This window comes from Candidatus Omnitrophota bacterium (genome assembly GCA_014728045.1).
Lineage (GTDB): Bacteria > Omnitrophota > Gorgyraeia > Tantalellales > Tantalellaceae > WJMH01.
On sequence record WJMH01000012.1, the window covers coordinates 57,672 to 115,342 of the forward strand.

A 57,671-nucleotide genomic window follows, 5' to 3' on the forward strand; every position below is an offset into this window, starting at 1 on the left:
GAGAGAGAAACTGTCTATGGATGAGGTCAAAAAACTGCTCCCGGAGGGCAGCAGCGACGTATACAAGAGCATAGGTTCATTCACTATTTCGCTCCCCTTTCTGGAAGCGATGATCATGATGCCAGAACACAAAAAGCTGCTTGAGTCCGAATCGGGCAGCCTGAACACAGATCCCGACTGGTGGCAGCCGCTAACCTCCACGAGAGATGAGTATATAGAGATGATCGGCAAAAAAGGCGTCTCCCGCGCTAAAGCGGGCCAGACCTGGGACAGGATGCAGGACCTCTGGGTAAAATTCGTCGCTTCCGACAATTGGGACCCGGATAGCGGCCTGTACAGGCAGCTTGGATTCAACGACGTCGGGAAGAACTCGCTCTGGTGGGATTACGGGCAGAACAAATTCTACCTGAGGAACATGCAGATCCTCACCGAGTACAGCCCCGAAGGGGAAGCTGCAAGGAATTTCTTTGACGCGGAGATAACCGACAGCAAGACTGACCAGCTGGAAATCGAAAAATCCGTCATCAAGAATTCCGATGTGAAAAGAGGAAGGCTCGTCAACTGTGTCGTCATAGACAGCCAGCTTGAAGAGGTCTACGCCGAGAACGCTGTTATTATAGGAAGCGTGGTATTAAAGCTTAACGCTGAGGACGCGTTGTGCTACAATGTCGTTAGCGAGTCCGTGAATCTCGCTCCGGGGCAGGTCCTGGCCAATATCTTCCATCCCAAACTCGGACGTATACCGATGCGCACGGATATCGGAAGGGACGGCAGCGCCGACTGGAAAGGCGGAGTCCATGTATACGACAACGCTTACACTTACAGTAAGATAGCCGAGCTGATGAAGGGCCTCAAGATGGAAGAGGTTATGGAGACCAAGAAAAAAGCTATTTCTGCGGTAAGGATAGGTTTAGATTGGGCGGGTAGAAGACAGGATCTCACCGCTCAGAATCTCAGCGACAAGAGAAATATAGGCATTTCAGAGGCACGCCACATCGTCGCGCACAGGATGCTGACTTTCGGTGACGTGCCGTATTTCACGGTGGCCAGTTACGCCAAGCTTTTTAATGTTTCCCCGCGCCAGGCGGGAGAAGAACTGGAGGACCTTGCTTCTGCGGAGAGGGAAGGCGCCCCGACAAGCGGCGTGGAAAGCCTTGAGGCCTATGTTACCCTTACAAAAGGGAAATTGAGCGACCTGGTGGACCAGGTCAACGAACAGGGGCTTATCACGGCCCCCGAGAAAAAGATGCTCGATGACGCGATCGCGGTCGCCAAGGACATCGAGAGCCTGAGCTTTATATACGCGGCGATGCTCAACGAGAAAGGCTACCTCAACAAGATAGATACGGGGGTAGAAGATGCTGTTGTGATATACCGGAAAGTTCCCACACAGAATAGAAAGGATGTAATGGAACAGAAGAAACCGTTAAAGTTCGGTACCAGCGGACTTCGCGATACCGTTGACAACATGACCGATCTTGAATGTTACATAAACACCAGGGGATTCATAAAATTCCTCAAGGAAAGAGGCGAGATAAGGTTCGAGGAAGGCGGCCCGGCACCGACGATAGTCGTAGGGGGCGACCGCCGTCCTTCCACGCCCAGGATAATGCTGGCTGTCATCAAGGCAATAGAGGATGAAGGCTGCGCGGCCGAATACATAGGTCTTGCGCCGAGTCCGACCGTTGCTTATTACGCCATGCAGAAGGGCCTGCCCAGCGTCATGGTCACGGGTAGTCATATACCCGCGGACAGGAACGGCATCAAGTTCACCAAGAAGTCCGGAGAGGTGCTCAAGACCGACGAGACCGATATACTCAAGAACGTCGCCATAGCCAGAGAAGAGGAGTCCGAGAAGGGTTTCAAGGCCTCTGATTTCGGGCGGGAAGGCTTGTTCAAGGCTAAACGGGACCTTCCGGACGCGACCGACAAGGGTATACACGAATATGTAAAACGTTATCTGGGAGTTTTCCCCTCGGACGCCCTTAAAGGCAAAAAAATAGTCCTTTACCAGCATTCCGCCGTGGGAAGGGATATAGTGCAGGAGATATTCGAGGGCCTTGGCGCCGAGGTTATCGTGGAGCAGAGGAGCGAGGAATTCGTTCCCGTGGACACCGAGAAAGTCCCCGAATCCTCGAGAAAGCTCTTCAAGGAATGGGCCGCAAAGCACGAGCCCGATTTTATAATTTTCACCGACGGTGATTCCGACAGACCCGGTTTCGTTGACGAGAAGGGTAATTTCCTTTCCGGAGACTCTCTCGGGGCGTTGGTATCGATGTACCTTGAGCCGGATTCGGTGGCTATTCCCACCAGCGCTAATGATGCCGTGGTGGATGCCCTTAAGAACAAGGGTATCGACGTCACCCAGACCAGGATCGGTTCGCCCTATGTCATAGCGGCAATGAACCATATGCTTGAGAAGAACCCGGACGCTAAAGTGGCCAGTTGGGAATCCAACGGAGGATATTTATTGGGCAGCGAGGTCAAGATAGGCGGTAAGAGCCTTAAACCGTTACCTACAAGGGATGCGGTGCTCCCGCTTTTATTGCCGATGCTTCTTTCCATAAAGGAAGGAAAGACCGCTTCTGAGATGATTGCGACCAACCTTCCGGCGAGAGTCGTGGTTTCGGATGCCGTGAACAACAAGATGGAAGGCACCGAAGCGTATACCCCTGATATGGGCAAGGCGATCGTCAAGAAGTTCTCGCCCGAGGATTCCAATATAGCCGAATACGACTTCAACAGAAATGTTGTAACGTACAAGGACGATCTTGGGTTCCTGTCCGCGGACAGCAAAAGGGAGAGTGCTCCTGCCGAGCTTATCGAACAGATGCAGAGGATCAGGGATACTCTCGGTGAGTATTTCACCAATTCCGCCGTGGACAAGTTGACCTTTATCGACGGCATCAAGATGCATTTTGAGAACAATGACGGTATACACATAAGGCCCTCCGGTAACGAGCCTATTCTCAGATTCTACGTGCAGGCTCCGACCCAGAAAAGGGCCCAGGAAATAGTGGATAACCGCCTGGAATACATAAGGCCCATCGTTCAGGCGATGGCAACCCCGGGCACCGAAGCGGTAAGGACCGATTCGGAATCCGGAAAGGCCATAGCCGAGCTGGACGAGAGGATCAAGGCAGGTAAGCCTGTCAGGTTCGTTCCTTCTTTCAGGACGGGAGCGGATGGTTACACCTGGGGTCAGCCTGTGGAAGAGAACGTGATACTTGAAATAATGGGTGCCAGGACACCTGAAGAGAAGGTAGCTCTCGCCCATGAGTACGGCATACCTCCGGAGGAGGTCATAGGCGAAAGATGGGTGGCTGCCGGCCAGGTCGATACGGATATGGGCGTGAAACTCCCATCAGACGTCCTGTCGCTGTGGCCGGACCAGATGCCGGGAAGTAATATCACGGCGAAGCTGCTGACCTCTGGAAGGCCGCTCTCACTGCAGTATCACAGGTTCCCCGAGATGATCATACCTCTGGCGGACGGATACGCTTATCTGGGGCTTAATAGGGACGTGACGCCGGAAGAGTTCATGGATAACCTCCGTAAGGGTGATGTGAGCATGTTCAACAGGGTGGATCTTAAGAAGGGCGAGCCCGTTATAGTGCCCCCCTTCATGATACACGCCTACGGACTGGTAAGAGTGTATGAGGTAAAAGCCGTTGATGCCGCTCAGGATAAAGCCGGTACGATTTCTTTCTACGACAGGCTGCGGCTTACTCCCGAGCAGCAGGAGATCGTCGCACAGGAAGTGGCGTTCACGCCCCCTGAAGCGGTTGCCGATAAACTGGTTGCCAAAGGGTTGGCGCGTCCGGGTAAGGACGTCCTGACGCTTCCTGCCGATACGGTGCAGGCGATAGCTGATGAGCTCCAGAGGGAAGGTTCGCTGAAAAAATCCGATCTTTCAGTGGCAGCTTATACGCCTGTAGTCCAGAACGAAGTGGACGGCGCCAAATACGAGAAAATGGGCGAAGCCCCCGGTTTTGTGGCCGGCAGGTATATGATAGACGAGCTTAAAGGCATCGAGGTTTACAGCGATATACAGGGCAAGCAACACTCCATAATAGTGACAGAGGGCGCGGTCAAGCTGGTTAATGCCAAGGGTGAGACCGTGGACGAGGTAAGCCAGGGCGAGGAGAGGGTAATACCCGCCAACGCCGGCAAGTACAGCGTAATCGCCACTAGAGGCCCCGCTACAGTATACACGCAGTACGTGCCCGAGCAGAGACGCGAGGAAGAGTTCGCCGTCGAGGTCGAAAGAGGCCGGGAGACAATACCGAACCTTCCGGACAGCGTGCCTTCTTTCGTGGATAACGCGATCTTCAGCGAAGAGGGCATAAGGGACCTGGTTGAGATCAACTCCGCCGCGGACGCCATGCCTCTTCTCGAGGGACGCGACCATGTTGTGGCCGTCGTCACGGGCAAGGTAGCTCTTGAACTCAACGAAAAACAGGTCGCCGTTTTTGATGAAGGCGATTCTTTCATGGTCTCTGACGACCAGATCATAGATACCAAGGGCAGGATAATACCGTTCCTCGAGACCGGTCCATACAGGCTGGTTAAGGAAGGAGACAGGCCCGCAACCGTGGAAATAAGGTACGCGAACACGCCCGAGGAGCGTATTGTGTACATGACCTACATGATGGTCAAAAAGCACATGGATAGCATTCAGGCCGGACAGGTGGATCTCATCCTTCCGTCCGAAATGTTCGTGCCCGGCGGGGAGAACACCCCGGGTTCCGCGCTTTGGGAACAGAAACAGCTTCAGACATACATCAGCGAGAAAATAAGGATATCCACCTATAACGCCAGCATGGGGCTTTCAGAGGCCGCCAAGAAATCCCTTAACAAGGGTGCTGTCGGGATACTGGTGGCTACCGAGTCAAACATCAGGAACGCCGACAGGGACGATCCCGAGGTAAGGAAATTCCTCTACGGTGAGAAAGGTAAGCTGAGGGTCCTCGCGATACCCGACCTTGACGGTCTTGAGGAGGACCAGGGCTGGTTCTTCAACCGAGAGGTGGAAGGAACTGCGCTTCTCCTGGCGGCGCTCAACCCGGAGGACATACAGGAGGTCATAGCCAATCCCTTCATTGACAATGCCGCGAAGGACCTGCAGAAGCTCATGGCGCAGCTTACCGGTAAATCCGTACCGGCAAGATACCTATACTACATGCTTTCCCGCGATGAGATAGGGGAAGCGATAGAGATGCTCCCGGCGGACCTCAAGGACGATCCTTACGGTTGGCTCAGGTTCCTGGTGCAGAATCTCTTGCTTAAGATGCCGATCAAGCCTTTTGACGCCACTGAACAGCTCCAGCAGCGTAGAAAGGTCATGTGGTCGGTCTAATGCGCATTGATATACCTAATAATATCGCAAAAAAAGGAGGGTAGGCCTTTAACGGTCTGCCCTTTTTTGCGATATATCCATTCGCCGAGGCCGGGTGGGTCGCGAAGTGATAATTATATTACAACAAGTTGACAGGATAGTGTAATTTTTGTAAAATAATCCTTCCTGTCTAATAGTTTATAAAAGTATCGATTGAACAAAAGGAAGTAGATGGACCAAGAAACGTTTATTCAGAGGCTGGCCAAGCAGAAGACATCCTATCTATTCATTGCTTTGCCCGCCATCCTTTTCTTTATCTTCCAGCTGGCCCCCGTATTCATTTCCTTTTTCTGGTCTTTTACCAAGTATGATGTTGTACACGCGCCGCGTTTCGTGGGACTTGCCAACTACAAGAACATACTCTTCGACGATCCCCTTTTCTGGAAGGCGATCAGGAACACGGTTTTGTATGTTATAGGCGTTGTGCCGATCGGTGTGTGCATATCGCTCATGCTGGCGGTGGCCATAGACCAGAAGATCAAGTTCAAGAACTTCTTTAAATCGATCTTCTTTCTTCCGACGGTGACCGCAATAGTGGCCGTATCGGTCATATGGAAATGGTTGTACGCGGGTGAGAAATACGGTCTGTTCAATTATTTTCTTCTGAAACTGGGGTTCCAGCCGATAGACTGGCTCGCCAGTCCCACCTGGACGCTGCCCTCGATAATGATAATGTCCATATGGGCCGGTGTGGGATACAACATGATTCTTTTTCTGGCGGGGCTCCAGACCATACCGCATGTCATGTACGAGGCGGCCGAGATCGACGGGGCTGGTTTCTGGAAAAAGTTCTTCAACGTGACGCTTCCGCTTTTGAAGCCGACCATAGTATTCGTAAGCATGATGAGCTTCATATTCAGTTTTCAGGTCTTCGAGCAGGTGTACATAATGACCGGCGGGCAGGGAGGAATAGGAGGAGTACTTAACAGTGGCCTTACCATAGTCGCGTACCTTTATGATAAGGGTTTCCAGAAATTCCAGATGGGTTACGCCTCGGCTCTGGCATATATAATTTTTCTTTTGATCTTCATCCTTACGATGATCAATAAGAGGCTTATGAAAAGTAACGTGGAATATTGATATTGTTACGGAAAGGGAACAACAAAACATGGGACATGAAGTAGGTATCAGGAAAGATTCACTCACCGTAAAGACATTCATATACATGTTTCTGATAGCCGGTGCTCTGACGATGGCAGTTCCGTATGTGTGGATGTTCATCACTTCCATCAAACCGTTGTCGGAGATACAGTCCTATCCTCCCAGCTTCATCGTGAAGAATCCGACACTGGAGCCGTACAGGGACCTTTTCAAGATGGTTCCCATGGTAAGGTATCTGTTCAACAGCCTTTTTGTCGCCGGGTCGATAACCCTGTTCAATGTTTTCGCGACCTCTCTTGCCGGTTACGCCTTCGCCAAGCACAAGTTCTGGGGCAGGGACAAGCTTTTCTTCATATTCCTGGGTTCACTGATGATACCCTGGCAGGTCAATATCATCCCGGGGTTCGTCATAGTCAAGAAACTCGGCTGGCTAAACACCTACAGGGGGCTTATAATACCCTCGATGGCATGGTGCGCTTTCGGTATATTCCTCAACAGGCAGTACATATACAGTATACCCGACGACCTGATCGACGCGGCCAAGATAGACGGCTGCAGTGAATTCATGATTTACCGGAACGTGATACTTCCTCTTATCAAACCGGTCGTGGCGACACTGGCCATATTCACGTTCCTGCAGCAGTGGAACAATTTTGTATGGCCGCTGGTCATAATACATACAAGCGACATGAGGACGATACCTCTGGCGCTGGCTGTACTTACCGGACAGTTCGGCGCGAATTTCGCGATGGTGATGGCAGGAGCCGTTATTGCCACACTGCCCATGCTCGTCGTATATCTGATGTTCCAGAAGTACATAATCAAAGGTATAGCGATGACGGGCCTTAAAGGATAAAATAGAAAGGATAAAATGAAAAAACTCTCTTTATACTTCGTTTTTCTGATAATGATTTCACTTGTCGCGGCAGGCTGCGGCGGAGAGGCAAAGATGGAAGAGCCGGAGGCCGCTTCTGTCGAAGAGGTGACCGTCGAGACCGTTGAGGTGACCGAAGAAGGACCTCTGGTATATCTGGATGTCACTGATGCCGAAGCCTCAAGCTTTGACAAAACACCGGACTGGGCGCCCGAACCGAACCCGATGGCTCCCGTGGACGGGGATATGCTCACCCGCTGGTCAAGCGATTATACCGAAGGCGACCAGTGGATCTATTTCGATCTTGGGAGTAAAAAGGTCGTAAGTAACGTTATTGTTCGCTGGGAAAGGGCCTACGCCACCGATTACCAGATACTGGTATCCAACGACGCTGAGAACTGGACGATAGTATATGAGGTCAAGAACAGCCGCGGCGGGGACGTGGAAGCCGAGTTCGCTCCGGTCAAGTGCCGTTATGTTATGATTCTCGGCCAGGAAAGGGTCAACGAGGACTGGGGCATATCCATGTGGGAAGTCGAGATCTATGGTCCGCAGGATCGGAATCCTGAAGCCGACGTGACCAAACAGGAGTATCTTTCCAGGGGTGACGACCTGAGCAAGAAGAAAGAGGCCGAAAAGGTTCTTTCAGGGCTTGCGGCCAAACCCGTGCCCATAAGCGAGCAGGAATTCCAGGAGGGTGTCGTATATACTTCCTGGATGGCCGAGGAGTTTACCAAACCTGTTTCCGACCTTACTCTGGCGGAGCTAAAAAAGATAGGGTATGATACGATAGCGATAATGGTACCCGCTTATCAGGAGGAGCTTAATTCCACTGAGATATTCACCAACGACTATCCGGGCGGCGACACGCCCACTGACGAGGCGCTCGTCCATGCCATAAAGACATGCCACAGGATCGGTCTTAGGGTATTGCTGAAACCCCACGTTGATCCCAGAACGGACGAGGCGAGGATAAACATCATGCCTTCGGAGAAGTGGTTCGACAGTTACGAGAAGTTCGCTCTCAGATACGCCCGCATGGCGCAGGAGAACGGTGTTGAAATTTATTCTGTGGGTACCGAACTGGAGGCGACCACTTTCTCGGCGTGGGCGCACAGGTGGGACCAGATCATCGCCAAGGTCAAGGAAGTATATGACGGTCTGCTGACGTATTCAGCGAACTGGACCGAATACAAGGAGGTCCCTTTCTGGGACAAGATGGATTTCATAGGGTTGGACGCGTATTTCCCGCTGGCTGAGGTGGATAACCCTTCCCAGGAAGACTTGGTGCTGGCATGGGAGGCGATCGCCGATGAAATAGAGACCTGGCTCGGTGAAAGAGGGCTTACCGGAAAGGGCGTGATCCTAACGGAGATAGGATATCCTTCGGCTGAGGGTGCAGCGCGCCAGCCGTGGGTGGCAATATCCAGTGTCGAGGATCAGCAGGCCCAGGCGGACTGTCTTGACGCCACTTTCGAGGTGTTGACAAAAAGGCCCTGGTTCAAAGGTTATTATATCTGGCAGTACTTTCCGCAGGAAAGATGGAGCCCTCTCGGGTTCACCGTCAAGGGAAAGAAAGCCGAAGAAATAATTAAAAAGTGGCTTGAAAAAGTCGAATAAAACAAGAAGGAGGATGTTAACATGAAGAAAGTAGCATTAACTCTAGCGGTATTAGGCCTTCTGTTCGCTGGTACGGCCGTACATGCACAGGAACAAACTGTTCTTTTCAGTTTTGAGGATGGTTTGCAGGGATGGGAGATCCCGGACTGGGCCTACGAGAAACCTGATCACGTCCAGAAGGAGATAAGCCCTTCTGCTGATTTCGCCAGCGAAGGCGCTCAGAGCCTGAAGATGGACGTGGAATACCCGGGCGGAAGATGGACAGGCGGGATAGTCGAGATAATGCAGTATTTCGACTGGACCGATTACAGCAAAATAGCCTGTGACATATATCTTCCCAAGGATGCTCCTCTGGGGCTGAGGGCTAAGATGATACTGACCGTGGGGGACAGCTGGAAATGGGTGGAGATGAGCCGTTCTTTCGGTCTCGTTCCCGGCCAATGGGTCACCCTTACGGCGGATATAACCCCGGGAAGCATTGACTGGAGAAGGATCCAGGTCGATGAATCTTTCCGCGCTGATATAAGAAAGATAGATATAAGGGTTGAGTCCAATAACAGGCCGGCTTATACCGGTCCGATCTATATCGATAACGTTCGCGTTATCAAGTGATCCGGTTGACCTGTCATTATTGGGAAAGACCATGAAGCAAGAGGGCAGAGACCGGTGGATAGACCGGTCTCTGCCTGCTGTTTTGATGTGTTAACAGCTCCTTTTTGCAAGGCTATTAATAAAACAGGCAAGGTAGGGAAAAGGAAAGGAAAAAGAGAATGAGTAAAATTCGTTTTAATGTTCCGGTTCTACTGGTGGCAACACTTCTTGTATTTACCGTTATGATAGCCGGTTGCGGCCCCCAGAAAGAGGAAGGTCCCGCCACCGGAGGTAAGACGATAAAAATATCGAAGAAAGCCGCCTCCCAGACCCAGATGCCGGAAAGGCCGACGCCTTCCACGGCGCCTATTACCGAGACAAGGATCTACTACGATTTCGAAAGCGACCTTAACGGATGGGAAGTACCCATGTGGGCGCAGGGCAAGAGGGATCATATCGCCAAGAGCGCGGAGGTTTCCACGGAAGTGGCCTCCCACGGCAAAGGGAGCATGAAGATAGAGGCGGATTTCCCGGGAGGCATGTGGTCGGCGGCCCTGGTCGAGATACAGCAGTATCTTGACATGAGCAATTACCGGGTGATAAGGGCAGATGTCTATCTTCCCCCGGATGCGCCGATGGGGCTTAACGCCAAGCTCATAATCACGGTGGGCGAGACCTGGAAGTTCGTCGAAATGAGCCGCAGTTATCCCTTGATACCGGGCGAATGGGTGACGATAAACGCCAGCATAGAACCAGGAAGCTACGACTGGAAGAGAGTGGTCCCGGACGAGAAATTCGCCGAGGATGTACGCAAAATAGCCGTAAGGATAGAATCTAACAAGAAACCTAAGTACACCGGTTCTGTATTCGTGGATAATATCAGGGTTGGCAGATAGTATCCGCTGATAGATATATCCATTTTGGTCGGTTTGCTGTTACGGAACGGACTTGTTAGCCCGGGGAGAGGTCCTGTAAGGATCTTTCGTGATCTGTGATATATTCTTTTTTTTGCCCGGTTAGTTTCTACATTTATAATCCGGGCGGAAGAAGTTTAAAAAACGTTTGAAAAATCATTCTACGAAAGGAAAAGATCATGCCTAAGAAAAAATCCCAAGAGAAACCGAAAGAGAAAGGACAGGCCAAAACAGCGGCAAAAAAATCTTCCAAAAACCTTTTTCTGAAGGTGTTGATACCCGTTGTCGCGGTCGTAGTGGTTGCCGCGGCCGCATTCACACTTATCAAATTTGTGCCGCAGGGCACCGGAGTAAGGGCGGAGTTCCAGAAGGGGATAGGATACGTAACCTGGTCGCAGGGAGGCTACCTTACCGAAAATTCTGACGAGTCCCTAGCAAAGGCCAGCCAGATCGGGACCGAGTGGGTCAGCATTCTGGTCACCTGGTACCAGACGACGCCCTGGTCAGGTGATATACAGAGGACCTCCAAGACCCCTTCCGACGAAGCGGTGGTGCATGCCATACGCAAGGCACACGAGCTGGGTCTGAAGGTATGCCTCAAGATGCACCTGGATCTGTTGGATACCTCCGACGGCAGCTGGAGAGGCGAGATAGGCAGCATGAGGGAATCCGAATGGGACGATTGGTTCAGGAAATATACCGAATATATCATGTATTACGCAAAGATGGCCGAAGAAGAGGATGTCGAGATGCTTTGCGTGGGGACGGAGCTGTCGACCACCGCCACAGCCAAGGGATATATGTGGGAAGACCTGATCAGGACCGTGAGGGGTTCTTTCTCGGGACTATTGGTATACGCGGCGCACTGGGACCGGTATCTTGATATCCGGTTCTGGCATATGCTCGACTTTGTCGGGATAAACGCGTATTTCCCGCTTACCGAAGAGATGGCCCCCAGTTACGATGAATTGCGCGAGGGTTGGAGCAAATGGGTCGCGGAGATCGAGGATTTCCAGGAAAGAGTGGGTAAACCGATCATTTTCCCGGAGGCCGGTTGTAATTCCGCCGACGGCGCGGCTATACGACCATGGGAACACATCCCAAGGAGCGAAGTAAATCTTCAGCTGCAGGCGGATTATTACAGGGCCCTCCTGGAGGAATTCTGGGACAAGGAATGGTTCTACGGCCTGTACTGGTGGTACTGGGGCACTAACGCTAGCATGGGCGGTAAATATAACCGGGGTTTTACGCCGCAGAACAAGCCGGCCGAAGAGGTCATACAGAAATGGTACTCCAAACCGGTTTCGAAGTAAACTATCCAGCGTGTCGCTTGAAAATATGTGAAGGAGTATTCACATGAGGGAGTTCATAGCAAAGGAGAATAGGCTCTCCGAGAAGGAGAGAAGGAACCTGAGCATTCTCGATGCCATACGCAGAGGAGGGGAGATATCCAGGGCGGAGATATCCAAAGTGACCGATCTGAATATCGTTACCGTTTCAAATTATGTCAGCAAGTACATAAAGAACAAGATCGTCTTTGAAACGGGTCTTGATATCTCCACCGGCGGAAGAAGGCCGGAGCTTCTCAAGCTGAACGGAGATTACGCCTACAGTATAGGCATAGACCTTGGTTCGCCTCATCTTACCATTGACGCGGCGGTCGTGGGGGTCCTGATGGATATGACCGGCAAGGTGATCGCCCAGGAGAAGGTCCCCAAGGAAAAGGAATCTTTCGAAAAGCTCACCGAGAGAGTGCTCGGCATGGTCGACGACCTCATACGCAAATCAGGTGTTTCCCCTTCGGACATAAAGGGTATAGGCGTAGGCATATGGGGTGTTATCGACCGTTACCGGGGGATGGTGCGTTACGCGGTCGAGAACGAACAGATCGTAAGTTATACTAACCTCCTGAGCCAGCTGGAGGCCAGGTTTGACGCCCCGACGCTTATCGAGCATGATGCCACATTGGCAGCTTTCGGGGAAAGATGGTCGGGTATTGGTGCCGGGAGTTCTGCATCCAACCTGATTTTTCTGTGTTCCGATTCAAGCTGCGGGCTCGTCATAAAAGGGGATCTCTACTACGGAGCTACGAAGAGCGCAGGGGAGCTCAATCTGAATCCTCCTTATCCTGGGGAGGAATCAAGCCCGGACAAATGCTGGGCGAGTTATGATTACGGATGCTGTCTGCGTTCCAGGGGGCTGGACCTTGGTATACCCGACCGGATCAGGAGTTATCTCGGGGAGCATCCCGGGGAAGGCAAGGCAATAATGGAGGCCTGCGGCGGGGATGCTGAAAGAATAGATTTCAGGACCGCAATAGAGGCTGCCGAAAAAGGGGACGACCTTGCAAGACTGACCCTTGAGGATGCAGGGGACTATCTCGGCACCAAAATAGCTTTTTTGATAAACCTTTTTAACCCCGAGGTGGTCGTCGTCGGCAGGGGCATTGAGAAAGCGGGAGATATATTCTTCTCTTCGGTGCGCAGGGCCGTTAGAAAGTGGGGTTACGAAGAATCGGTAAAGGTCGTCAAGATACTACCGACCAGCCTGGGCGATAACGTTGTCAGTGTCGGCGCCGGAGCCCTGGTCATACAGAATCTATTCGCTGAAGTGTAAAGAGAAGGAGAGGAACGTGTTGCTAAAAAAGATAATAACATCATTAATTCTGTCCGTTTTTGTTTTTTCATTATCCGGTTGTGGCGCAGGCGCGGAGAAAAAGGACCAGATAGTCATGTGGCTTGTAGGGTCCGAAGGCCAGGCCCAGACCATAACCCAGCTCAGCAAGAAGTTCACCGAAAAGACCGGTGTCGAGGTCCTGTGCCAGGCCATATCCTGGGGCGATGCCCACAGCAAGTACCTTACTTCCATAGCCGGCGAAGTTACTCCCGACATAGGGACCATGGGGCTGACATGGGGCATGGAGTTCGGCGAACTGGGTGCCATGGTCAATTTGCGTGAAACTTACCCGGAAGACGTCGAAGAGCTTGAGACTAAGATATTCCCCAGCATCCTTGAATCCACCAGAGTGGGCGATAAAGTATACGGCATACCTTTTGACCTGTCGGTGCAGATCATGTACTACAGGAAAGATATGATACCGGAGCCACCCAGGACCTGGGATGATCTTCTCCAGACGATAAAGGGGCTGAAGTCAAAAGAGAAGGGAATGGTGTATGACTGGGGATCGCTTGAGTGGATAGGTTATTCTCCCTTCCTCTGGCAGTCGGGAGGAAGTTACTACAATGATGATTTCACTCAGGTGACGCTGGATACCCCCGAGGCCGCGGAGGCCATGGGTTATTTTGCCAGTTTATATAAGGCGGGTATGCCGAAAACACAGGTTCCGCTCGAGCAGGGAATGAGGACGGGGGATTATCCTCTGGCGATATCGGGTAACTGGAAGATCGTGAGCCTTACCGTGGGTGCTCCCGAGCTGGAAGGCAAATGGGGCATAGCCATGCTTCCCAAGGGACCCACCGGCAAGCGCACCGCTTTCATCGGCGGAAGGATACTCGGTATATTCTCAAGATCCAAAATGAAGGACGAGGCATGGGAATTCATCAAGTTCCTTTTCAAGCCCGAGAACCAGATCAGGATATATGAGGATTCACTCGAGACAGAAGATTCGTATCTTCCTCCCAACATGGATACCTGGAGCGACCTGCCGATGGACCAGGAATTTAAGCGCGTTCTGGTGAGCCAGGCCAAGGACGCCAAGGGACCACCGCCTGTTCTGGCCTGGGATTCAAGCACGAGATTCATTAACCACGCCATACAGATGGTGGTATTAAAGGGCGCAGATCCGGCCGAACAGCTCGAGAAAGCTACTGTAAATATGCAGAAAGAACTTGAACAGAGAGGCAGATGATCTAAGCGCGCATCACTTATCCAAAGGGCGGCTTTCTAAGCCGCCCTTTTTTTATAAATTACCTAGAAAAAACAACTTACAAAATACGTTAGTCAATAAAAAGCTAGTTTTTTTAGTTGATGTTAGGCTAAAAAATTGTTATTATGCATTAGGAGATAAAATATTCAGTAAAAGGCAAATTACGCATTTTTGGAAAGGCAGGATATGCACGGTGTAAGAGGAAGATCATGGTTCAGGATCGTAAGTCTTGTACTTGTACTCACGTTAATATTTTTTGATATAGCACAGGCGAGCCAGATAAATATCCCCGAAGCAGCAGAAAAACTTTCCGCGGAACTCCCTTTTCAGACCGAGATAATGTCAAATGAAAAGGAAGCTGTCCGTAGATCGCTGTTCGCGGATATGAAACTGCTCGCATCAGCGCAGAATATCGCCAAATATCTTCTTGAGGACAGGCTGCCACTGGAACATCTCGAAGCGGTAATATCACGTGAAACGGGCCAGATCATAGGTGGGATAGATCTATCCAAGGTCAATTTTTCCCCAGATAAGAAGGTCGTCATAATCCCGTGCGTCTGTTCGGGACATAAATGCCTAATACAGGTGGCACTTAAGGATGAACTTCCCCGGGATGGGCTCTCTGGTCAGAAATGGGTAGCATCTGCCAAGTATTTGATCTATGTTTCTTTCGGGGAAAAAGAAGAGTCAAAAAAGACAAAAAGCGAAAAGACCCCCCCGGCAAAGACCCCCCCTGATAATACCGGTTCCAGGAAGGGAAAACATAATCTAACCGCCCGTAATTGCTACAGGGCGATGTACTGCTTAAGGCCGGTCACGATCGCTGTGACCGTGGTATTCGGATGGATCTATCTGGTCCACGGCATGACCGACCCCATGAAGTTGCTTTCATGGGCGATCATCAACGTTCTGGCCTTTACGACCGCCTATTACTGGTACATGGGAAGGGATATACGTTCTTCCATGATAGAAGTGGGGGTTCCGGAAGACAAGGCTCTTGATGAGCCGGTCTCCAACACCGAAGGGTTTCTGCATCATGCTTTCAACCATCTCAGTAAAATGGAACAGAGCAGCGTGCTCAAGCACGAGGTCCTGAAGTGGCATCCTCTCGGGATGGTCTTCATGACGCCTATTCCGAGCTTGCTTCTGGCCCCTTATTTCTGGTTCGCGATCGACAGGTTCTATAATATCTCTTCGATGTACGCGGGGATAGACCATAATAATCCCGAGAGCATTTACGAGTACGCCCAGCTGGGTTACCCCAAAATAAGGGCTTTCGCTATCGAGAGGTCCTGGCAGATAGAAGATATAGACAAAATGGGCAGGCTTTTCGTTCTAGCCTACGGCAGGGACAGTGAACTGGCCGAGCCGGCTATTCATAAGCTGTTCAATTCCGGTAATGTCGAGAAGATAAGGGAATACTCCAAACAGTGTATGATGGCCTATGCCGACAAGGTCTTTGATGTATGCCATGTAAGGGCCATACTCGTCAGGGACTGCATGCAGGGTGAAATCAAAGAAAAACTGGCGGAGAAGCTGGCCGAGCATGTGACCACCTGGGAGGATTTTAAGAGGGTCGTGGCCCTTATAGATCACCATTATGAGCGGAAAGCTCCTTGTTTCACGAAGCTGCACGCGATGGCAGAAACACCGGGTGAGATAGAAAAACTTTTTCTCGGTGAAAGGATCTTCTCTAAATTCGGGAAAATACGACGCCACAAGGAAGTCCATGTAGATCCCAAATATGAAAGAGATGCTTCATATAAACTGGCACGCGCGGTTGCTGAAGTCTACGGCATGAGTGAACTTACCGGCGGCCAGCTGGAAGATGTACTTATTGCCGTCAAGGACGTTGTTTCGTTCCACCAGGCCAGGAAACCCGCGTATACATTCGTAGAGGAACTCGCCGAAAACCCGAACGACCTTAAAAGGAGCATACTGGCCCAGGGAGGGCTTATCCCCAGCCGGAAGAGCGAAGCGGAACAGAAGCCCATTCCCGGGGAAGAAGAGGTGGAGCTTCCGGCCAACAACAACCGGGAAAAACTTATCAATGCCTGTAACGACATGGTCGCGATCCTTGCCTTGAGAAGCGATATAACCAGAGAATTCATGGGGAACGAAACTAATACGGACATTGTTTTCACGGCCGAGGCGCTGCTGGCTGATCTTGAGAGGATACGAGAGACGGGGGAGGCCCCGATCCTTTTTACGGAAGCTGTCATGGAGGTCGAGAGGACCTTGAGGGAGAATCTGCGGGAATTTGAGTCAGCGGGTCTTGTCTCATCCATCATAACGCTCGCAAGAAAGGCCAGGAGAGAGGACAGAAACCTTATTATCGGCGTTGAGACCGCCTGGATACCGGGTTCGGAGCGGGCCACAATGCAGCACATGGCGATAAATCCCCTTATCACCGATATCAAATCCCTGGGATCGAAACTTAGGTCCATCGGCCTTGATAACGTTATCATAGTGCATGATAAAAGGGATTATCTTGCCCACCAAGTCATATGGCAGACCACAAAGGATGGCCCCAATAGCGATTATTCCAATGTGGTCATACTTGCTTCTCAGGATACCATAAACTCTAAGGCTTTCGATCCTTTACGCAGCACCCGGACGGAGCAAAAGGCTTTTCTTGCCGGTGTCGACCACAGCGAGCTTGACGCTTTCACCGAGAAGAGTACTGAAGATTACACGCAGATAAGGATACGCTTGGTGCAGATGCTGGCGCTCGCTCTTGAGTTGGCATCCGGGCAGAGTGCGCCGGAGCTCCCGATCATACGCGAATATAACAAGACGCTCAGGACTGTCATATTCCTTCCCGGGGCGGAGCCGATGGATTTCAGGGAATTGCAGAGGCTTTACAGAGCGCAGCAGAAAGCCCTTGAGGCGGCGTAAGCCCGAGCGGGATGTTTGAGGATAATAAAAAAAGGAGGCTTGTACAAGCCTCCTTTTTTTATTATATAAGCGGGTATTTTAGAAAAGTATCTGCACCTTCGCGATGTATTCCCACGCTGCGCTAACGCGCCTGAACCTTTCGCTGGTTCCGTCGCCGCGTCCCCATGCGGTCTGTCCAAGCTGAAGCTCGAGGTTAAGACTGGACTGAGCTCCTTTTTTAACACTGGAGAAGCCTTTTCCCAGGAGGTTTATAATGGGGCCGGCGCGCCAGGTAATGGTGTCTTTACGCACTCCCGTTCCCTGATGGGAAAGCCTCACATCCAGCTCGCCTTTCAACATGAGCCAGTCAAAGGGGGAGATGCCGCCTTCGAGGAACATGGGAAAATAATTCGCGAAATCTGCATTGACCCCCGTATCGATCTGCCAGAAATAACCGAACTCACCGGACACGTAAGCAGGTTTTTTGAACACTGTGAAGGATTTTCCCACAAGGCCCCGCAGTTCCACGCCGTTACCGTATTCAAACAGGTCGGGCTGTTGGACCACATCGGGGTTTCCCGGATGGATGTAGAACTTGAGCTGTCCGGCAGCCACGACGGGTTTATCCATGAATTTGTATTTTATGCCGGGTTGTATCTGCTTGAAGCCTTCGTGCTTGGCTTTTTGGCTATTGAACTGCGCGGTGCTGAAATCGTTCTTCCAGTGGCTCCAGGTATAGGGGATATTGAGCAGGATGTTCAGGTTATCGTTGAAGCCGAACTCAAATTTCTGCTCGAGGTCGTATATCTCCGATATCCCGCCGTGGTCCCAACGGCTCCTGTCACCGTTCTCATCGAACGCTCTTTTGGAGACAAAATAACGGAAAAACGTTTCTGTCCAGAGCTTGTTCTTTTTTAGTGTCCATGGTCCCGCGTGGGAGACCTCAGGCATCAGAAGAGCGACAAAGAGTGCCGCAGTAATGAAGAAAGCCGTTCTTTTCATTGAAATACCCCCTTGATTTATTCCCGAAATTATCTGCTTAATCCGAAAAGAGCCGCGAACCAGGCCATAATGCTTGCCTGGCCTTTTTGTTCATCAAGTATGGATTTAACGTCATTGGGCGAGAGGATGCCTTTTTCGGTCATGATGGCGCCGATTTCCTTGTGCTGCTGGTGCTTTTGTTCGTATTCCTTTTGTATGCGCAGCGCCTCTTTTACCTCATCCTCTGATGCAAGACCGCGTCCCACAGCGATTTCGCCGAATTTCTTGGTCTTCTTTTTCCTTAAAAATTCAAACATACATGCCTTTTTATAATAGTAATAAAAAATATATTATTTGCCAAATAGTATATATGTTTTAAAGCCTTAAGTCAAGAAAAGCCTGCTCAAGCGCCTTTTGAAAAGAAGGGTTGACTTAAACGCATATTATAATATATTATTCTATGACTATAGGCTGGAAGAGGTGATCAAATGAGTTACATAAAGACGGGTTTATTGCTGGTCGTAATGACCTTCATTCTGATGTGGGTCGGAAGTCTCGTGGCAGGCCCCAGAGGCGTTATTATAGCTTTTATTGTAGCCATGGTGCTCAACGGGGTCAGTTACTGGTACAGTGACAAGATAGTGCTGAAGATGTACAACGCCAGGCCGTTATCATCCCGGGAGAACGCCGATATCTATTCGGTGGTGGAAGAGCTCAGCTCCAGGGCAGATATACCCGCACCCAGGGTATATATAACGGACGTTGCCGTTCCCAACGCTTTCGCGACCGGAAGAGACCCCGACAATGCCGCTTTATGCCTTACCAGGGGGCTTGTGGAATTACTGGACAAGGAGGAGCTTAAGGGCGTCATCTCCCACGAGCTTTCGCATATCAAACACCGAGATACCCTTATCATGACGGTCACCGCGGCCATGGCGAGCGCGATAATGATGGCTGTTTACATGGCCAGATGGGCGGCCATTCTCGGCGGGTTTTCCAGGGAGAGGAATGACTCGGGTAACATCATAGGATTATTGGCCGTAAGCATATTTGCCCCGATAGCCGCCCTTATAGTCCAGCTGGCCATATCCCGTTCGCGGGAATACGCCGCTGATACAAGGGGAGCCGAGATAGCCGGTTCCCCCGAGGGGCTCGCCAGGGCCCTGGAACAGATGGCCCGGGGCAATGAACGCACCAGATTCGACGCGGCGCCCCAGACTCAACACCTGTTCATCGTCAAGCCGTCCGCGAATAATTTCGTTGCCAACCTGTTCAGCACGCATCCGCCTGTGGCCGAACGGGTCAAAAGACTCAGGAGCATGGCCTAATGCGTGGATCCAAATTTATTCTGATATTGATAGCTGTTATGCTGTTTCTGTATTTTTTCGGGCTGGGGGATATGCCCCTTACCGATCCGGATGAGACTTTTTACGCCCAGACGGCAAAGGAGATGCTCGAAGCTGATGAGTGGGTCACTCCCATGATATTCGGCAAGCCGCAGTTCGAAAAACCCGTGCTTTACTATCTTCTTATAGTTCTGAGTTATATGGTTTTCGGGGTTGGTGAGTTCGCAGCGAGATTCCCTTCGGCGGTTTTCGGTATTCTGGGCGTTCTGGGGGTTTATTTTTTCGGAAGGCTCCTTTTTTCGCCGCTCTGCGGGTTCCTTTCGGGGATGGTCATGGCGACCTGCGTACAGTATCTCGTCCTCGCCAGAGGTTGCGTAACGGACATGGTGCTCTTGGTCTTTATCCTGTACACGCTTTTATTCTTTCTGATGGGATGGATGGGTAAGGGCAGGGGATATTTCTATCTCGCTTCGGTAGCTGCGGCCCTGGCGGTACTCACGAAGGGTCCGATCGGTCTATTTCTCCCCGGTCTCACGGTATTATTATTCATCCTTTTGACCAGGCAGTGGAAAAGGTTCCCGGAGATACCGCTTTTGCGGTGCATTCTCCTGCTTCTGCTGGTAAGTTTGCCCTGGTATATCGCGGTTTACCGTATGCACGGGTCGGCCTTTGTTGATGAATTCTTCGGTTTTCATAACGTTACGCGTTTTCTGGTTCCGGAGCACAGGATAGGCACGTCGCCGTACTTCTACATACCGGTCATCCTGGGAGGGTTCTTCCCCTGGAGCACTTTTCTTCTTTTCGGTGCGTGGAACATGTGGAGACACCCCCATCCAGGATCAGCGGACTCGCGGGCAGGGAATTACAGGCTGTTCCTCTTATTATGGTTTCTTGTGGTGTTCCTTTTCTTCTCTTCATCCAGCACGAAACTCGTCACTTACATTTTTCCGCTTTTTCCGGTACTAGCGTTAGTTGCCGGGAGGTTTTGGGAGAGGTTCATCACTAGCTCGGACGAGGATGAACGAACGTCTTTTTTCATGAAGATATCCTTCTGGATCCTCGTTGGATCATCCCCGGTCGCGGCTGCCGGCGCCGTTTTTCTGGTTAGATATGAATACGCGACCACCTCAGCAGTCCAGGGCACGATAATGGCCTCCGTTCTTTATCTTCTGGCCATTATCGTTTCGGCACTTTTCTTTCTCAAAAGGCGCAGAATGGCCTCTTTCGGCGCCATCGCTTCTTCGGTATTGGTCTGCGCTTTACCCGTGGTCTGGTTCATTCTCCCGGTCGTGGGTGTACATGAATCCAGCAAGGAACTTTCTCTTAAGGTCAGGGAGCTCGCCTCTTCCGATGAAGCGGTGGGGGGCGAATGTGATCACCGCCGTGGGATAGCCTTCTACTCGGGCAGGACCGATATGACGGATATACATCCTCATCAGGCCCTCAGGGATTTTTTCTCCAGGAAGGAGAGAGTGTGGGGTATAATACAGCAGAAGCATTACCGTAACCTGAAGGCAGAGATGCCCGGAAAGGTGTCCGAGCCGGTGGCCAGTTCGGGAGAATATGTTCTTATAACGAATGAATAGGTAGAATATATGAACGATAGCCCCAGCGTATCCTTTGTCTTACCCATGTACAATGAGAGCGCCAATATCACCGCGTCCATACGCAAGATCAAGTCCATCGCCCCGGAGATGACCCCGGATCACGAGATAATCATAGCCGATGACGCATCCACGGATGGAAGCGCCGATATCGTTGAAAGTATCTCGCGGAAGGACTCAAGCGTAAAGCTTATCAGGCTGCCGGAGAATACGATGTTCGGAGGTGCGTTCGCCGCGGGTTTCAAAGCAGCCAGCAAGGACGTTATCATGTACATGGACGCGGATATGCCCGTCGGGGAGGAAGATATAAAAAGGTCCTTTCCCCTGATAAAGAATGCCCACATAGTTACTGGCTACAGCAAGGTAAAAAAAGGGGACACCCTCAAGAGGAAGATAATATCTGTCGGGTACAATCTTCTGGTCAGATCGCTTTTTCGTCTGGATATACGTGATATCAATTCCGGCTATAAGATAGTCAGGAGGGAACTGGTGGAGGATATGCAATTCATCTCCCGCAGCCCTTTCGTGGACGTTGAGCTTTTCCTGCACGCCAAAAGAAAAGGCGCCAGAGTGGAACAGTATCCTCTGGTCTTTACCTCCCGTCCGGGAGGTAAGTCCTACATCGCCAGGATCCCCGTAATATGGGCGACCTTCTGCGATATGATCAAGGTGAGGGCCCTTACCCTGAAAGGTTGAACGCATGAAAGCGCTTATCATAAACGCCGATGATGTCGGCCTCTCAAAAGAGATAAATGAAGCAGCAAGAAAGTGTTATCTTGAAAAAGTGATAACGGGGGTGAGCTTACTTGCCTGCGGGGAGAGCTTCAGTGATGCCGCAAGCATGCTGCATGGGGTGGGCAGGACTAACGTGGGCGCTCATCTTGTTCTTACCGGGGACTTTAAACCCTGCACCAGTGATCTTTCCCGTATAAGGACGCTCGTCCCCGGAGGGCGGTTCCCTGCCGGCTATAAGGCGTTCGCCGCGAGGTATTTGCTGGGAGCGGTTTCCGCTGACGAAGTGTATGAAGAGACCACCGCGCAGGTAAAAAAAATAAAAGAGGCGGGGCTTCAGGTTACGCATATAGACAGCCACGAGCATGTTCACATGTTCCCGGAGATTCTCCGGACAGTTATCGCGGTGGCGCTCGATAACGGTATCCCTTATGTAAGGCTTCCCAGGGAGAGTTCGAAAGTGGTTATCACCGCCTTTTCACCAAAGGACCTTTTGCGCCACGCGGGGCTCAAGGTCTTCGCCTCCCATGCGCGAAGAGCGATGAACGCTTTAGAGGTCTATCATAACGATTATTTCTGGGGACATTTCCATGCGGGCAGGCTCGATAACGGTATCCTCAGTTTTATCGTAAATAACCTCGGCGAGGGGATCAATGAACTTGCTGTCCATCCGGGCGTTTTAACCCCGGAACTGGAGGAAAGGTCCTCCTGGCACCGTAATTCCCAGAAAGAGCTCACTGCCCTGATAGGGGGAAGTTGGAGAAGGTCCCTGGCAGACAGCGGGGTGCGGACGATATCCCATCTTGAAACGATGCATATCTAGACCGGGATCCGGCTTGGATAAAAAAAGCGCCCGCTTACTGTAAGCGGGCGCTTTTACCTTAGGTGATTAAGGTTATTATTCAGATTTGATCAAAGCTATGACTGCCAGAAGCAGAATGCATGCGGTTCCCGAAAGCATTCCCACGGCGGTGAAACCCTCGCCGAAAAAGGGCAGTTCCGTAAAACCCATTATGCTTTCTTCACCGATGAATCTTGCTATAACAGTGTAGGCGAAAAGAACAGTGCCTATTATCGCTAAAAGGTTGCCGAGTGTTTTCATGATTCCTTACCCCCCCTTATTGTCTGTCAACTCAATATGGTCGCTTATCCCTTAATGGCAAATATACCATGTACGAAAATCAAAGTCAAAACAATAATGGAGCTTGGATGGATGATGGTGCGGGCGAAGGGACTCGAACCCCCATGGAGTTTCCCCCATATGGACCTGAACCATACGCGTCTGCCAATTCCGCCACGCCCGCACATCAATTGGTATTGACAATTAATCTAGAGGATTATACTATAAATGGAGATTACCGTCAATTACGGTATAAATATATAGTGAAATATTTATCTTCACATATGGATGATAAATGAGTTTAATTATGTTATAATAAAGCTAGAATCATGCCAAAAGAAAACACAAGTGTGGTAACTAACCGTCAGGCATACCGCGATTTTCATATAGAGAAGACTTATGAAGCCGGGTTGGAGCTCTTTGGTAATGAAGTAAAATCCCTGAGGACGGGAAACGCGAACTTAAAGGGTAGTTTCTGCAGGATAGAAGGGGGCGAGATATTCGTTCACAACATGCATATAAGCCCTTATGACTTCTCTTCCGATGAAACCGACCCTGTGAGGCCGAGAAAGCTCCTGCTGCACCGAGCGCAGATAAGGAGTCTTGGTATAAAGCTCGCGCAGCAGGGTTATACCCTGGTACCTCTAAAGGTTTATTTCAAGCGGGGGTACGCCAAGATGGAGATAGGGCTCGGCAAGGGTAAGAAACTTTACGATAAAAGGCAGGCCCTTAAGGAAAAACAGGTAAAGCGCGAAATGGACCGCATAATGCGGCATAAGAGAAGATAGCTCTTTGATATGGGGGTGACAGGACTCGACGTGTTCTTTAGGTCTTGGAGCAGCATGCAGAGGTTCCAGGTGGCCTCTTTAAAAACCTGGAAAACAATAAACGCAGACTACAATCCAGTAGCCGAAGCCGAGTCTATCTTGGCTGAGGATGCGTTAAATGTTCCCTCTATGATGGGAACTGGTTCATTAGTTGGCGCCTTGGCCATCTAAATAGGACCTAAACTAACAAGGACTGCTGTAGTGATTTCTCCTAGCTTCAGCCAGTATCAGGAGAATGCTCCCGGAAGGTTCCCCGTCTATCGGGTCTTCCCGGAAAAGATCAATAGGTAGACTAAGCATGTAGATACTCCTCGGTCAAAGTTCCCGGACCCGGGTTCGAATCCCGGCACCTCCACCAATTTTTCCAAGCATAAAGCCGATTTCCATCAGGGAGTCGGCTTTTTTATAAATCATTATAACGATGTATGCATAATTACGCATTTTACGTAATCCTGGGGATGCAGGTTAGGACTTGAGGGGTGAACAAAAATGGAGTGTATTCCAAATTAGTTGATCTATTTTGGAAATAATCGAGATTAGATATGCTGGATCGCTTTTTATGCGGAAAAAACAAGTAAATCTTGCATTTTTATAAGTTTTAAGTATACTTAAAATATATATAAAAAATAAAGGAGTTTTAAGTATGATTAAAGAATATATTAAAAGAAAACACTATCTTGATAAGGTTTCTTCTTTTATTGATAAAGATATCATTAAGGTGATCGTCGGACAGCGCCGAGTAGGGAAAAGTTACTTGTTATACCAGATAATGGATATCATCAGGGATAAAGGTGTGAAAGCCGGAAATATAATTTATATAAATAAAGAACTACATGATTTCGATGATATTAATACTTATAAAGACCTTTTGGAGTACATAGAGGGAAGGATAAAAAATAAAAGAAAACATTATGTTTTTCTTGATGAGGTTCAGGAAATAGAAAAATTTGAAAAAGCTTTGGAAAGTATGCAGGCCTCAGGCAAGTATGATATTTACTGCACAGGCAGTAACGCGAATCTACTTTCCGGTGAATTGGCTACTCACCTTAGCGGGCGATATGTCGAAATTAAAGTTTATGGTCTTTCATATCCTGAATTCCTTAATTTTCATAAATTGAATAATGATCAGGAATCTCTTTTAAAGTACATCAGGTACGGTGGCCTTCCGTTCTTGATCAATCTGGAGTTCAAGGATGAGATCATCTATGAATACCTTAAGAATATTTACAGTACGATCCTTTTCAAGGACATCGTGAAAAGACATTCGATACGGAATGTAGCATTCTTAGAACGCCTGGTTGAATATCTGGCCGATAATACGGGTTCTTTGGTTTCGGCGAAAAGCATAAGTGATTTTTTAAAATCCCAGAAGATAAAACTTTCCCCCAATATTGTATTGGATTACTTATCCTTCTTATCGTCTGCTTTTTTTGTGTTTAAAGTCCAAAGGTCTGATGTAGCAGGCAAAAAGATATTTGAGATCGGCGAAAAATATTATTTCGAAGATCTTGGGTTAAGACATTCTGTAGTCGGATATAAACAGGTAGATATCAATAAAGTCCTGGAAAATCTTGTTTTTCTTCATCTAAAGATCTCCGGATACAAGATAACTGTGGGAAAGTTAAAAGATAAAGAAATCGATTTTGTATGCACTAGAGGCGGGGAAAAGTTATATGTACAGGTAGCATATCTAATAGATAGCCAGAAGATCATAGACAGGGAATTCGGAAATCTTTTAAAAATAGAAGATAATTATCCGAAACTTGTAGTTTCAATGGACGAGGTGGGGGGAGATAAATACAAAGGAATTGAGCAGGTTAATATAAGAAAGTTCTTAGGTAGTTTACTTTAGAAAACAGAAAAAACGTGGTGAAATGCCCCAGTTGAGCACGAAAATAGGAAAATCCCGGCACCTCCACCAATTTTTCCAAGCATAAAGCCGATTTCCATCAGGGAGTCGGCTTTTTTCTGTATATTATTAGTGCGCGCAAAGATCCAACAGCCATCGGGCGGATACAAGAAACAAATGGCGTTAGCTCCGTGAAAGATGTTATACTTATATGACATGAAAAGCGGCAGAAGATTGTTGTTCCAGTTCCTCGTAATAACGCTTATCTATCTCGTGTTCGCTTTACCTAAGATGGATCAGCCGGTCACTGATGATGAGATCTACGAAATAAATAATGTCCGGCTTATCATTGCCGGGGAAAAACCCGTAGAGTTCATTCCTTCGATTTACAACTGGGCGCTTGTTCCTTTTGTGAGGGGCTTCAACGAGCGGGTTCTGTCCGTCAGGATGCTGGGATTATTGTGCGCATTTGCCTCTTTGGGACTTCTTCTGGTCCTTGCCAGAGGAGTCTTCGGAGAACATGATCCCAGGGTCATGGCCGCGGGCGTGTTCCTGGCCACGAGCCCCTTGTTCGTTCAGGGCAGTCTGCTCGTCCATGTTGACAGCACGTTGCTCGTAACGGCGGTTTTGTTATGGATGGTATGCCTGACGGAATTTCTGGAGGGGGGCACATTTATCCGGCGGCTCCTTCTTCTCGCGTCACTGACATTCACGCTTTTGTGCAAGTTCAGCACGCCACTATTGATACTTCCGTTCACCCTGGGCTTTGTGTTTCTGAAAAGAAGAAAACTATTTTTCAATTATTTCCTGATCTGCGTGTTGTCGGTGTTCTCATTCTGTGCTTTATGGTGGCTTCTCTGCCAGTTGAACACGCTTTCCTTCGGCGCTCCCTTCATCGGACTTCTTGAAAGGGGCAGGATGTATTTATCCGCGGCGGGACTTAAAACCATACTTAATAACATGGTGATATTCTGCGCGTGGGCCTCGCCGTATCTGGTGATCGGTTCGTTTTTAATGGTTCTCTCGCTCATTAGGGATCACCCCCTCATCAGAGACAAGCTTCTTCTTGTCGGTATTACGGCTTGTTCTATTCTGCTATATCTTGCAGTAAGCCCTATAAACCATGGATTCCCCAAATATATCCTTCCGGGGATACCTCTTATAGGCTTATTCCTCTCCGGGAATTATCTGAGAGGTATCGGCCGGGAGCGATCCAAATACCTCGCTTTGCTTCTGGGGTGCGCGGCGTATTTGATAATGATGCAGTACGATCCCGTATATCTCATAAGATTCAAATTAAGGGACATTCTGGCTTATGGAGGCGGAACGGGCATATTATACGGGCAGCTCTTTTGGCAGTCTTTGGTGTATTTGCTGCCGCTGCTTTTGTTTTTCTTTTTACGTAGGCGCATTAGGGTTCCTTTGGGCGCGGCTCTGGTCATTTTAATAATATCCTTTAATGTTTCACTCGCGTCAAAACAGGCCCTGGCCCGGTATCAGACCAATTACAGCTATGGACAGGAGGGAGCAGAAGAACTTGAGGCTTTTCTTGATAAGAATGTGCGTGAAAGAGACAAGATAATTGCAACAAAAGAGGTGCTTTATCTCTTGGGTCGGACAGATAGTTTTTATTCGGTCAGCTTCTGGAGAAACCCTGAAGACTTTTTAGATGCCCTCAAAAGATCCCGATTCCTGGTCGTAAGCACACCTTCCCACAGCATGTATTTTTTCAGAAATGTCCTGAATGCTCCCGAAGTGCGGGATTACCTGGATAAGAACTATCGCGTTAAACGGATGGGCACTTTCATTATATACCAGAGAAGATAAATAAGCAGCATTCAGATACTGACCGGCAAACAGGATTTTTGCTTTCATATTTATACATACCCCGGGTTATTTTGACTATTGATATAAAAGTGGAAAAAAGTCAGTGAAAAGGGGAATTAAGCACTTTGTTATCAATATTCACTTCAAATATACTGGTTATATAATAATACGACAATATACGAACATGTGCCTCCGGCAACTACTTGCGTAGGGGAGTGATTTTTGAGGGGCCATGGGAAGAGGAGATAATATGCTTGATCTGAACAAGAAGATCATGAAGCCCGAAAAGTGCCTGAGGTGTTCAAAGTGAACATGAGAATGAGCATAAGGAAAAAACTGGCGATCTTGATCCTGACAGCGATTCTCTTGACCACGGGAACGGGTATCGGTTTAGGTTATTTCTTCGGTTTCAGGCTTTTGCGGAATACCATAGCCATGGATTACGTTAAGATGTCCGATCTTCTCAGCGAACATATGAGCCTTAAGATCAACGACCTGGTAAAGGAAATGACCGTATATTTATCAGCGCCCCAGATGATCCGTCAGATAAAGGAAACGAACAGGCAATACACGGACGGGGATTCAACTGACAAGATGTTCGCATATATGGACAAGCAGTGGCAGTTAGTTCCGGAAGATGACACATTTTTCCAGCGTTACATAAGTAGCGAAACAGGGACGGAACTTAAAGTCATAACGCAGAAGGATCCCGAACTGGAGGAAGTGCTGCTAACCGACAGAAAAGGCGGACTGGTCGCATCTTCGGGCATAACGAGCGATTTTTATCAGGGTGATGAAACTTGGTGGCAGAAAGCTTTTTCCGGCGGAGAGGGCAAGGTTTTCATAGAGGGCATTACCTACGATGAGTCGGTCGGCAAACTGGCGCTTTCGATAGCGATCCCGCTGAAAGAGGGGAAAGAACTCCTAGGTGTCGCCAAGGTGGTGGTAAATTCGAAAAGATTCCTTGAACCCCTGGAAAGATTCCACATAGGGAAGACGGGTCACGCGGTTCTGACGGATGATGAGGGTGTTATCATATACCACATTGGCATGGAGCCTTTTGAGAACAGGATTTTGGATGAGAAAGCATTCCGAAAGTTTGTTTCCACTCCCCAGAAGTGGGCGGTGATACGCTCACCGCATATCCACGAAAGAGATATGCTCTTGGCTTTTTCCAGGATCGATAACAGCTATCTGGAGCAAAGCGGCCTGGGGCTGATAATACTGATCGACAAGGAAACGCGTGAAGCCTATATGCCATTGCGCAAACTTATTCTGCAGATGTTCCTTGTCACGGGTATGTTGATCCTTTTTTGGATACCTCTCGGACTTCTTTTCGGGAACTTCCTCGTCAAACCCTTAAGAAAACTCCATGAAGCTACCGAACATGTTCAAAGAGGGGAAATGGACTACCCGATACACGTAAGAACCGGTGATGAGATAGAACAGCTTGCCAGTTCCTTCAAGTACATGGTATCAAGGATAAGGGCCAGGGAAAGTGAACTTAAGGATGTTAACGAGTCCCTGGAGCAAAAAATAGAGGACAGGACGCATGAACTCAAAAGATCCCAGCAGAAATTGCAACAGAAGAACAAGGAGCTTGAGGAGAAGGTGAAAGAGCTGGAGCAGACCCAGAAGATGCTGGTCCAGACCGAGAAACTTTCTTCTCTGGGAAAGCTCATCGGCGAAATGGCCCATGAGGTCAATAACCCCCTGCAGGCGATATACGGCAGGGCCCAGCTTTCTCTCATGGAGGAGATAGAGAGTGATCAGCTCAAAAAAAACTTCAAGATCATAGAAGAGCAGTGTTCCCGGGCCAAGGATATCATTAGGCGCCTTTTGGATTTTTCCAAGCCTTCAAAAGGAGAAACGACCCAGATAAATATAACTGATGTCATGGAAGATACGCTGAAACTGATAGAGCACCAGTATTCGCTTGAGAACGTGAACATTAAAAAAAACTATTCATCAGAAGACCTGCAGGTGGAGGTGGACAAGAACCAGATAGAGGAGGTATTCTTCAACATAGTGAAGAATTCCTCCGAAGCGATGGATAGGGGAGGGGACATAGCGGTAACCACCACTAAAGAAGGCGATATGGCGCGTGTCGAAATACGGGATACCGGGCCGGGCATGTCCGATGATGAGCTCGAAAAGATATTTGACCCCTTTTATACTACCAAGGAGAAGGGGACCGGTCTGGGGCTTTCCATCTGTTTCGGTATAGTGAAGGATCACGGTGGTAACCTTAAATATGAGAGTGAACCCGGCAAGGGAACAACGGCCACAGTCTTTTTGCCGCTGAAAGGGAAAAGTCATGAAGAGAATACTTCTGGTTGATGATGAGAAACAGATCCTGGAGACCATGCGCAGATTCCTGGAGAAGAAGGGTTTCGAGACAGTGACCGCTTCCAGCGGGAAGGAGGCGCTGGAGGTAGTGGATTCCGGAGAGAAGCCCGATGTGGGGGTCTTTGACATAAAGATGCCGGGGATGAACGGTTTTGAATGCCTGAAGAAGATCAGGGAAAAGGGTATTGATTTTCCTGTGATATTCCTGACGGGCTCGCTTAACAAGATGGCGCATATGGATGAGCTTAGAGCTGTCGGGTGTACTACCGAAGACATGGTGCACAAGCCCATAGACATGAACGTAATCATGGAAGAGATAAACAAAAAAACTGGTTAAAAAGGGAGATGGAAAAGATGAAGGCGAAGATACTTGTTGTCGATGACGAAAAAACCATCCGGGATATACTGGAAACCTTTCTTGAGAAAAAAGGGTATGAAGTGGCCACCGCCGCAACAGCGGAGGAATGCCTGGAGAAGCTCAAGAACGAGAAGCCTAAGATAATACTTCTGGACATAAGGCTGCCGGGCATGAGCGGGGTAGAGGCCATAAAGAAGATACGCCGGATCGACGAAAATGTCGGGGTGATCATGGCAACGGCCGTGCTTGACGAGGAAGTCGCGAAAAAGACCATCGAAATGGGCGCAGCCGACTATATCGTGAAGCCCTTTGATCTTGATTACCTGGAAAAGACGCTCACTGTTAAACTGGCCAGCATGGTCTAGAGGCCACTCGAGGACGAGGCGAATCGCGTTTTTCGGATAAAAGTGATCAGAATGGACTTACCGGACGGACTTTATATAAATAGCATGGAAATCCGGGATCTCTTGGGGTGAGGAGAAGTTGTATTTGTTTTTTTGTGATGAACTTGAGGAGTTAAAATGAGTGAAAAAGTAAAAGATCCTGTATGCGGCATGGAAATAGAGAAAAAAGAGGCTGTGAAGGCGGAAAAAGATGAGAAGACATATTACTTCTGCAGCGAGGACTGTAAGAAAGCTTTTTTGTCCGAAGGGGAAGAAGGCGGATCTGGTAAAGGGCACCAGCATCATGGAGAAGGTGACCACGCTTCGCACCACGCCCATATGGTGAAGGACTTCCGGAAAAGATTCTGGATCTCGCTGGGAGCGAGTGTGCCCGTACTGGTCTTATCGCCCCTGATCCAGTCGTTCCTGGGATACAGCTTGGAATTCACGGGTGATTCTTTAGTCCTTCTCGGCATTTCGACGTTCATTTATTTTTACGGCGGCTGGCCTTTTTTGAAGGGGCTTTTTGACGAATTCAGGAAAAGACAGCCGGGTATGATGACCCTGATAGCTCTTGCCGTTTCGGTCGCTTACTTTTACAGCGCATCGGTGGTTCTGGGCGTGAGGGGCAAGGTCTTTTTCTGGGAGCTGGTGACCCTGATCGATGTAATGCTCCTGGGCCACTGGATAGAGATGCGGTCGGTAATGGGCGCTTCAAAAGCCCTTGAGGAATTGGCCAAGCTTATGCCCCAGGAAGCCCATCGCCTGGAAGAGGGAGATTCAACGGAGGACGTTAAGATAGCGGAACTTGAAAAGGGTGACAAAGTGCTTGTCAAGCCCGGGGAAAAGGTGCCGGTTGACGGAAAGGTCCTGGAGGGCTCTTCCGACGTCAATGAAGCTATGCTTACCGGCGAATCTAAACCCGTTGACAAAAAGAAGGGGGATAAGGTGATGGGAGGGTCCGTCAACGGAAGCGGTTCCCTCACTGTCAAGGTGGAGAAGACCGGCGAGGACTCCTATCTTTCTCAGGTCGTTGATATGGTTAAAAAGGCCAGCGAAAGTAAATCCAGGGCTCAGGGTTTCGCCGACAAGGCCGCTTTCTGGCTTACCGTGATAGCCATAACCGCCGGGGTGTTAACACTGGCCGGCTGGCTTATCTACGGCAAGGAATTCGTTTTTGCTCTTGAACGCATGGTGACGGTGATGGTCATTACCTGTCCCCACGCTCTGGGGCTTGCCATACCGCTGGTGATAGCGGTCATAACCGGGATCTCCGCGAGTAACGGTCTTCTTATCAGGAACAGGACGCAGTTCGAATCGGCAAAAGACCTCCAGATGATAGTTTTTGACAAGACCGGAACGCTTACAAAGGGCCAGTTCGGTGTCTCCGATATTGTTTCCGTCGGCGAGTGGGACGAGAATGATCTCTTGGCCAGGGCGGGCGCAATTGAAGTGAACTCCGAGCATACGATAGCCCGGGGTATAGTGAATAAGACCAAAGAGAAGGAGCTTTCGCTGGAAAAGGCTGAAAAGTTCAAGGCCCTTCCGGGCAAAGGGGCCAAAGCCCTCGTCTCCGGAGAGGAGATCTATGTGGGTAACAGGGGTGTCCTCAAAGAAGCCGGAGCAGATCCGGGAAAGGCCGATAAAGAAGCTGAGCGGCTGGCCTCGGAGGGTAAGACAGTGGTATTGGTCGCCTCCGGCGGAAATGTGCAGGGAGTGATAGCGCTTTCTGACGAAATAAGGGAAGGCTCCAGGGACGCGGTAAAGGCCCTGAAAGAACGCGGGCTGGAAGTGGCGATGATCACCGGGGACAATGAACAGACCGCAAGTTACGTTGCCGGCGAACTGGGTCTGGATGATTATTTTGCAGAGGTCCTGCCGGATAAAAAATCCGAGAAGATAAAAGAGCTGCAAGATCGGGGCAAGATGGTAGCAATGGTCGGTGACGGCGTTAATGACGCTCCCGCGCTGGCTCAGGCCGATGTAGGTATAGCAATAGGCGCGGGTACGGATGTCGCGGTGGAGTCGGCCGATATCGTGCTAGTTGAGAGCGATCCGGGAAGTGTTCTTGATATCCTTTCGCTGTCGCGCATTGCACGGAGAAAAACAGTGCAGAACCTGGCGTGGGCTACCGGTTATAATATTTTCGCTATTCCGCTCGCCGCCGGAGTTCTTTACGGGTACGGCATAATACTGCCGCCGGCTGTCGGCGCGCTTATCATGTCTATGAGCACGGTGATAGTCGCGGTCAACGCCAAACTCGTTTCATTCAATAAATGATATCTGGCCGTACGCGTCACTCGCGAGGTCTGTTCTTACTACATTAAATATTTAACTATTTGTTCGGCAGATGATAGAATAAAGCCGCTGTCCGGACCCGAAGGGTCACGTAGTGTTCAAAGGGGTGTTACTGAATGAATAAAAAGGACTTGGGCGCGTTAAAGGAAAAGGCGCGGCAATACCGGAAGCAGATCCTCAAGGTCGTATCCGCTGCCGGCAGCGGACATCCGGGAGGGTCCCTCTCAGCAGTTGAGATACTCACCAGCCTTTACTGCTACAAGATGAGGCACGATCCCGCGCGGCCCGGCTGGCGCATGAGGGACAGGTTCATCATGTCCAAGGGGCATGCTTCACCGGCTCTATATGTCACGCTGGCGGACCGGGGGTTTTTCTCCGAGGAAGAACTGGCTACATTCAGGAAGATCGACAGCCGTCTTCAGGGGCATGTGCACACGAGCGTTCCGGGTGTTGAGCTTTCAACCGGGTCCCTGGGCCAGGGGCTTTCGGTCGCGAACGGTGTCGCCCTGGCGGCCAAGATCCGGAAGAAGGATTTTAAGGTTTATTGTCTACTGGGCGACGGTGAGATCCAGGAAGGCCAGATATGGGAAGCGGCCATGACCGCGCCCCAGCATGAACTGGATAACCTGTGCGCGATCCTAGACGCCAATGGACTGCAACAGAACGAACCGGTCGCCAAGGTGAAGGACCTGGAACCATTGGCGGACAAATGGAAGGATTTCGGCTGGAACGTTCTGGAGGTTGACGGCCACGACCTGGGCGAGTTGACCGATGCCCTGGACCAAAGCGGGTTGGTCAAGGGCAGGCCCACTTTTATCATTGCCCGGACGGTCAAGGGCAAGGGGGTTTCCTTCATGGAGGGTAAGACCGAATGGCACGGTAAAGCGCCCGAAAAGGAGGAGCTGGAAAAGGCTCTCGAAGAACTCGGGTTTTAGCGGGAAGGTACCGGATGGAACAGAAGAAAGCTACAAGGGATGCTTTCGGGGAAGCTATTCTCCGGATGGGCAGGGAAAACGAGGATATCGTGGTGCTTTCGGCCGATCTTGAGGATTCGACGCGGACAGAATCTTTCAAGAACGAATTCCCCGAAAGGTTCTTCAATCTAGGCATAGCAGAACAGGACCTTTTGGGTACGGCCGCGGGGCTTTCCATGGAAGGCCTAATACCCTTCGCATGTTCTTTCGCGGTTTTTATCACTAACCAGGCTTACGGTATACTCCGCATCTCGATCTGCTATGACAACAGGAACGTTAAGATCATCGGTTCCCATGCAGGTATAACCGTGGGTCCTGATGGGGCGACCGCCCAGTGCCTGGAGGACCTGGCGATAACCCGCGTTTTGCCGAACCTCACGGTTCTCTCGCCCTGTGACGCGGTAGAGGCGACCAAAGCGACAGAAGCCATGGCAGGTATAAGAGGTCCGGTTTATATGCGTCTTGGAAGAACGGCTTTTCCGGTGATAACCGCTGAGCGGGACGCGTTCGAGATAGGTAAGGCCAACGTTATGCGTGAGGGTAAGGATGTCGCGGTGTTAGCAACAGGGCTTATGGTATCGGAATCACTGAAGGCGGCCCGCATGCTCTCCGAGGAAGGTATTGAGGCACGGGTTATCAATATCCATACCGTTAAACCCATTGATGAGGATGAGATAATACGCGCGGCCCGTGAGACCGCAGCGGTGGTAACGGCAGAAGAGCACCAGGTGCACGGAGGTCTGGGCAGCGCTGTCGCGGAAGTACTCGCCTGTCATTCCCCGGTCCCGGTTGAAATGATAGCGGTCAGGGATATCTTCGGCGAATCGGGGCAGCCGGAAGAACTTCTTGCTAAATACCATCTTACCGACACGGATATAGCCGAAGCCTGCAGGAGGGTTCTCCGGAGGAAGAAAGAAATTGGATAAATCGAGCGAGGTCCAGTTATTAAGCTGAACGGAATGTAATCGGAGGTGAAAATGAAAGTTCCTTTACAGATCAGTTTCAGAGGTATACCCGCCAGTGATGATATCAAGGCCCTGGTGGAGGAGAAGACGGGCAAACTGGAAGAGGTGTGTGACCATATCAATAGCTGCAGGGTCGCCATTGAAAAGACGCAGGAGCACCAGGAAAGAGGAAACCCCTACAGGGTGCGCCTTGATATCACCGTCACGCCCGGTCATGAAATAGCCGTAAGGAGAGAGCCCAGCAGGGGGGACCTTCATAAACCTCTTGAATTCGTCGTCCGTGACGCTTTCCACGCCGCGCGGGGACAGCTGATCGAACTTACCGACCGCCAGAGGCGCGAGGTGAAAACCCATCCGCACCAGCAGGCCAACGCGCTGGTCTCCAAGGTCTTCACCGACCAGGGATACGGTTTCTTGGAGACTATAGACGGACGGGAAATATATTTTCACCAGAACAGTGTTCTGAATAACGGTTTTGAACGCTTGAAACCGGGGACCGCTGTTCGTTACGTCGAGGAAGAGGGCCAGAAGGGGCCCCAGGCGAGCACGGTGCATATCATTGAACAGATATCCGACCTTTAATCTCAAATATGAAGATAAGATTTCTGGGCACCAGAGGCTATATAAAGCCCCGGTCGTCATCGCATAAGATGCACAGCTGCATGATGGTGTCCTATTACACTACACGCCTTTTGGTGGACTGCGGCGAGGACTGGCTCGGACGGGTTGAGGAACTCTCCCCGGACGCTATAGTTCTCACGCACGCGCATCCTGACCACGCGTGGGGGCTTAAACGATGTGCGCCCTGCCCCGTGCATGCTACCGCCGAAACCTGGGAGGAGATTAAGGATTTTGATGTCGCAGAGAATAACCGCAGGAAGATCTCCCCTGGAAGGAAGAAGACCATTGGCAGGCTGAGCGTTAAAGCTTTTACCGTCGAACATTCCACGCGCTGCCCCGCGGTCGGATACAGGATAGAAGCGGGTGATAGCAAGATATTTTACGCGCCCGATCTGGTCTATATCCATGACAGGGAAAAAGCGCTTAAGGGGATAGATCTTTACATCGGTGACGGGGCCACCCTCAAAAGCCCAATGGTCAGAAAAAGAGGGAACAGGCTCATCGGGCATGTTCCGGTTAGAACGCAGCTTACCTGGTGCGCTAAGGAAAATGTCCCCCGAGCAGCTATCACGCACTGCGGCTCCGGTATCGTTAAAGCCGACCCCCGAAAGCTCGCCAATGATCTGAGAAAAATGGCTGATGAAAGAGGCGTCGAAGCTTTTATAGCAAAAGACGGCATGGAACTTGTGCTGAGGTGAGCGGTATCGTCCCTTCCCGGAAAGAGGTGCTTTACCCCCCAGGAGTATTCCGGCGCGCGGTAGAATAAAGTCAGTAAAAAGTGGATTCTGCCAATTGCCTGCGGGTAAGTAATCTATAATAATATTATTAAAAGATTTTCAGCGGCGGATTGATCATTTTGGGATGTTAACGGATCTATCGATAGGGGTGTATAAGGGATGAAAGAGAATATCAAGATAGTTCAGCACGGAAGCGGGACGTTTTCCGACAGAAGCCATGCGGGCAAGATGCTGGCGGAAGCTCTAAAGGATTACGATCTGGAGGATCCGTTGATATTGGGCATACCAAGGGGCGGAGTGGTAGTGGCCGAGGAAGTTGCCGATTCGCTCGGTTCGCAACTCGATATAGTCCTTTCGAGCAAACTGGCAGCACCGGTCAATCCGGAACTGGCCATCGGTGCCGTCAGTGAAACCGGAAAGGTATTTATGGATCCCCGCCTCTCTTCGAGAGAATGGCCCGAAGGGTATATCGAGTCGGAGAAGAGAGAAAAAATGGGAAAGATCGAGCGCCGCAGGGAGATTTTCCGTAAGGCAAGGCCCAAAGCGCGGATGGAAGGAAGGACCCTGGTGGTGGTCGATGACGGCCTGGCCACGGGTTCCACGATGGAAGCGGCTCTGTGGGGAGCACGGCAGGAAAGGCCTTCAAAACTCATAGCCGCTGTTCCCGTCGCATCGGAAAGCGCCCTGGGAAGGATAAGCGAGGCTGCCGACCAGGTCCTGTGTGTCCGCCTTCCGAGCCTCTTCATGGCGGTAAGCCAGTTTTACGCGAACTTTCCGCAGACCACCGATGAGGAAGTTATTGAAATACTCAAAAAAGCTAGTACGAAGGAGAAGAAAGGCAATGGACCTTGATAAGAGGGCAATGGATATTTTCAGGAGGACCGGATACGCATTTATAGCCACTTCTTCCAACGGAGTTTCTCACCTGGCCGTTACAAGCGGACTTGATTTCACCGGTCGAGGCGGAATAGTGGTAAGTGAATGGTTCTGCCCGAGAACTCTTGAGAACCTGGAGGTTAATCCCTGGCTCTCTATCGTTATTTGGGACCCCGAGGAGGATAAGGGGGTACAGATATATGGACGCAAAAAAGATCTAAAGGAAACAGAGGTGCTTGACGGTCAACCGGCGACGATGGAGAGGAACCGGCATATTCCGCAAGTCAATAGCTCCCTCTCCATAGAGGTCGAGCGCGTGAGCGAATTCGTCAAAGGACCGCACAGTGACGACCGTATAAGGGGGAAGTGATGAAAAATAATATAATAGAGATAAATGTCGATAAGGGCGTGCTCAAGGGCGAATTGAACATACCGGAGAGAGCCCGACAGTTAATACTTTTTGCGCACGGAAGCGCCAGCGGATGGCAGAGCCCGAGGAACAGACATGTTGCTTCCCGTTTCCAGAAGGAAGGATATGCCACCTTGCTTTTTGACCTTCTTACCGGAGAGGAAGCGCGTGAGGATGCGGTAAACGCCAATTTCAGGTTCAATATAGCTCTTTTGTCGCAGAGGATGAAACAGGCCACGCGGTGGGCATCCGCTTTGCCGGAGGCTTCCGGTGTGGAGATAGCCTATTTCGGTTCAAGTACGGGTGTAGCCGCGGCTATAATCTCTGCTGTCGAGCTTGAAGGGAAGATCACCTCTCTGGTATCAAGAGGTGGAAGGTCCGATATGGCAGAAGAACATTTACCGAACCTTAAAAGCCCCATTCTTTTCGTGGTAGGAGGCAATGACCCCGTGGTGATGGATATTAACCGCAGGTCCGCCAAGAAGTTGACCTGCGAAAACAGTATAGAGGTAATAGAAGGGGCATCCCATCTATTTGAGGAGCCCGGGGCGCTGGACAGGGTCGCGGAACTGGCAGCCGACTGGTATGCTCGGCACCCCGGGACCGTAAAGAGTAAATAACACGCTTGGAACCGGGAAAATTCTCCGGTGTCTAAGAGGATATCGATAATATGCTTTTTCCGGTATCCGCCTTTGCGAAGAAACCGGAACAAAAGAAAAGGAGCGTTCTAATGAAGAATAAGTTTTTTATTTTGGTATTCATAATAGCTGTAATGGTCGCGTTCTTGAGCCCGGCGGTGATTTCATCAGCGGACGATGATTCATCAAGGCTCCTGAAAAGAGGACTTTTGGGGGCCGGAGCAGGCGCGGCGGGCAGCGCCGCCGGCGGCGGCAACGTCGGCACAGGTGCTTTGGTCGGAGCGGGAGTGAACGTTGTCGGAGGAGCCTTGCTGGATTCAATGACCGGCGAAAAAGTAAGGGACGCCGACGAAGTTCAGAAAATGGATCCCCAGGCCGCCTACAAGAGGGGATACAAGGACGGTTACAATAACGGCTACAAAGCGGGCTACAAAGAAGGTATACAGGAAAATATGCCGAAATAGGTTTAGTCTGGCAGCTTACGGGTGAAAGGATCCTGAAGTATTACCCGGCACGGCCGCTTCTGTCCGGAAAAGCTCATCCGGAACGTGCTTTCCAGATGTTAAACTTGACAGAACTGGCCTGCCCATTATAGTTAATATTATGGGAAGGGCCCCCATTATTTATTTCGGATGCGGGTAATAGACGTAATATATGGAGAAAGATAAATTCAATATCACAGAAGCTGTGGTCCGGAGGGCTGATGCCGGGGACCAGGAATACATAAACGAGAAGCTTGAAAAATATCTTTTGGATCGGGAAGACCCCGATTGGCGCAACTTCTATGTGGTCAAATATAAAGATAGAACCGTCGGTTTCGGAAGGATTATAGATCACGGTGCGTATCTGGAACTTGCTTCTATCGGGGTGGATTATTATTTTCGGGGAAAAGACATAGGGACCAGATTGACAAGGTTCCTTGTAAAAGAGGCGAAGAAAACGGCGCCTGGTAAGGAAGTTTATCTTGTAACGCACATACCGGGGTATTTCAGAAGGGCCGGCTTCAAAGAAATAAAAGGCCCGGGTCCCGAAGAACTGGAGTATAAGCGCCATAATAAATGCAAGCTTGACGCTTCGCGGATTAAGATCATGAAACTATCCTGAACCGGCAAAGGAGGTCGATATGGGTTTACGCGAGGAACAGAAAAACAAGGTCGAAGCTCAGATCAAGGAATGGGACGCCAAGATCGAAGAACTCAAAGCTAAAGCCGCACAGGTCACATCCGATAACAAGATCGAATACTTCAGGCAGATAGAAAAGCTGGAGAACAAGAGGGACGCGGTAAAGAAGGATCTGGAGGAAATGGTCTCTTCGGGTGAGGACAAGGTGGAGCTGTTCAAGGAAAAACTTGATGCCGCCGTGGAGGAGGCCAAAGGCATACTGGAAGGTATCGCTTCAATGTTCGGCAGGTGAGCGCACCGTTCATCATCCGGGGATTTATCATGGTACAAGATAAAAAAAGCACTTTTGGCACAAGATTGCGCAGGTACCTGATCTCAGGTATCGCTACGGTTCTGCCCCTGTTTATAACCTTTTACATAATAGGGTTCCTATTTCACCTAGCCAACAGGTTCATGGGAAGATATATCAACGATTTTCTCGTGGCGAATTACGGATTTTCAATACCGGGACTGGGGTTGTTGCTTCTTGTTGCCGTAACGGTATTTATCGGGGCTTTCGTGAGCAATTTCGTAGGGCGAAAGCTTTTCAGCCTTGCTGAAAGATTCTTCTACAAAACCCCGGTCGTGGCGAACATATACCCATCGGCCAAGAAACTTTCCGACTTTCTTTTCAAGGAGGAAGAAAAAAAGAAGTTCAGGAAAGTGGTGCTGGTGGAATATCCCGCACCAGGTTCTTATTCAATAGGATTTCTGACCAATAAGGGCATAGATGAGTTCAACCGCAAGACCGGCAAAGAGCTGATCACGGTACTGGTGCCGCTATCGCCCATGCCGTATTCCGGGCTGCTTCTTATCTTACCTAAAGAAAAGCTGCTGGAAGTGGATATGACGATAAACGAGGCCCTTAAACTGGTCGTTTCCAGCGGAGTTGTTGTCCCTGAATAAATAAAGCCCTGAAAAGCTAGAAAGGTTTAAACATGTGGACGAAATGGCTTCCATGGAGACTCATAATAAGGATATTGGCCAAGGAGCACGGGTTTATAGACCCGTTCCAGCTTCTCTCGCGTCTTACCACAATGGCGCAGCCTTCGGAAGTTCTGGCGCCGGTGGAACTCTTGCGTCTTGCGGCAGTACTTCATGCCAGGGGGCTTATAAACAGCCAGGTCATACAGAATAACCTTGACTGGTTATGGCCTTACTGGGTGCAGAAACAGTTCGATCCCGCCAGCAGGTCATTTGTCCCGAGAGCTTTTTCCCTTACGCATATCAATCTCACTCACAGGAACTGGACAGCCGTAGGTATACCCGGCGTGGAACAGATGCCTATAGTCGACCCCAGGGGGCTGGTAACCCCTCTTTATGACGGGTGGTCCATTGACAGCTGGCTTGTTGGCGAAGACGGCTACAGGTTAGTCCCTTCAAGAGCGCTCCGGGTGTGCCAGAAGCTTGAAATGCTGGAGAACCTGTCGGTCATGACCGATTCCGTGGAGGGGAAGAACTACCTCACCCAGAGGGTGGAGGTCGAGAACGAAAAAGGAGAGAACATTTGCAGGATAAGGCTCACTGGCAGCACTGAAAAGGAAGCTTATCTTGTGGTCTCCTTGAGGCCCTGTAACCCGGAAGGTATAAGCTTTATTCACGAGGTATCCATGATCCCATCGGGATGGCTGGTCAACAAGAAGAACAGGATCGTTTTCGAGAACACACCGGACGGCCGGATCTTCTCCGAATATGCCCGGGGGGATGTTTTCAATGATCTATTCAGATGGGACCAGAAGCAAAATATAACCTGTAATGTGGGGCTCTGCACCGCCGCGGCGCTTTTCAAGATCGAACCCGGCGGTGAAAGAGATATAACCGTGAGCGTGCCTCTGGGAGAGGAAGAGGACAGATCCGGTAAGGGCGTTGGGATCATCCAGGAAAAATGGAAGGATACTGTCTCGGGGGTCACCAGACTTGAAATTCCCGATGAAAAAATAAAATATCTCTATGATGCATCAATAAGGAACCTCATACTGCTTTCTCCTGAGAAGATCTACGCGGGTCCCTTTACCTATAAGCAGTTCTGGTTCAGGGACGCGGCCTACGCTCTTAACGCCATGCTGTCGGTGAACCTGAAAGAAAGGGCGCGTAATATCATTGACGCTTTTCCAAAGATGCAGACCCCTACGGGTTATTTCAGGTCCCAGGACGGCGAATGGGATTCCAACGGGCAGGTCCTCTGGTCGATGAAAAGATACTCGGAACTTACCGGCAGGGCGCCCGAAGAGTCCTGGCGCAGGTCCATAGCCAGCGCCGTCAGGTGGATACACCGGAAAAGATCATCCAGGAAGCAGGATCCCAAATGCTCGGGGCTTTTCCCCGCGGGTTTCAGCGCCGAACATTTCGGTCCGAATGATTTTTACTACTGGGACGACTTCTGGGGAGTGGCGGGCCTCGAGGCGGGAGAGCTTATGGCCGGGATGACCGGCAACAAGGCCCTTGCCGAGGAGTGCCGCGTTGAAAAGGGATCTTTCCTCAAGGCGATAAACGAAAGCATCTCCAAAACGCAGAAGGAAGAGGGCATATCGACCGTTCCGGCCTCTCCCTTCAGGCGCATGGATTCAAGCGCAGTGGGTACGATGGTCGCGGGTTACCCCCTTAAGATATACGGTCCGCGGGAGAAGGCCATACTGGATACCGCTGATTTCCTCATTGAAAAGGATTTCTTGAACGGGCTTTTCTTCCATGAAATAGCTCATTCGGGTGTGAACATATATTTGAGCCTGCAGATAGCACAGGTCCTCCTGAGGGCGGGGGATACAAGGTTCATCGGCATCATGGACGCGGCAGGCGAGATCGCCTCCGACACCGGCCAGTGGCCCGAAGCCATACATCCCTGGACAGGCGGGGGATGCATGGGTGACGGACAGCATTTATGGGCGGCCGCAGAGTGGGTGATGATGGTACGCAACTGTTTCATAACAGAAGAAAAGGATAAGCTCGTCCTCTGTTCCGGGATCCGGGACGAATGGCTGGCCGAGGGCAACAGGCTCTTTTTCGGACCCGCTCCGACGCCTTTCGGAGATTGCAGTATAGAGATCGCCTGTTTCGGGGGAAAGATCAGCGTAGGACTTGACGCGGACTGGCGGGGGAAGAGGCCGGAAGTGGAAGTACGGTTACCCGGCCGGCCCGCCGTGCACATGGGCGAGGGGAGCGATACCGTCCAGATAGAGGCAGGTGCGGAATGAACATACTGATGATGACCAATACATACGTGCCCATTGTGGGCGGTATAGAACGGTCAATCGAGGACTTTTCCTCTGAATACCGGTCCATGGGACATAAGGTTCTCATAGTCGCCCCGAGTTTCAAAAATATGCCTGAAGAGGAAGAGGGGGTCTTTAGGATCCCCGCCATACAGAACTTCAACGGAACCGATTTTTCGGTAGAGGTGCCTGTTCCCGGAAGATTGGAAGGTGTGCTTGAGCGGTTCTCTCCTGATATTGTCCATTCGCACCATCCTTTTCTCGTGGGTGACACGGCCCTGAGGATATCCGCCAATCGCAAGATACCCATAGTTTTTACTCACCACACGCGTTATGAGATGAACACACATTATGTGCCCGGTGATTCGGAGGCTCTTAAGAAATTCGTCGTGGAGCTCTCGGTCGGCTATTGCAATCTTTGCGACGAGGTGATAGCGCCCAGTGAAAGCATAGAAGATCTTTTGAGGGAGCGCGGCGTGGAGACGGAAATAGTTACCATACCAACCGGCATAAAAGTGTCTGAATTCTCCCGAGGTGACGGGGATGCCTCCAGAAAGAAGCTCGGTATACCGCCTGAAGCCTTCTGTGTCGGATACCTGGGCAGGATAGCCCAGGAGAAGAACATGCTTTATCTGATGGATGAGGTCGCGCCTTTTCTGAGTGATGAGGCGCGAGCGCATTTTCTGCTCGTGGGTGGCGGGGACCTTGTTGATGAACTGAAGGAGAAGGCTCGCAGCATGGGTATTTCACAGAGGACGCATTTTGCGGGTTTACTCAAAGGGCAGGATAAGATCGATGCATATCATGCCATGGATGTACTGGTCTTCTCCTCCAAGAGCGAGACGCAGGGGTTGGTCCTTGCCGAAGCCATGGCCTCGGGAGTGCCTGTTATAGGGATCGACGCCCCGGGAGTGCGGGAAGTCATAGATTCCGGGAACAACGGATTTCTGGTGGGGAACGGCGAAAGAGGCTCTTTCGCGGGGAGGCTCAAAGAGTTGCTTGAAATGGATGAGAGAAGCAGGGATTCTTTCCGCAAAGCCGCTTTTTCAACGGCTGAGAAGTTCGCTTACACGAAAAGCGTCGAAAGGACCCTGGATACATATAAGCGGGCCATAGCGCGTAAACGCCCACGCAGGAATACTGACCGGAGCACGTGGGCTTCTTCAAAAAGAGCGATACAGAAAGAGATGCAGATAATAACCAACGTGGTCAAATCCGCGGGGGCGATATTCAATCCCAAAAAGGATGAACATGAAGCCGGAAAGTGACAACGGACAGAAAATACTTAAAGGAAAAAGTATCAGTAAAGGATATTCAACAGGCAGTGCTTTTCTCTACCAGGACATTCTTTCAAGGAACCTCCATTATTACAGCATAGAGAAGGAGGATGTCTCCAGGGAGCTCGCCAGGATAAAAGAGGCCTTCGGAAGAGTTCTTGAGGACATTGAAAGCCTGGAGAAGAACGTTAAGGACGAGCTTGGCAGGGAACAGGCGGGTATCTTTAAAGCCCACGCTGAGATACTCAAGGACAAGGTTCTGCTCGAAGACATAGAGAAGGAACTTAAGACCGAACTGGTGAACGCAGAGCACGCCGTAAAGAACGTTTTCCGAAGGTGGGCGAACAAGTTCCGCGCCGCCAAGAACGAAATGGTGAAGAGCAAGGCGGAAGATATGGAGGACCTGAGCAGGAAGGTCCTTTGCTCTTTCATGAGATGCGAAGTGAATATCCTGGAGAACATACCGCCGGGAAGCGTGATAGTGGCCAGGAGGCTACTGCCTTCCGATACGGTCAGGCTAAAAAGAAAGAACGTGAATGGCATAGTGGTCGAACAGGGAAGCCCTGTTTCCCACAGCGCGATCATAGCCAGATCGCTGGGTATACCCGGGGTCGCCGAGGTAAAGGGTGCTTTGGGGGAGATAAATCGCGGCGATGAACTTATCCTCGACGGGTATAAAGGTACGGTGATAAAGAACCCAACCGGCAAGGAAAAGACTTTTTACGGGGAAGTGATCGATAAAGAGAAAAAAGTGCAGGAAAAGCTCATAAAAAAAGCCGGGAATATAGCAAAAACACGCGACGAAAAGCTCATAAAGGTCTATGCTAATATCGCTTCTGTTGAAGATGTCAAGGTGGCGGTGAGCAGGGGCTGCGACGGTATAGGCCTGTTGAGGATAGAGCAGCTTTACATGTATTCCAAGATACTTCCCGATGAGAAGTATCTGGTCAAGAACCTTTCAAGGATACTTAAACCCGCAGAAAATAAGCTCGTCACTCTGAGACTTCTGGATATAGGCGCTGATAAGCAGCTGCCATATATCGACATAGAGGATGAGCCCAGCCCAGTACTGGGTCTCAGGGGCGTCAGACTGCTTTTAAAGTACAAGAACCTGCTAATGACACAGCTGAAGGCCGCGTATATACTATCCAAGGACCACCAGATAAGGCTTCTGGTTCCGATAGTCACGTTCCATCAGGAGATAGAAGAGCTCAGGCAGATCGCCACTGAATGCAAGAGGCAGTTGAAGATCCGTTATGGCCTGAAGCGCAAAGATATCCCCATAGGGGCCATGATAGAGACCCCGGCTGCCGTGGAGAACATAGAAAAGATCGCCGATGTTTCCGATTTTCTGAGCATAGGCACCAACGACCTTGTGCAGTACTCGGTGGCGGCGGGGCGGGACAACCCGAACGTGTCGGAGTATTACGAAAAAGGGTCTGACCTTGCAATGAAATACATACACAGGGTACGCAGATCAGCGGCGAGGCATGGAATAGAATGCAGCGTCTGCGGGGAGATGGCCAGTGAACTGAAATGGATAAAACCGCTTATCGATGTCGGTATCAATGTCCTGAGCGTTTCCCCTTATCTGATACCTTTGATAAAGGACAGTATAAGAAAGATATGAAGACCCTGCTATTAGCGGGAACCGCGAAGAATATGGAGGCCGGATGAATAGAAGCGCTGTTCGGGTGACGATCGGCATCCTGGGGGTGATCGCTCTTGTCGCCTTTTTTAACGGACGCCGGACCAATACCGCAACAGGTGGAAGGAGAGGGATTAATATGGATAAAGCGACTTTTGCCGGAGGATGTTTCTGGTGTATGGAGCCCGCCTTCGAACAGCTGGACGGGGTCTCTGAGGTGATCGCCGGCTATACAGGCGGCAGAGTGAAGGATCCCACTTATGAAGAGGTTTCCGGAGGGGACACCGGCCATTACGAGGCGGTACAGGTTATTTACGATCCTTCGAGAGTTTCATACCGGCAGCTGCTCGATGTGTTCTGGAAACAGATAGATCCGACCGATACCGGCGGACAGTTCGCCGACAGGGGAGCGCAGTATAAGACCGCCGTTTTTTATCATGATGAGGAGCAGAAGCGCCTTGCCGAAGAGTCCAGAGATGAACTTGAGGCCTCTGGCAAGTTCCAGGAACCTGTCGCCACGAAGATAATCGAAGCTTCCGAATTCTATGAAGCCGAGGAATACCACCAGGACTATTACAGGAAGAACCCGCGGGCGTACGGCTCCTACAAGAAAGGGTCCGGGAGGAAAGATTATCTTGAAGAGAAATGGGGAGGCGAGAAAAAGACCCGGGATTACGAAAAACCCTCGAAGGCTGAACTTAAGGAGAAGCTGACAGCTCTCCAGTGCAGTGTGACGCAGGAAGGGGCCACTGAAAGGCCTTTCCAGAACGAGTACTGGGACAACAAAAAGCCGGGTATTTACGTGGATGTCGTTTCCGGAGAGCCGCTTTTCAGTTCCCTCGACAAGTTCGAGTCGGGCACGGGATGGCCGAGTTTTACCAGGCCGCTGGAACCCGGTAACATCGTGGAGGTAGAGGATAGAGGCCTTTTGACCGTAAGGACGGAGGTAAGGAGCAGAAAGGCTGATTCTCATCTCGGTCATGTCTTCGAGGACGGTCCCGAGCCCACAGGTCTGAGGTACTGCATAAATTCGGCAGCACTCAGGTTCATCCCCAAGGAGGACTTGGAAAAAGAGGGCTACGGAGAATACAAGGAGCTGTTCGATCAGAAATGAAGAAATGCCCCCGATGCAAGAGGACCTATGACGCTTCTTGGGATGTTTGCCTGTACTGCCGCGAGGAACTCGCTCCGGCGGAAGAGATAGCGGGCGAATATTATCTGGGCGACCTGGTCTCGCCCAGAGACAGGTTCCTCATCGTCATGTATTCGCTTTTACTCATCCTGATGACGCCACTATTGATCCTGCTCATCTATATAACCTATTTCAGTAATCTGGAACTGGGTTTCCGCAAGAGCGAGGAGGGCCAGCTCCGCCAGGCCATTTATTTCGAGGAAGAGGAGGAGAAAAAGAAGGCAGATAAGTGAGGCGGCCTGAAATGGACTTCACGGCCATCAGGCGCGCAGTTTGTTCTTTATCCTTTAGCATTTATACATTATAATATCAACCATGACTTCAACCAGAAATAGACCCATAGGCATATTCGATTCCGGTATAGGCGGTCTTACGGTCGTAAGGAGCGTCAGAAGATACCTGCCGGATGAGGATATCGTATATTTCGGGGATACCGCACGTGTGCCTTACGGTAATAAATCTAAATCGACGGTTATACGCTTCTCCCGTGAAGTAATGGATTTTATGATCTCTAAAAAGGTCAAAATGGTGATAGTCGCGTGCAACACCGCATCCAGTCTCAGTCTGGCCTCGCTGAAGAGGAATTACAAGATACCTGTCATCGGTGTTATCACCCCCGGTGCGGAAGAGGCTATCAAGTTTTCCAGTAACAGGAGGATCGGGGTAATAGGTACCAACTCGACCGTTGCCAGCGGAGCCTATCAGAAGGCCATAAACAAGATAGACCGCAGATACAAGGTCTTCAGCAAGAGCTGTCCTCTTTTCGTGCCGCTGGTGGAGAACAGGTTCTTTGCTGACCCCATTACCCGGCACGTGGCGCGCCTTTATCTGAACGGCCTTAAGAAGAAGAACATCAGCTCTCTAATACTGGGATGTACGCATTATCCGCTGCTTAAAGGTATTATCGGGCAGGTCATGGGCGAAGTAAAACTGGTAGATTCATCTATAGCCGTGGCCAAGTACGCCAAAAGATCCCTTAAACAGAACGATCTCCGTCCGCAAAGGCGCCGCCGGAAAGGCAAAGCCAGATTCTACGTCAGCGACGACCCGGAAGGGTTCAAAAGGTCCGCTGGCATATTCCTTAGAAAAAGCATAAAGGTGAGCAAGGTAACCATATGAGCACGAGGCAAGTGGATGTCGCCAGAGTCTCCGATGCCGTGGAGGAACTGTTCCTCAGGGCCAACACGGTCCTGAGGAAAGACGTGACAAAGGCGTTGAAAGACCTATACGAAAAGGAACAGAAGCCTCTTCCGAAAAAGATGCTGGGAGTTCTTCTTGAGAATCGCGACATAGCCGAAAAGAAGAATATACCCATCTGCCAGGATACCGGTGTTGCGGTCGTTTTCTTGAAGGTCGGCAGGAGCGTGGCCTTTACTGGCGGGGAACTTATGGATGCGGTGGATGCGGGTGTCCGCCGTGCATACGAAAAGGGCGGTCTTCGCAAGTCCGTCGTCGAAGATCCGGTTCTCAGGGGGAATACCGGTACTAATACGCCCGCTTTCGTGCATGCCGAGATCGTTCCCGGGGACAAGATCGGGATAACGGCCATGCCCAAGGGGTTCGGCAGCGAGAATAAAAGCGTGCTCTGCATGCTAGACCCTACAAGTGGAGAGGATGCCATAACCGATCTTTGCGTCGAGTCCGTCCGAAGCACCGGTCCTGATGCCTGCCCTCCTTATGTTCTTGGTGTGGGTATAGGCGCTACGGCGGATCTATGCTGTCTTCTCGCCAAAAAGGCTCTCTTAAGAGATGTTGATTCAAGTAATCCGGCCCAACACCTGGGGCGGCTTGAACAAGCTATCAAGGAGGAAGTGAACCGGCTCGGGATAGGGGTGATGGGGCTTGGAGGGATTTCAACGGTCATGGGCGTTAATATCGAAGCGGCCCCGACTCATATAGCCGGCCTTCCCGTGGCCATAAACCTGTCGTGCCATGCACTTCGCAGCGCGGATATGGTCATTTAAAAGGGTAACATGAAAAGAATAAGCGCTCCATTACAGAAAGATCAGATAAAAGACCTGAAGCCTGGTGAAGAGGTCCTCTTGGCGGGGACGGTTTATACGGCGCGCGACCAGGCGCATAAGCGCATGGCACTTGCTCTGGAGAAGAAAGAGGCCCTGCCGCTTGAACTTGACGGGCAAGTCATCTTCTACTGCGGGCCAACGCCTCCGGGCGAAAGGGTCATAGGCTCCTGCGGGCCCACCACATCCAGTCGGATGGATCCGTTCACTCCGGCCATCCTGCGGGCGGGCGTTAAAGGCCTGATAGGAAAGGGGAAGCGTTCCCCTGAAGTCGCAAGAGCCATAAAGGAGAAGGGAGCGGTGTATTTTATCGCACCCGGCGGCGCGGGCGCGTACCTCAGCGAGAGAGTGAGGCAGAGCCGTGTGGTCGCTTTCGAAGGCCTGGGGACCGAGGCGATATACATGCTCGAGGTGGAGGATTTTCCTCTGGTGGTCGGTATAGACAGCCAGGGAAGGGATATTTACGCGAAGGAAGAAGGGGAACAATGAGAAGAGGCGGAAGAACAGCGGTAAGTTTAAGAAAGGTCAATGTAGTTACCGATTATATCAAGTATCCGGAAGGTTCCTGTCTTTTTGAGCTGGGCAACACGCGCGTCATCTGCACGGCCAGCATCGAGGACGGGGTGCCGTTATTTTTGAGGGGGCAGGGAACCGGATGGATAACCTCCGAATATTCGATGCTGCCAAGGTCCTGCCAGAAGCGGATCTCCAGAGAATCCACCAAAGGCAGAAAGAGCGGCAGGACCCACGAGATACAGCGGCTTATAGGCCGTTCCCTGAGGGGAGTGGTGGACCTGGACGCTTTGGGTGAACGGACCATATGGATGGATTGCGACGTGATACAGGCTGACGGGGGCACGCGGTGCGCCAGCATAACGGGCAGCTTCATAGCTCTCTGCATGGCGCTGGAGAAGTTAAAAAAGCGCGGTATTTTTGACAGGCTTCCTCTGAGGCATTTCCTTGCGGCGGTGAGCGTGGGTGTTGTGGACGGCAAGAGCCTGCTTGACCTTGATTATGATGAAGATTCCCGGGCGGAGGTAGACATGAACGTTGTAATGACCGATTCGGGCAAGTTCGTGGAAGTCCAGGGTACCGCCGAAAGGGAGCCCTTCAGCCAGTCGGTGATGGATGAATTGATGAAACTAGCCAGGAGAGGCGTGAAAAAACTCATCAAAGAACAGAAGTTAGCACTGAAAGGAGTGGTTTGATGCTGGAGATACTTGTGGCTACGCATAACAAGAACAAAAGGCGCGAGATAAGCGCGCTTCTGAGCGGATATAGAAAGAAGACCAAGGTCAAGAACCTGGATGACCTTAATACCCAGCCTCCCATGATAGTTGAGAACGGCAAGACGTTCCGCCAGAACGCCGTGAAAAAAGCGGTAACTGTTTCAAAATATTTCAACGGTCTGGTGGTTGCGGACGATTCCGGTCTTGAGGTGAACGCCCTGGGCGGTAAACCCGGGGTACGTTCGGCGAGGTTCGCCAGGGCCAAAGCCACCGATCTTGAGAATAACCAGAAGCTTTTGAAGCTTCTTGAGAAGATGCCTAAAAAGGATCGCAAGGCCAGGTTCGTATGCAATATCGCGCTTGCCGCAGGTGGCATCCTTCTTGAAACTTTTGAAGGTACAATTGACGGCAGGATAGTAAGCAGCCCCAGGGGCGAGAACGGGTTTGGTTACGATCCGCTTTTCGTGCCCGAAGACCATGACAAGACCTTCGCTGAGATGGCGCCCGCGTACAAGAACAAGATCAGCCACAGGGGAAGGGCTCTGCGTAAGATGAAGAGAGTGCTCAAAAAATACGTGGAGGCGAACTAGCCTTTATTTGGTCCATCTGGGCTCTTCCAGAGTTCCCGTCAGGCGTGTTTTTCCCAGGAACCTTCCGAAACTCACGATAGCGTTCCTGAGCGCTGTCGTCCATTCCTGATCCTCTGCGGAAGGGTCGAGGAGGCGGTTCTCGAAAACCAGATCGAGTCTGCCGTCAAAGTCCACGTACCCTTCGCTGTTTATGGTTATGTCTTCACCGTGAAGGATCAGGTCATCCGTTTCGACGCGGCGGTTCTTTATCCTGAAACTCATTGACGCGCTGTCGATCTTTACCGGTTTTATGGCCGGGACCACTGCCTGCGCGGCTATATACACGTCTCCGAGTAGGGGGGTGAGTATAGGCATTGGCCCCAGGTCCGCTTCGGAGATCTTCACGCTGCCACTTCCGGAAAAAGTACTGGTCTCTTTCGCGTATCCGCTCAGTTCAAGCCCCAGATGGAAATTGCCGTAGATGTTCCCCTTATTACCCGTAAGATCGCCCATGAGCCTGCCGAAATCCAGATCGTTAAGGCTTATATCCAGCATGAAGGGAAGATCCCTGTCCGCCAGGTCCATCTTAAGGCCCCCGCCCAGAACGCCCCCGTAAATCACGCCGTTAATAAGCGGTATATGCAGCCTGCCGCCTGTCACGGTGGGCTTGGCCGAGAGCTCTTTTATGCGGAGCTTGTCTATTTTAAGGTCCGTAGCCGAGACGGTAGATCGTATCTGCCAATTTTCCGGGAGCATGCCGGTCACTGCCAGGAAAAGGTTGATCCTTACTCGTCCTTTCATGGGATGCGCTCTTGCGAACCTGCCGATCTCACCGGGCATTTCCGGGAAGGACTCCAGCTGGGTATTGACCGTTCCGTTAACGGAAAGCCTGAAATTCTCACCGAGAAGGTCAAGAGCTTCTCCCTTAAGGTCGAAGCGAAGGGTGTAGAACATGCCCCTGAACTCTTCTATCAGAAGATCCGTCCGGTTCACCACCAATCGAGAAGTGAAACCGAGGTTACGCGACCGCACGGAAAGATCATAGGCAGACCTTTCTTTCTCTTTTCGAGTGAAATCCGCCAGGTATTCGGTGTCTTTGCATTCAAAGTGCAGCTTTCCGCTGGTTATGGTCCCCCGATCCATTTCAAGGATACCGAAGATGTCCCGTAAGGTAAGCTCGGTGTTGCCGGCAACTGCTTCCAGTATCGAGACAGACTCTATAAGATCGGTATCCGCCGCTTCGGCGTAAGTGGCCGCCTTTCGCGAAAGCGTGCGGAGGGTGAAGTTGGTTATGAGGTCCGTGGAATGAAACCCCTCGACCACCAGCGTGGTCTTAAGGCGTTTCTCCCGTAATAGTTTCAGCATATCGACGGTTATCGTGACGCTGTTGATGTCCGCCAGAGTATCCTCCGCCTCGTTCACTCCGGATATGGCAACGTGATCCAGAATGACGGATTGGAAGGGGAGGTAACGCACCGAACCTATGCGAACAGGCCTGTTAAGTGCCTCGGACATAAACCGGGTAGCCTCAAGGCGTATCCTCCTGTGGATATCCTCTTTGTTCACCGAATACACCGTGACCAGAGTTATGGCCGTAAGGAGGATTAATAATAAAAGGATTTTCAAGAAAGTTCTCATGACGGAGTAAGTATAACACAGTCAAGACCCGGCGGGCAAGTGGGCGCCAGGCCGGATAAAGTAAAAAACCCGGCAAAGCCGGGTTTTTTACTGAACTGGCACGCCCGACAGGATTCGAACCTGTGACCCTCTGCTTAGAAGGCAGATGCTCTATCCGGCTGAGCTACGGGCGCAATCGGTTAAATAACATATTGACTAATTCTGGTGCGGATGGAGGGACTCGAACCCCCACGGTAAAACCACTGGCTCCTAAGGCCAGCGCGTCTGCCAGTTCCGCCACATCCGCTGATATCATAATGGTCGGGAAGGTGGGATTCGAACCCACGACCCCCTGCTCCCAAAGCAGGTACGCTAGCCAAACTGCGCCACTTCCCGTTTGTAACCATATATAGCTCTAAGCACTTGCATTGATGAACAAGATTTATAATTATAACAACGTGATTTTTATAAGTCAACTCGCATTTTTTTAATTGACTTAAGGCTTTCGAGCACATAGAATAAGGATTCGTCTAGGTTATTCTTGTGGTGGGCGTAGCTCAGTTGGTAGAGCGCCTGACTGTGGCTCAGGTTGTCGTGGGTTCAAATCCCATCGCTCACCCCATCTTAACGGAAAAGCCGGTCCTTCGGGCCGGCTTTTTTCGTTAATCCTTTCAAATACATATGTTCTAGGGTATAATACCGGCATGTCATTGGAAAATAATATTAATCTTATAAGAAAAATAGAGGATCACCTTTCCGCACAAGTACCTATTCGCCTGGGCGTCAATAAAAAGAACGAACTTGCGCGGCTTGTCTATGAAATATGCCGCGGGCGTTCAGTGGAGCCGGAACAGGTGTTCATCCGTATAGACCTTGGCGGCATGGTCGAGAAAGGTAAGAACGGCCTCTTTCGCAGGATAAAAAAAGCTCTTCTCAAGTTGAGATATCCCTCTATGAGAGAGGGGGACGACCCGCATATCATGCCTTTTACCGTCGATAAACCGGTGCCGGAGCCGGAGGCCTGGGATTTCAGGATCCTGCCGGAGAAAATATACGTGGAAAGGTCGGTCGAGAGCGTCGAATGGACCGGGTCTTTTCTCTCGCGCTTCCCGGAGGCAAGCGTGGATATTATAGACGATCCCGGGCAGATCCTGTCATCTTTCACCGGCAAATCCCAGGTCGAGCTTTATAACGAAAGGTCCCGGCGGATCCTGGTCACGAAGAATAGATCCGGATACGTGAAACCCTGTCCCTGTACAAAGAACGTCCACAGGTGCGGTTACAACATACTCAATCTGGGCTTCGGCTGCCCCATGGACTGTTCGTACTGTTACCTGCAGATGTACAGCAACTCACCATGGCTTGTGTTCCAGGCGAATGTTGATGATTATCGCGCGCCGATAGAGGATTTCGATGCAAGGGTCGGCCGCAGGACGCGCATAGGTACGGGTGAATTCACCGATTCTCTCTATCTGGATAAGTATACCTCGTACTCCTCGTACCTCATACCCTTGTTCAGGCAGATGAGGAACCTTGTTCTTGAACTTAAGACGAAAACGGTCGATATCGAAAACGTTCTCAGGCACGAGCCCCATGATAACGTGGTGGTCTCCTGGTCCATCAACACAAGGAAGATGGCCCGGAAATACGAGAAAGGCGCCAGTTCGATCGATGAAAGAATACGGGCCGCTTCACGCGCCGCCGCAAGAGGGTTCAAAGTAGGTTTCCATTTTGACCCGATAATCTATTACGAAGGGTGGGAGGATGAGTACAGGCAAACCGTAGAAGAACTGTTCTCGAACAGGGATATCCTAGAGAACACCGAATGGATGAGCCTGGGCACTTTACGTTATACTCCGGGTCTGAAGCAGGTCGCCGAGCAGAGGTTCGGGGAGAACCGGATGTATTACGCCGGGGAATTCTTTCTCGGCGCGGACGGAAAACTCAGGTATCCCGCCAGGCTCAGGAGCCTCATGTATAATAAAATGATAGAATGGATAAGGGCTTATCCGACATCCGCCTGGATCTACCTGTGCATGGAGCCTGATGAGATATGGGGGGATACTCTGCTGGAGAAAAGCGATTATTCTTATGGTGCCAAGATAAGGGGGTAAAAATGCGTTCAGTGAAGATATTGTTATCGGTCATGTTTTTTGCGGTCAATTGTTCTTTGGCTATCTCCCAGCCGGCCAGTCCGGAACCCGGAGAGATCGTGAAACTTCCTGAGCCCAGTCATGAAGGCAACGTGTCGGTGGAGGAGGCGATATACCAGCGCAAGTCAACAAGGAATTTCTCGGACAGGGCGCTCACGCTAGATGAGGTTTCGCAGCTTCTCTGGGCCGCCGGGGGGAGTACCCATGATGGTCTGACCGGCCCGACCAGGTCCTATCCTTCCGCCGGCGCTATTTATCCTCTTGAGATATACATTGTCGTAGGGGACGTGGTCGGTCTCAATAAGGGCATATATTCGTATGACTGGAGGAGACACCAGCTCGAACTGGTTAAAAAAGGCGATCTTCGCGATGAACTTTACAAGGCGGCTTTGTCCCAGAGAATGGTGCGCACGGCACCTCTTACGCTGGTGGTCACTGCCCAGCATGCCAAGACCGCAAGAAGGTACGGCCAGCGAGGCGTCAACAGGTATGTGAGCATGGATACCGGTCACCTCGGACAGAATGTCCACCTGCAGGCGGAAAGCATGGGTCTGGGAACGGTTATGGTGGGCGCTTTCGTGGACAAAGAGGTAAGCAGGGTCCTGGGGACCGAAGAAGAGATGCCGGTTTACATTATGCCGGTGGGGTATCCCTTGAAAAGATCATGATAAGAGCCGATCTTAAGCGCATAGACGCCGCTATAAGCGAACTGGCAAGGGAAATAGATTTTTATCCCCTGCTCACGCCCGTCAACCGTCTGGAGGAACAGGAGAAGTTCTTCTTGAACCTGGCGAGGGAGAAGGAATATAATCCCCGGTTCATTTATAAAAAGAAGGATTTCACCGGAGAGAAGGACACTCTCCGGAGGATGCGCGATAGCCTGAGGGAAGAGGATCTTCTGGAGGGCATCTTCCGCCGCAAGATCGATTTCATGCTGACCGAGCAGGAGCTATTGGATTGCGGGGACTGGTCTTTCGGCGAAGTGGCGAAAAAGCTGCACGGCACCCCCGAAGAGGGCTGCATCGAAAAAGCGGCGGCCATACTGGAAAATAGCCTTCAAAGTGATTACGCCTTTCCCGAGGAAAGCGTTACCCCGGAAGAGATGGCGGGGGAACTCAGCGAATATATGCGCGGGAAAGGCCTTGAATGGAAGGTCAGGATAACCGATAAGATCATACCCAAGATAACCGTATCGGGCAAGGACAGGACGCTGTATATTAACTCCCGGATAAGATATACCCGGGCCGAGGTGCAGAGATTAAAAGTGCATGAGATAGAGGTTCATGTATACAGGGGCGCTAACGGAGCTGTTCAGCCCTACAGGATATTCACCGAAGGCCTTGCCGGCTACAACGAGACCGAAGAGGGCCTGGCCGTTATGATGGAAGATGTATCGGGTTGTCTTGAAGTGGATACGCGCCAGATGAAGCTCTATGCCGGACGCTCTCTGTCTACGCATCTTTGCATGAGGGGCTCGTTCTACGAGGCTTACAGGGGTCTGGAAAGGTATTTTCCGGGTTATATGGCTTACCGTCTTGTCGAAAGGGCCAAAAGGGGCATTTCGGACACTTCGCTGAAAGGATGTTTGACGAAAGGATCACATTATATCAGCGGATGGATAAAACTTCGCAAGTATGTTGAACAACACAAGGATTTGAGTATAATCTATGTTGGGAAGGTCAGAATGGAAGACGCCGGATCGTTAGAAGAACTTTTGCGTGAGAATCTGCTGAAACCGGCGCAGTATTTCCCGGATTTCAGATGCGGATAAGAGTTCCTGAAATGAAGAAAATAAGCGAATATCTTATTGAGAAATACGGCAAGTGGGGGTGGCTCGGGCAAAGAGCGCACGACGCCTGCGGGATAAACCGCATCCTTCCGCTGGATCTTATCATATGTTGTGATCACGGCAGGGAACTGCCCGTTTATTTCAGGCCGGAGGATGTTTATTCCGTGGAGGGCGGGACTGGTATACGCAGGGACTGGTCGAACGAGGACCTTAATGACAGCCTCAAGGGGGATCTTGGTCGCAGGATAAGACGCAGGTTGGTGACGCAAGGCGGGAAAGTTAATCTGATCTGTTACAGGTCGGTAAGACGTCTTGAGAATGGAAAAGGCAGGTACAGAAATAATCCGCGCCTTCTCGCGGTCGCCCAGAGGATAAAAAAACGTTTCGACAACAAAGCTCTTCTGCACAGGAGCTTGCCCGGGCTTTCTCTTCCGCAGATACCCGGCATCGTGGACAGGATCAGCAGGGCGGATTTCAAGAGGCTTCGAGAGGACCTCGAGCTTCCTTTCGTTATACAGTTCCCATACGGCTCCAGCGGGCACTATACCTTTTTGATAAAAAGGCCGAAAGACCTGAAGAGCCTGGTGGAGCATCATCCTGAAGCCACCGCTCTCATCAGAAAGTATATTGACGGGTTTTCACTGAACGTCAACGCTGTCGTACTTTCTTCCGGGAACGGCCCCAGAGTAATGTGTTCAGCCCCTTCGGTGCAGATGACAGGTATCCCCGAGTGCAGCAATTCCCCGGCGTCCTTCTGCGGGAACGATTATTCCGCGGCAAGGGACCTTGACCCTGCTCTTGTGCGTCAGGTCAAGAGCTATATGGAAACGATCGGCCGGTGGATGGCTTCTTCCGGGTTCAGGGGTCTTTTCGGCATGGATTTCGTGGTAAAGGACGGGACGGCATATCCGGTCGAGATAAACCCCAGGTTCCAGAACTCGACCTCTCTTTTGACGGTGCTTCATTCTTTATCAGCTAATCGAAAAGGAACGCTTTTCCTGTTGCACATAGCCGAATTCCTGCAGGATAAAGACGTTCTCCTAAGGCGTTATATAAAAGATTTTCCCGCAGAGGAACTCATGCGTCCGGTCGAGGGAAGCCAGCTTATCATACATAACCGTCTGGAAAAGAGACTGGTGACCGGTGATCTCTTCCCGGGTGTCTACCGCCGGCAAAGAAAGGGCCTTAAGCACCTCAAGCAAGGCGCCTCACTGTGGGACTGCTCAGGGCCGGATGAATTTCTGCTGACTTCGGGGGTGCCGGCTCCTTCACTTAGGGTAGAACCCAACGCGCCGGTCCTGAAGATACAGTCCCGGGGGAACCTGCTGGATATTTCCAATAAGAGGCGTCTTACTCCCGAGACCGCGAAAATAGTATCGCTAGTATACGAAAGGCTTTCGTTGAAAAAACCGGGCCGGGTAAAAACCGCCGAGCCCGCATGATCTCAAAAGAAAAGGAAATCGCATGATTGAACGTGACCCCAGATACTACGTCACAGGTTATGACGGGAGAGATCCCTATAAAGCCCCTTTTTACATCAACGCGTTAAGTTTTGACGGGGAGGAAGGGGGTTTCAACTGTTCCCTTATAGAGAAGTTCAACGAATTCATCAGGGGACATCGGATATCTTCATCCTGCCGCCTTGAAGGTT

General features: G+C 50.6%; 51 protein-coding genes, 5 tRNA genes and 1 other RNA gene (2 of these 57 cut by a window edge). 49 read left to right on the forward strand and 8 right to left on the reverse strand.

Going from position 1 to position 57,671, the window contains the following annotated elements; all coding sequences use genetic code 11:
- From GF409_04070 to GF409_04115, 10 genes are all read left to right on the forward strand, one after another.
- On the forward strand, positions 1-5,359 hold the 3' portion of the coding sequence (locus GF409_04070; protein MBD3426392.1) for a hypothetical protein. The gene continues 3,251 nt to the left of window position 1, outside the view; 5,359 of the gene's 8,610 nt are visible here — the last part of the coding sequence; the start codon falls outside the window, past its left edge; the stop codon is at positions 5,357-5,359.
- A 210-nt stretch (positions 5,360-5,569) separates the two neighbouring features.
- Positions 5,570-6,478, forward strand: a complete 909-nt coding sequence (locus GF409_04075; GenBank protein MBD3426393.1) for an ABC transporter permease subunit — start codon at positions 5,570-5,572, stop codon at positions 6,476-6,478.
- A 28-nt stretch (positions 6,479-6,506) separates the two neighbouring features.
- Complete coding sequence (locus GF409_04080; protein MBD3426394.1) at positions 6,507-7,355, forward strand: ABC transporter permease subunit; 849 nt, start codon at positions 6,507-6,509, stop codon at positions 7,353-7,355.
- A gap of 15 nt (positions 7,356-7,370) precedes the next feature.
- Positions 7,371-8,993, forward strand: a complete 1,623-nt coding sequence (locus GF409_04085) for a hypothetical protein (GenBank protein ID MBD3426395.1) — start codon at positions 7,371-7,373, stop codon at positions 8,991-8,993.
- Between the two features lie 21 nt (positions 8,994-9,014).
- Entirely contained in the window at positions 9,015-9,605 is a 591-nt protein-coding gene (locus tag GF409_04090; GenBank protein MBD3426396.1) for a hypothetical protein, read from the forward strand.
- Positions 9,606-9,763: 158 nt separating this feature from the next.
- Entirely contained in the window at positions 9,764-10,480 is a 717-nt protein-coding gene (locus tag GF409_04095) for a hypothetical protein (protein MBD3426397.1), read from the forward strand.
- A gap of 197 nt (positions 10,481-10,677) precedes the next feature.
- The gene (locus GF409_04100) at positions 10,678-11,811 is read left to right on the forward strand and encodes a hypothetical protein (protein ID MBD3426398.1); all 1,134 of its coding nucleotides are present in this window, start codon (positions 10,678-10,680) and stop codon (positions 11,809-11,811) included.
- Positions 11,812-11,854: 43 nt separating this feature from the next.
- Positions 11,855-13,114, forward strand: a complete 1,260-nt coding sequence (locus GF409_04105) for an ROK family protein (protein ID MBD3426399.1) — start codon at positions 11,855-11,857, stop codon at positions 13,112-13,114.
- A gap of 16 nt (positions 13,115-13,130) precedes the next feature.
- Complete coding sequence (locus GF409_04110; protein ID MBD3426400.1) at positions 13,131-14,366, forward strand: extracellular solute-binding protein; 1,236 nt, start codon at positions 13,131-13,133, stop codon at positions 14,364-14,366.
- Between the two features lie 204 nt (positions 14,367-14,570).
- The gene (locus tag GF409_04115; protein ID MBD3426401.1) at positions 14,571-17,282 is read left to right on the forward strand and encodes a hypothetical protein; all 2,712 of its coding nucleotides are present in this window, start codon (positions 14,571-14,573) and stop codon (positions 17,280-17,282) included.
- Between the two features lie 78 nt (positions 17,283-17,360).
- On the opposite strand, the gene GF409_04120 is transcribed toward GF409_04115, so the two are convergent.
- The gene (locus tag GF409_04120; protein MBD3426402.1) at positions 17,361-18,263 is read right to left on the reverse strand and encodes a hypothetical protein; all 903 of its coding nucleotides are present in this window, start codon (positions 18,261-18,263) and stop codon (positions 17,361-17,363) included.
- A 29-nt stretch (positions 18,264-18,292) separates the two neighbouring features.
- Positions 18,293-18,559 (reverse strand): hypothetical protein, encoded by a 267-nt coding sequence (locus tag GF409_04125; protein MBD3426403.1) that lies wholly within the window; start codon positions 18,557-18,559, stop codon positions 18,293-18,295.
- 171 nt (positions 18,560-18,730) lie between these two features.
- Here GF409_04125 and GF409_04130 point away from each other — a divergent pair, with 171 nt between their 5' ends.
- Genes GF409_04130 through GF409_04145 form a run of 4 tightly spaced genes read left to right on the forward strand, consistent with a single transcriptional unit; the run spans position 18,731 to position 22,747 of the window.
- Positions 18,731-19,570, forward strand: coding sequence for a M48 family metalloprotease (locus GF409_04130; protein ID MBD3426404.1), 840 nt, complete (start codon positions 18,731-18,733; stop codon positions 19,568-19,570).
- Positions 19,570-21,174 (forward strand): phospholipid carrier-dependent glycosyltransferase, encoded by a 1,605-nt coding sequence (locus GF409_04135; GenBank protein ID MBD3426405.1) that lies wholly within the window; start codon positions 19,570-19,572, stop codon positions 21,172-21,174. The genes GF409_04130 and GF409_04135 overlap by 1 nt, the downstream gene beginning before the upstream one ends.
- A 9-nt stretch (positions 21,175-21,183) precedes the next feature.
- Positions 21,184-21,888 carry a glycosyltransferase gene (locus GF409_04140; protein MBD3426406.1) on the forward strand — a complete coding sequence of 235 codons (705 nt, stop codon included), beginning with the start codon at positions 21,184-21,186 and terminating at the stop codon, positions 21,886-21,888.
- 4 nt (positions 21,889-21,892) lie between these two features.
- Positions 21,893-22,747, forward strand: coding sequence for a ChbG/HpnK family deacetylase (locus tag GF409_04145; GenBank protein MBD3426407.1), 855 nt, complete (start codon positions 21,893-21,895; stop codon positions 22,745-22,747).
- 75 nt (positions 22,748-22,822) lie between these two features.
- Here the strand turns inward: GF409_04145 and GF409_04150 are convergent, their stop codons facing one another.
- Together GF409_04150 and GF409_04155 are read right to left on the reverse strand one after the other, a co-directional pair.
- Positions 22,823-23,026 (reverse strand): hypothetical protein, encoded by a 204-nt coding sequence (locus GF409_04150; GenBank protein ID MBD3426408.1) that lies wholly within the window; start codon positions 23,024-23,026, stop codon positions 22,823-22,825.
- A gap of 115 nt (positions 23,027-23,141) precedes the next feature.
- Positions 23,142-23,228: transfer RNA gene (locus tag GF409_04155), tRNA-Leu, on the reverse strand.
- A gap of 145 nt (positions 23,229-23,373) precedes the next feature.
- Here GF409_04155 and smpB point away from each other — a divergent pair.
- From smpB to GF409_04300, 29 genes are all read left to right on the forward strand, one after another.
- Positions 23,374-23,832 carry an SsrA-binding protein SmpB gene (smpB, locus tag GF409_04160; GenBank protein MBD3426409.1) on the forward strand — a complete coding sequence of 153 codons (459 nt, stop codon included), beginning with the start codon at positions 23,374-23,376 and terminating at the stop codon, positions 23,830-23,832.
- 11 nt (positions 23,833-23,843) lie between these two features.
- Positions 23,844-24,229: a transfer-messenger RNA gene (ssrA, locus tag GF409_04165) on the forward strand.
- A gap of 285 nt (positions 24,230-24,514) precedes the next feature.
- Entirely contained in the window at positions 24,515-25,723 is a 1,209-nt protein-coding gene (locus GF409_04170) for an AAA family ATPase (protein MBD3426410.1), read from the forward strand.
- A 195-nt stretch (positions 25,724-25,918) separates the two neighbouring features.
- Entirely contained in the window at positions 25,919-27,547 is a 1,629-nt protein-coding gene (locus GF409_04175) for a hypothetical protein (GenBank protein ID MBD3426411.1), read from the forward strand.
- A gap of 312 nt (positions 27,548-27,859) precedes the next feature.
- Positions 27,860-29,887, forward strand: coding sequence for a HAMP domain-containing protein (locus tag GF409_04180; GenBank protein ID MBD3426412.1), 2,028 nt, complete (start codon positions 27,860-27,862; stop codon positions 29,885-29,887).
- Positions 29,865-30,233 carry a response regulator gene (locus GF409_04185; GenBank protein ID MBD3426413.1) on the forward strand — a complete coding sequence of 123 codons (369 nt, stop codon included), beginning with the start codon at positions 29,865-29,867 and terminating at the stop codon, positions 30,231-30,233. The genes GF409_04180 and GF409_04185 overlap by 23 nt, the downstream gene beginning before the upstream one ends.
- A gap of 8 nt (positions 30,234-30,241) precedes the next feature.
- Positions 30,242-30,619, forward strand: a complete 378-nt coding sequence (locus GF409_04190; protein ID MBD3426414.1) for a response regulator — start codon at positions 30,242-30,244, stop codon at positions 30,617-30,619.
- A gap of 156 nt (positions 30,620-30,775) precedes the next feature.
- Complete coding sequence (locus GF409_04195; protein ID MBD3426415.1) at positions 30,776-32,917, forward strand: copper-translocating P-type ATPase; 2,142 nt, start codon at positions 30,776-30,778, stop codon at positions 32,915-32,917.
- Positions 32,918-33,051: 134 nt separating this feature from the next.
- Positions 33,052-33,870 (forward strand): transketolase, encoded by an 819-nt coding sequence (locus tag GF409_04200; GenBank protein ID MBD3426416.1) that lies wholly within the window; start codon positions 33,052-33,054, stop codon positions 33,868-33,870.
- A gap of 14 nt (positions 33,871-33,884) precedes the next feature.
- The gene (locus tag GF409_04205) at positions 33,885-34,835 is read left to right on the forward strand and encodes a transketolase family protein (protein MBD3426417.1); all 951 of its coding nucleotides are present in this window, start codon (positions 33,885-33,887) and stop codon (positions 34,833-34,835) included.
- A 51-nt stretch (positions 34,836-34,886) separates the two neighbouring features.
- A complete protein-coding gene (locus GF409_04210) occupies positions 34,887-35,456 on the forward strand; it encodes an HPF/RaiA family ribosome-associated protein (protein ID MBD3426418.1) in 570 nt (189 codons plus the stop codon).
- Positions 35,457-35,464: 8 nt separating this feature from the next.
- A complete protein-coding gene (locus GF409_04215; protein MBD3426419.1) occupies positions 35,465-36,193 on the forward strand; it encodes an MBL fold metallo-hydrolase in 729 nt (242 codons plus the stop codon).
- A gap of 198 nt (positions 36,194-36,391) precedes the next feature.
- Positions 36,392-37,084, forward strand: coding sequence for a phosphoribosyltransferase (locus tag GF409_04220; protein MBD3426420.1), 693 nt, complete (start codon positions 36,392-36,394; stop codon positions 37,082-37,084).
- Positions 37,020-37,478 (forward strand): hypothetical protein, encoded by a 459-nt coding sequence (locus GF409_04225; GenBank protein MBD3426421.1) that lies wholly within the window; start codon positions 37,020-37,022, stop codon positions 37,476-37,478. Before GF409_04220 ends, GF409_04225 begins: the two co-directional genes overlap by 65 nt.
- On the forward strand, positions 37,478-38,137 hold the full coding sequence (locus GF409_04230; GenBank protein MBD3426422.1) for a hypothetical protein: 660 nt from the start codon (positions 37,478-37,480) through the stop codon (positions 38,135-38,137). The genes GF409_04225 and GF409_04230 overlap by 1 nt, the downstream gene beginning before the upstream one ends.
- Before the next feature lie 110 nt (positions 38,138-38,247).
- A complete protein-coding gene (locus GF409_04235) occupies positions 38,248-38,619 on the forward strand; it encodes a hypothetical protein (GenBank protein ID MBD3426423.1) in 372 nt (123 codons plus the stop codon).
- 190 nt (positions 38,620-38,809) lie between these two features.
- Complete coding sequence (locus GF409_04240) at positions 38,810-39,259, forward strand: GNAT family N-acetyltransferase (protein MBD3426424.1); 450 nt, start codon at positions 38,810-38,812, stop codon at positions 39,257-39,259.
- 19 nt (positions 39,260-39,278) lie between these two features.
- Entirely contained in the window at positions 39,279-39,569 is a 291-nt protein-coding gene (locus GF409_04245; GenBank protein ID MBD3426425.1) for a coiled coil domain-containing protein, read from the forward strand.
- Positions 39,570-39,598: 29 nt separating this feature from the next.
- Positions 39,599-40,222 carry a DUF502 domain-containing protein gene (locus tag GF409_04250; GenBank protein ID MBD3426426.1) on the forward strand — a complete coding sequence of 208 codons (624 nt, stop codon included), beginning with the start codon at positions 39,599-39,601 and terminating at the stop codon, positions 40,220-40,222.
- Between the two features lie 32 nt (positions 40,223-40,254).
- On the forward strand, positions 40,255-42,507 hold the full coding sequence (locus tag GF409_04255) for a hypothetical protein (protein ID MBD3426427.1): 2,253 nt from the start codon (positions 40,255-40,257) through the stop codon (positions 42,505-42,507).
- Positions 42,504-43,793 carry a glycosyltransferase gene (locus GF409_04260; GenBank protein MBD3426428.1) on the forward strand — a complete coding sequence of 430 codons (1,290 nt, stop codon included), beginning with the start codon at positions 42,504-42,506 and terminating at the stop codon, positions 43,791-43,793. Before GF409_04255 ends, GF409_04260 begins: the two co-directional genes overlap by 4 nt.
- Positions 43,771-45,432, forward strand: a complete 1,662-nt coding sequence (ptsP, locus tag GF409_04265) for a phosphoenolpyruvate--protein phosphotransferase (GenBank protein ID MBD3426429.1) — start codon at positions 43,771-43,773, stop codon at positions 45,430-45,432. The genes GF409_04260 and ptsP overlap by 23 nt, the downstream gene beginning before the upstream one ends.
- 43 nt (positions 45,433-45,475) lie before the next feature.
- Positions 45,476-46,564 carry a peptide-methionine (S)-S-oxide reductase MsrA gene (gene msrA / locus GF409_04270; protein ID MBD3426430.1) on the forward strand — a complete coding sequence of 363 codons (1,089 nt, stop codon included), beginning with the start codon at positions 45,476-45,478 and terminating at the stop codon, positions 46,562-46,564.
- Positions 46,561-46,875, forward strand: coding sequence for a hypothetical protein (locus GF409_04275; protein ID MBD3426431.1), 315 nt, complete (start codon positions 46,561-46,563; stop codon positions 46,873-46,875). Before msrA ends, GF409_04275 begins: the two co-directional genes overlap by 4 nt.
- 82 nt (positions 46,876-46,957) lie before the next feature.
- Positions 46,958-47,761 (forward strand): glutamate racemase, encoded by an 804-nt coding sequence (locus GF409_04280; GenBank protein ID MBD3426432.1) that lies wholly within the window; start codon positions 46,958-46,960, stop codon positions 47,759-47,761.
- The gene (locus GF409_04285) at positions 47,758-48,606 is read left to right on the forward strand and encodes a fumarate hydratase (GenBank protein ID MBD3426433.1); all 849 of its coding nucleotides are present in this window, start codon (positions 47,758-47,760) and stop codon (positions 48,604-48,606) included. The genes GF409_04280 and GF409_04285 overlap by 4 nt, the downstream gene beginning before the upstream one ends.
- A 9-nt stretch (positions 48,607-48,615) precedes the next feature.
- Complete coding sequence (locus GF409_04290) at positions 48,616-49,152, forward strand: TRZ/ATZ family protein (protein ID MBD3426434.1); 537 nt, start codon at positions 48,616-48,618, stop codon at positions 49,150-49,152.
- Entirely contained in the window at positions 49,149-49,871 is a 723-nt protein-coding gene (locus GF409_04295; protein MBD3426435.1) for a ribonuclease PH, read from the forward strand. The genes GF409_04290 and GF409_04295 overlap by 4 nt, the downstream gene beginning before the upstream one ends.
- On the forward strand, positions 49,871-50,482 hold the full coding sequence (locus GF409_04300) for an XTP/dITP diphosphatase (GenBank protein MBD3426436.1): 612 nt from the start codon (positions 49,871-49,873) through the stop codon (positions 50,480-50,482). The genes GF409_04295 and GF409_04300 overlap by 1 nt, the downstream gene beginning before the upstream one ends.
- Before the next feature lie 3 nt (positions 50,483-50,485).
- Here GF409_04300 and GF409_04305 read toward each other — a convergent pair whose 3' ends face one another.
- The 4 genes from GF409_04305 to GF409_04320 all read right to left on the reverse strand — a co-directional run bounded on the left by GF409_04305 (position 50,486) and on the right by GF409_04320 (position 52,474).
- Entirely contained in the window at positions 50,486-52,099 is a 1,614-nt protein-coding gene (locus GF409_04305) for a hypothetical protein (GenBank protein MBD3426437.1), read from the reverse strand.
- A gap of 96 nt (positions 52,100-52,195) precedes the next feature.
- Positions 52,196-52,272, reverse strand: a tRNA-Arg gene (locus GF409_04310).
- Between the two features lie 29 nt (positions 52,273-52,301).
- Positions 52,302-52,385 (reverse strand) — tRNA-Leu (locus GF409_04315).
- A gap of 11 nt (positions 52,386-52,396) precedes the next feature.
- A tRNA-Pro gene (locus tag GF409_04320) sits at positions 52,397-52,474 on the reverse strand.
- A 150-nt stretch (positions 52,475-52,624) separates the two neighbouring features.
- Between GF409_04320 and GF409_04325 the strand changes: the two genes are divergently transcribed.
- The 6 genes from GF409_04325 to GF409_04350 form a co-directional block, all read left to right on the forward strand.
- Positions 52,625-52,700, forward strand: a tRNA-His gene (locus GF409_04325).
- Between the two features lie 82 nt (positions 52,701-52,782).
- On the forward strand, positions 52,783-54,192 hold the full coding sequence (locus tag GF409_04330) for a hypothetical protein (GenBank protein MBD3426438.1): 1,410 nt from the start codon (positions 52,783-52,785) through the stop codon (positions 54,190-54,192).
- A gap of 32 nt (positions 54,193-54,224) precedes the next feature.
- A complete protein-coding gene (locus tag GF409_04335; GenBank protein ID MBD3426439.1) occupies positions 54,225-54,899 on the forward strand; it encodes a SagB/ThcOx family dehydrogenase in 675 nt (224 codons plus the stop codon).
- Positions 54,896-56,002 (forward strand): DUF1704 domain-containing protein, encoded by a 1,107-nt coding sequence (locus GF409_04340; protein MBD3426440.1) that lies wholly within the window; start codon positions 54,896-54,898, stop codon positions 56,000-56,002. Before GF409_04335 ends, GF409_04340 begins: the two co-directional genes overlap by 4 nt.
- Positions 55,993-57,462, forward strand: a complete 1,470-nt coding sequence (locus tag GF409_04345; GenBank protein ID MBD3426441.1) for an ATP-grasp domain-containing protein — start codon at positions 55,993-55,995, stop codon at positions 57,460-57,462. The genes GF409_04340 and GF409_04345 overlap by 10 nt, the downstream gene beginning before the upstream one ends.
- Before the next feature lie 22 nt (positions 57,463-57,484).
- Positions 57,485-57,671 carry the beginning of a hypothetical protein gene (locus GF409_04350; protein ID MBD3426442.1) on the forward strand. The gene runs 1,391 nt beyond the window's last position, so only the first 187 of its 1,578 coding nucleotides appear in the window; its start codon is at positions 57,485-57,487; its stop codon lies off the right edge, out of view.

Excerpts from the sequence above, each read along its gene's own strand:
- GF409_04120 (MBD3426402.1), bottom strand. The coding sequence starts at position 18,263 with ATGAAAAGAACGGCTTTCTTCATTACTGCGGCACTCTTTGTCGCTCTT.
- GF409_04205 (MBD3426417.1), top strand. The coding sequence starts at position 33,885 with ATGGAACAGAAGAAAGCTACAAGGGATGCTTTCGGGGAAGCTATTCTC.
- GF409_04335 (MBD3426439.1), top strand. The coding sequence starts at position 54,225 with ATGTTTTTTGCGGTCAATTGTTCTTTGGCTATCTCCCAGCCGGCCAGT.
- GF409_04290 (MBD3426434.1), top strand. The coding sequence starts at position 48,616 with ATGAAAAGAATAAGCGCTCCATTACAGAAAGATCAGATAAAAGACCTG.
- GF409_04210 (MBD3426418.1), top strand. The coding sequence starts at position 34,887 with ATGAAAGTTCCTTTACAGATCAGTTTCAGAGGTATACCCGCCAGTGAT.
- GF409_04200 (MBD3426416.1), top strand. The coding sequence starts at position 33,052 with ATGAATAAAAAGGACTTGGGCGCGTTAAAGGAAAAGGCGCGGCAATAC.
- GF409_04305 (MBD3426437.1), bottom strand. The coding sequence starts at position 52,099 with ATGAGAACTTTCTTGAAAATCCTTTTATTATTAATCCTCCTTACGGCC.
- GF409_04250 (MBD3426426.1), top strand. The coding sequence starts at position 39,599 with ATGGTACAAGATAAAAAAAGCACTTTTGGCACAAGATTGCGCAGGTAC.
- GF409_04185 (MBD3426413.1), top strand. The coding sequence starts at position 29,865 with ATGAAGAGAATACTTCTGGTTGATGATGAGAAACAGATCCTGGAGACC.
- GF409_04090 (MBD3426396.1), top strand. The coding sequence starts at position 9,015 with ATGAAGAAAGTAGCATTAACTCTAGCGGTATTAGGCCTTCTGTTCGCT.
- GF409_04340 (MBD3426440.1), top strand. The coding sequence starts at position 54,896 with ATGATAAGAGCCGATCTTAAGCGCATAGACGCCGCTATAAGCGAACTG.
- GF409_04180 (MBD3426412.1), top strand. The coding sequence starts at position 27,860 with ATGAGAATGAGCATAAGGAAAAAACTGGCGATCTTGATCCTGACAGCG.
- GF409_04105 (MBD3426399.1), top strand. The coding sequence starts at position 11,855 with ATGAGGGAGTTCATAGCAAAGGAGAATAGGCTCTCCGAGAAGGAGAGA.
- GF409_04345 (MBD3426441.1), top strand. The coding sequence starts at position 55,993 with ATGCGGATAAGAGTTCCTGAAATGAAGAAAATAAGCGAATATCTTATT.
- GF409_04245 (MBD3426425.1), top strand. The coding sequence starts at position 39,279 with ATGGGTTTACGCGAGGAACAGAAAAACAAGGTCGAAGCTCAGATCAAG.
- GF409_04100 (MBD3426398.1), top strand. The coding sequence starts at position 10,678 with ATGCCTAAGAAAAAATCCCAAGAGAAACCGAAAGAGAAAGGACAGGCC.
- GF409_04075 (MBD3426393.1), top strand. The coding sequence starts at position 5,570 with ATGGACCAAGAAACGTTTATTCAGAGGCTGGCCAAGCAGAAGACATCC.
- GF409_04285 (MBD3426433.1), top strand. The coding sequence starts at position 47,758 with ATGAGCACGAGGCAAGTGGATGTCGCCAGAGTCTCCGATGCCGTGGAG.
- GF409_04175 (MBD3426411.1), top strand. The coding sequence starts at position 25,919 with ATGTTATACTTATATGACATGAAAAGCGGCAGAAGATTGTTGTTCCAG.
- GF409_04235 (MBD3426423.1), top strand. The coding sequence starts at position 38,248 with ATGAAGAATAAGTTTTTTATTTTGGTATTCATAATAGCTGTAATGGTC.
- GF409_04260 (MBD3426428.1), top strand. The coding sequence starts at position 42,504 with ATGAACATACTGATGATGACCAATACATACGTGCCCATTGTGGGCGGT.
- GF409_04230 (MBD3426422.1), top strand. The coding sequence starts at position 37,478 with ATGAAAAATAATATAATAGAGATAAATGTCGATAAGGGCGTGCTCAAG.
- GF409_04275 (MBD3426431.1), top strand. The coding sequence starts at position 46,561 with ATGAAGAAATGCCCCCGATGCAAGAGGACCTATGACGCTTCTTGGGAT.
- ptsP (MBD3426429.1), top strand. The coding sequence starts at position 43,771 with ATGAACATGAAGCCGGAAAGTGACAACGGACAGAAAATACTTAAAGGA.
- GF409_04150 (MBD3426408.1), bottom strand. The coding sequence starts at position 23,026 with ATGAAAACACTCGGCAACCTTTTAGCGATAATAGGCACTGTTCTTTTC.
- GF409_04130 (MBD3426404.1), top strand. The coding sequence starts at position 18,731 with ATGAGTTACATAAAGACGGGTTTATTGCTGGTCGTAATGACCTTCATT.
- GF409_04215 (MBD3426419.1), top strand. The coding sequence starts at position 35,465 with ATGAAGATAAGATTTCTGGGCACCAGAGGCTATATAAAGCCCCGGTCG.
- GF409_04125 (MBD3426403.1), bottom strand. The coding sequence starts at position 18,559 with ATGTTTGAATTTTTAAGGAAAAAGAAGACCAAGAAATTCGGCGAAATC.
- GF409_04135 (MBD3426405.1), top strand. The coding sequence starts at position 19,570 with ATGCGTGGATCCAAATTTATTCTGATATTGATAGCTGTTATGCTGTTT.
- GF409_04170 (MBD3426410.1), top strand. The coding sequence starts at position 24,515 with ATGATTAAAGAATATATTAAAAGAAAACACTATCTTGATAAGGTTTCT.
- GF409_04085 (MBD3426395.1), top strand. The coding sequence starts at position 7,371 with ATGAAAAAACTCTCTTTATACTTCGTTTTTCTGATAATGATTTCACTT.
- GF409_04145 (MBD3426407.1), top strand. The coding sequence starts at position 21,893 with ATGAAAGCGCTTATCATAAACGCCGATGATGTCGGCCTCTCAAAAGAG.
- GF409_04220 (MBD3426420.1), top strand. The coding sequence starts at position 36,392 with ATGAAAGAGAATATCAAGATAGTTCAGCACGGAAGCGGGACGTTTTCC.
- GF409_04255 (MBD3426427.1), top strand. The coding sequence starts at position 40,255 with ATGTGGACGAAATGGCTTCCATGGAGACTCATAATAAGGATATTGGCC.
- GF409_04195 (MBD3426415.1), top strand. The coding sequence starts at position 30,776 with ATGAGTGAAAAAGTAAAAGATCCTGTATGCGGCATGGAAATAGAGAAA.
- GF409_04240 (MBD3426424.1), top strand. The coding sequence starts at position 38,810 with ATGGAGAAAGATAAATTCAATATCACAGAAGCTGTGGTCCGGAGGGCT.
- GF409_04080 (MBD3426394.1), top strand. The coding sequence starts at position 6,507 with ATGGGACATGAAGTAGGTATCAGGAAAGATTCACTCACCGTAAAGACA.
- GF409_04095 (MBD3426397.1), top strand. The coding sequence starts at position 9,764 with ATGAGTAAAATTCGTTTTAATGTTCCGGTTCTACTGGTGGCAACACTT.
- smpB (MBD3426409.1), top strand. The coding sequence starts at position 23,374 with ATGCCAAAAGAAAACACAAGTGTGGTAACTAACCGTCAGGCATACCGC.
- GF409_04140 (MBD3426406.1), top strand. The coding sequence starts at position 21,184 with ATGAACGATAGCCCCAGCGTATCCTTTGTCTTACCCATGTACAATGAG.
- GF409_04225 (MBD3426421.1), top strand. The coding sequence starts at position 37,020 with ATGAGGAAGTTATTGAAATACTCAAAAAAGCTAGTACGAAGGAGAAGA.
- GF409_04300 (MBD3426436.1), top strand. The coding sequence starts at position 49,871 with ATGCTGGAGATACTTGTGGCTACGCATAACAAGAACAAAAGGCGCGAG.
- GF409_04280 (MBD3426432.1), top strand. The coding sequence starts at position 46,958 with ATGACTTCAACCAGAAATAGACCCATAGGCATATTCGATTCCGGTATA.
- msrA (MBD3426430.1), top strand. The coding sequence starts at position 45,476 with ATGAATAGAAGCGCTGTTCGGGTGACGATCGGCATCCTGGGGGTGATC.
- GF409_04190 (MBD3426414.1), top strand. The coding sequence starts at position 30,242 with ATGGAAAAGATGAAGGCGAAGATACTTGTTGTCGATGACGAAAAAACC.
- GF409_04115 (MBD3426401.1), top strand. The coding sequence starts at position 14,571 with ATGCACGGTGTAAGAGGAAGATCATGGTTCAGGATCGTAAGTCTTGTA.
- GF409_04295 (MBD3426435.1), top strand. The coding sequence starts at position 49,149 with ATGAGAAGAGGCGGAAGAACAGCGGTAAGTTTAAGAAAGGTCAATGTA.
- GF409_04330 (MBD3426438.1), top strand. The coding sequence starts at position 52,783 with ATGTCATTGGAAAATAATATTAATCTTATAAGAAAAATAGAGGATCAC.